General features: G+C 58.0%; 56 protein-coding genes (2 of these 56 only partly in view). 24 read left to right on the top strand and 32 right to left on the bottom strand.

The window, feature by feature from the left end; translation table 11 throughout:
• The 8 genes in view from flgH to ACR0J0_RS18345 are tightly spaced (at most 21 nt apart) and all read right to left on the bottom strand, a layout consistent with a single transcriptional unit that may run on beyond the window.
• Positions 1-624, bottom strand: the 5' portion of a protein-coding gene (flgH, locus tag ACR0J0_RS18310) for a flagellar basal body L-ring protein FlgH (protein WP_480665531.1). It extends 108 nt beyond the left edge of the window; only the first 624 of its 732 coding nucleotides appear in the window; its start codon is at positions 622-624; its stop codon lies off the left edge, out of view.
• Positions 624-1040, bottom strand: a complete 417-nt coding sequence (flgA, locus tag ACR0J0_RS18315; RefSeq protein ID WP_480665466.1) for a flagellar basal body P-ring formation chaperone FlgA — start codon at positions 1038-1040, stop codon at positions 624-626. Before flgA ends, flgH begins: the two co-directional genes overlap by 1 nt.
• The gene (gene flgG, locus ACR0J0_RS18320; RefSeq protein ID WP_480665467.1) at positions 1040-1825 is read right to left on the bottom strand and encodes a flagellar basal-body rod protein FlgG; all 786 of its coding nucleotides are present in this window, start codon (positions 1823-1825) and stop codon (positions 1040-1042) included. Before flgG ends, flgA begins: the two co-directional genes overlap by 1 nt.
• A 21-nt stretch (positions 1826-1846) precedes the next feature.
• Complete coding sequence (locus ACR0J0_RS18325) at positions 1847-2557, bottom strand: flagellar hook-basal body complex protein (RefSeq protein WP_480665468.1); 711 nt, start codon at positions 2555-2557, stop codon at positions 1847-1849.
• Complete coding sequence (locus ACR0J0_RS18330; protein ID WP_170418319.1) at positions 2557-2829, bottom strand: flagellar biosynthetic protein FliQ; 273 nt, start codon at positions 2827-2829, stop codon at positions 2557-2559. Before ACR0J0_RS18330 ends, ACR0J0_RS18325 begins: the two co-directional genes overlap by 1 nt.
• A 4-nt stretch (positions 2830-2833) precedes the next feature.
• Positions 2834-3124 carry a flagellar hook-basal body complex protein FliE gene (fliE, locus tag ACR0J0_RS18335; RefSeq protein WP_480665469.1) on the bottom strand — a complete coding sequence of 97 codons (291 nt, stop codon included), beginning with the start codon at positions 3122-3124 and terminating at the stop codon, positions 2834-2836.
• Between the two features lie 11 nt (positions 3125-3135).
• Entirely contained in the window at positions 3136-3522 is a 387-nt protein-coding gene (flgC, locus tag ACR0J0_RS18340; protein WP_480665470.1) for a flagellar basal body rod protein FlgC, read from the bottom strand.
• Positions 3523-3533: 11 nt separating this feature from the next.
• Positions 3534-3920, bottom strand: coding sequence for a FlgB family protein (locus ACR0J0_RS18345; protein WP_480665471.1), 387 nt, complete (start codon positions 3918-3920; stop codon positions 3534-3536).
• Between the two features lie 86 nt (positions 3921-4006).
• Here ACR0J0_RS18345 and ACR0J0_RS18350 point away from each other — a divergent pair, with 86 nt between their 5' ends.
• From ACR0J0_RS18350 to ACR0J0_RS18375, 6 genes are all read left to right on the top strand, one after another.
• Positions 4007-5344: a FliI/YscN family ATPase gene (locus ACR0J0_RS18350; RefSeq protein ID WP_480665472.1), complete on the top strand. Its 1338-nt coding sequence runs from the start codon at positions 4007-4009 to the stop codon at positions 5342-5344.
• An 84-nt stretch (positions 5345-5428) separates the two neighbouring features.
• On the top strand, positions 5429-6268 hold the full coding sequence (locus ACR0J0_RS18355) for a flagellar motor protein MotB (RefSeq protein ID WP_480665473.1): 840 nt from the start codon (positions 5429-5431) through the stop codon (positions 6266-6268).
• Positions 6269-6366: 98 nt separating this feature from the next.
• Positions 6367-7662 (top strand): flagellar hook protein FlgE, encoded by a 1296-nt coding sequence (locus ACR0J0_RS18360; protein ID WP_480665474.1) that lies wholly within the window; start codon positions 6367-6369, stop codon positions 7660-7662.
• 33 nt (positions 7663-7695) lie between these two features.
• Positions 7696-9147: a flagellar hook-associated protein FlgK gene (gene flgK, locus ACR0J0_RS18365; protein ID WP_480665475.1), complete on the top strand. Its 1452-nt coding sequence runs from the start codon at positions 7696-7698 to the stop codon at positions 9145-9147.
• Positions 9147-10157, top strand: coding sequence for a flagellin (locus ACR0J0_RS18370; RefSeq protein WP_480665476.1), 1011 nt, complete (start codon positions 9147-9149; stop codon positions 10155-10157). The genes flgK and ACR0J0_RS18370 overlap by 1 nt, the downstream gene beginning before the upstream one ends.
• Positions 10154-11248 (top strand): flagellar basal body P-ring protein FlgI, encoded by a 1095-nt coding sequence (locus ACR0J0_RS18375; protein WP_480665477.1) that lies wholly within the window; start codon positions 10154-10156, stop codon positions 11246-11248. Before ACR0J0_RS18370 ends, ACR0J0_RS18375 begins: the two co-directional genes overlap by 4 nt.
• A gap of 46 nt (positions 11249-11294) precedes the next feature.
• Here the strand turns inward: ACR0J0_RS18375 and ACR0J0_RS18380 are convergent, their stop codons facing one another.
• From ACR0J0_RS18380 to ACR0J0_RS18415, 8 genes are all read right to left on the bottom strand, one after another.
• Complete coding sequence (locus ACR0J0_RS18380) at positions 11295-11939, bottom strand: DUF1523 family protein (protein WP_480665478.1); 645 nt, start codon at positions 11937-11939, stop codon at positions 11295-11297.
• An 11-nt stretch (positions 11940-11950) separates the two neighbouring features.
• Complete coding sequence (locus ACR0J0_RS18385) at positions 11951-12217, bottom strand: hypothetical protein (protein WP_480665479.1); 267 nt, start codon at positions 12215-12217, stop codon at positions 11951-11953.
• Positions 12218-13555 carry a DUF6638 family protein gene (locus ACR0J0_RS18390; protein WP_480665480.1) on the bottom strand — a complete coding sequence of 446 codons (1338 nt, stop codon included), beginning with the start codon at positions 13553-13555 and terminating at the stop codon, positions 12218-12220.
• On the bottom strand, positions 13552-14010 hold the full coding sequence (locus ACR0J0_RS18395; RefSeq protein ID WP_480665481.1) for a hypothetical protein: 459 nt from the start codon (positions 14008-14010) through the stop codon (positions 13552-13554). The genes ACR0J0_RS18390 and ACR0J0_RS18395 overlap by 4 nt, the downstream gene beginning before the upstream one ends.
• A complete protein-coding gene (locus ACR0J0_RS18400; RefSeq protein WP_480665482.1) occupies positions 14007-14336 on the bottom strand; it encodes a hypothetical protein in 330 nt (109 codons plus the stop codon). The genes ACR0J0_RS18395 and ACR0J0_RS18400 overlap by 4 nt, the downstream gene beginning before the upstream one ends.
• Positions 14333-16267, bottom strand: a complete 1935-nt coding sequence (locus ACR0J0_RS18405; RefSeq protein ID WP_480665483.1) for an AAA family ATPase — start codon at positions 16265-16267, stop codon at positions 14333-14335. Before ACR0J0_RS18405 ends, ACR0J0_RS18400 begins: the two co-directional genes overlap by 4 nt.
• A 22-nt stretch (positions 16268-16289) precedes the next feature.
• Complete coding sequence (locus tag ACR0J0_RS18410; protein ID WP_480665484.1) at positions 16290-17408, bottom strand: hypothetical protein; 1119 nt, start codon at positions 17406-17408, stop codon at positions 16290-16292.
• Positions 17409-17745: 337 nt separating this feature from the next.
• On the bottom strand, positions 17746-18825 hold the full coding sequence (locus tag ACR0J0_RS18415) for a hypothetical protein (protein ID WP_480665485.1): 1080 nt from the start codon (positions 18823-18825) through the stop codon (positions 17746-17748).
• Between the two features lie 284 nt (positions 18826-19109).
• On the opposite strand from ACR0J0_RS18415, the gene ACR0J0_RS18420 reads away from it, so the two are divergent.
• The 3 genes from ACR0J0_RS18420 (at position 19110) to ACR0J0_RS18430 (ending at position 23727) form a co-directional block, all read left to right on the top strand.
• Positions 19110-20585 (top strand): NAD-dependent succinate-semialdehyde dehydrogenase, encoded by a 1476-nt coding sequence (locus ACR0J0_RS18420; RefSeq protein WP_480665486.1) that lies wholly within the window; start codon positions 19110-19112, stop codon positions 20583-20585.
• Between the two features lie 129 nt (positions 20586-20714).
• Positions 20715-22898 (top strand): esterase-like activity of phytase family protein, encoded by a 2184-nt coding sequence (locus tag ACR0J0_RS18425; RefSeq protein WP_480665487.1) that lies wholly within the window; start codon positions 20715-20717, stop codon positions 22896-22898.
• A 340-nt stretch (positions 22899-23238) separates the two neighbouring features.
• Positions 23239-23727 (top strand): CHAP domain-containing protein, encoded by a 489-nt coding sequence (locus tag ACR0J0_RS18430; RefSeq protein ID WP_480665488.1) that lies wholly within the window; start codon positions 23239-23241, stop codon positions 23725-23727.
• A 335-nt stretch (positions 23728-24062) separates the two neighbouring features.
• On the opposite strand, the gene ACR0J0_RS18435 is transcribed toward ACR0J0_RS18430, so the two are convergent.
• From ACR0J0_RS18435 to ACR0J0_RS18460, 6 genes are all read right to left on the bottom strand, one after another.
• Positions 24063-24530, bottom strand: a complete 468-nt coding sequence (locus ACR0J0_RS18435) for an Hsp20 family protein (protein WP_480665489.1) — start codon at positions 24528-24530, stop codon at positions 24063-24065.
• Between the two features lie 122 nt (positions 24531-24652).
• Positions 24653-25471, bottom strand: a complete 819-nt coding sequence (locus ACR0J0_RS18440; RefSeq protein ID WP_480665490.1) for a trypsin-like serine peptidase — start codon at positions 25469-25471, stop codon at positions 24653-24655.
• Positions 25468-26262, bottom strand: coding sequence for a trypsin-like serine peptidase (locus ACR0J0_RS18445; protein WP_480665491.1), 795 nt, complete (start codon positions 26260-26262; stop codon positions 25468-25470). Before ACR0J0_RS18445 ends, ACR0J0_RS18440 begins: the two co-directional genes overlap by 4 nt.
• Before the next feature lie 118 nt (positions 26263-26380).
• Positions 26381-27700, bottom strand: coding sequence for a glycolate oxidase subunit GlcF (gene glcF, locus ACR0J0_RS18450; protein WP_480665492.1), 1320 nt, complete (start codon positions 27698-27700; stop codon positions 26381-26383).
• 4 nt (positions 27701-27704) lie between these two features.
• Positions 27705-28805 carry an FAD-binding protein gene (locus ACR0J0_RS18455; protein ID WP_480665493.1) on the bottom strand — a complete coding sequence of 367 codons (1101 nt, stop codon included), beginning with the start codon at positions 28803-28805 and terminating at the stop codon, positions 27705-27707.
• Between the two features lie 25 nt (positions 28806-28830).
• On the bottom strand, positions 28831-30279 hold the full coding sequence (locus ACR0J0_RS18460) for an FAD-linked oxidase C-terminal domain-containing protein (protein ID WP_480665494.1): 1449 nt from the start codon (positions 30277-30279) through the stop codon (positions 28831-28833).
• Between the two features lie 81 nt (positions 30280-30360).
• Between ACR0J0_RS18460 and ACR0J0_RS18465 the strand changes: the two genes are divergently transcribed.
• Positions 30361-31071, top strand: coding sequence for a DUF599 domain-containing protein (locus tag ACR0J0_RS18465; protein WP_480665495.1), 711 nt, complete (start codon positions 30361-30363; stop codon positions 31069-31071).
• 35 nt (positions 31072-31106) lie between these two features.
• Positions 31107-31454, top strand: a complete 348-nt coding sequence (locus tag ACR0J0_RS18470) for a hypothetical protein (protein ID WP_480665496.1) — start codon at positions 31107-31109, stop codon at positions 31452-31454.
• A gap of 3 nt (positions 31455-31457) precedes the next feature.
• Here the strand turns inward: ACR0J0_RS18470 and ACR0J0_RS18475 are convergent, their stop codons facing one another.
• The 4 genes from ACR0J0_RS18475 to ACR0J0_RS18490 all read right to left on the bottom strand — a co-directional run bounded on the left by ACR0J0_RS18475 (position 31458) and on the right by ACR0J0_RS18490 (position 34336).
• A complete protein-coding gene (locus tag ACR0J0_RS18475; RefSeq protein WP_480665497.1) occupies positions 31458-31943 on the bottom strand; it encodes a flavodoxin family protein in 486 nt (161 codons plus the stop codon).
• 1 nt (position 31944) lies between these two features.
• On the bottom strand, positions 31945-32415 hold the full coding sequence (gene rlmH, locus ACR0J0_RS18480; RefSeq protein ID WP_480665498.1) for a 23S rRNA (pseudouridine(1915)-N(3))-methyltransferase RlmH: 471 nt from the start codon (positions 32413-32415) through the stop codon (positions 31945-31947).
• A gap of 44 nt (positions 32416-32459) precedes the next feature.
• Positions 32460-32819, bottom strand: coding sequence for a ribosome silencing factor (rsfS, locus tag ACR0J0_RS18485; RefSeq protein ID WP_058276550.1), 360 nt, complete (start codon positions 32817-32819; stop codon positions 32460-32462).
• A 164-nt stretch (positions 32820-32983) separates the two neighbouring features.
• Positions 32984-34336: a mechanosensitive ion channel family protein gene (locus tag ACR0J0_RS18490; RefSeq protein WP_480665499.1), complete on the bottom strand. Its 1353-nt coding sequence runs from the start codon at positions 34334-34336 to the stop codon at positions 32984-32986.
• 254 nt (positions 34337-34590) lie between these two features.
• Here ACR0J0_RS18490 and leuC point away from each other — a divergent pair, with 254 nt between their 5' ends.
• The 6 genes from leuC to leuB all read left to right on the top strand — a co-directional run bounded on the left by leuC (position 34591) and on the right by leuB (position 40698).
• Positions 34591-35994, top strand: a complete 1404-nt coding sequence (gene leuC / locus ACR0J0_RS18495) for a 3-isopropylmalate dehydratase large subunit (RefSeq protein ID WP_480665500.1) — start codon at positions 34591-34593, stop codon at positions 35992-35994.
• Positions 35995-36032: 38 nt separating this feature from the next.
• A complete protein-coding gene (locus ACR0J0_RS18500) occupies positions 36033-36587 on the top strand; it encodes an HdeD family acid-resistance protein (protein ID WP_480665501.1) in 555 nt (184 codons plus the stop codon).
• A gap of 42 nt (positions 36588-36629) precedes the next feature.
• Complete coding sequence (gene leuD, locus ACR0J0_RS18505; RefSeq protein ID WP_480665502.1) at positions 36630-37235, top strand: 3-isopropylmalate dehydratase small subunit; 606 nt, start codon at positions 36630-36632, stop codon at positions 37233-37235.
• Positions 37236-37615: 380 nt separating this feature from the next.
• Positions 37616-38395 (top strand): hypothetical protein, encoded by a 780-nt coding sequence (locus tag ACR0J0_RS18510; protein WP_480665503.1) that lies wholly within the window; start codon positions 37616-37618, stop codon positions 38393-38395.
• Positions 38392-39420: an endonuclease/exonuclease/phosphatase family protein gene (locus ACR0J0_RS18515; protein ID WP_480665504.1), complete on the top strand. Its 1029-nt coding sequence runs from the start codon at positions 38392-38394 to the stop codon at positions 39418-39420. Before ACR0J0_RS18510 ends, ACR0J0_RS18515 begins: the two co-directional genes overlap by 4 nt.
• 174 nt (positions 39421-39594) lie before the next feature.
• Entirely contained in the window at positions 39595-40698 is a 1104-nt protein-coding gene (leuB, locus tag ACR0J0_RS18520; RefSeq protein ID WP_480665505.1) for a 3-isopropylmalate dehydrogenase, read from the top strand.
• A 59-nt stretch (positions 40699-40757) separates the two neighbouring features.
• Here the strand turns inward: leuB and ACR0J0_RS18525 are convergent, their stop codons facing one another.
• Positions 40758-42947: a transglycosylase domain-containing protein gene (locus ACR0J0_RS18525; RefSeq protein WP_480665506.1), complete on the bottom strand. Its 2190-nt coding sequence runs from the start codon at positions 42945-42947 to the stop codon at positions 40758-40760.
• A gap of 259 nt (positions 42948-43206) precedes the next feature.
• Here ACR0J0_RS18525 and ACR0J0_RS18530 point away from each other — a divergent pair, with 259 nt between their 5' ends.
• From ACR0J0_RS18530 to ACR0J0_RS18540, 3 genes are all read left to right on the top strand, one after another.
• A complete protein-coding gene (locus tag ACR0J0_RS18530) occupies positions 43207-43545 on the top strand; it encodes a P-II family nitrogen regulator (RefSeq protein ID WP_170336579.1) in 339 nt (112 codons plus the stop codon).
• 33 nt (positions 43546-43578) lie between these two features.
• Positions 43579-44904, top strand: a complete 1326-nt coding sequence (locus tag ACR0J0_RS18535; RefSeq protein ID WP_480665507.1) for an ammonium transporter — start codon at positions 43579-43581, stop codon at positions 44902-44904.
• A 169-nt stretch (positions 44905-45073) separates the two neighbouring features.
• Complete coding sequence (locus ACR0J0_RS18540; protein ID WP_480665508.1) at positions 45074-45379, top strand: hypothetical protein; 306 nt, start codon at positions 45074-45076, stop codon at positions 45377-45379.
• Between the two features lie 76 nt (positions 45380-45455).
• Here the strand turns inward: ACR0J0_RS18540 and ACR0J0_RS18545 are convergent, their stop codons facing one another.
• Both ACR0J0_RS18545 and sseA read right to left on the bottom strand, forming a co-directional pair.
• The gene (locus ACR0J0_RS18545; RefSeq protein ID WP_480665509.1) at positions 45456-46640 is read right to left on the bottom strand and encodes an amino acid aminotransferase; all 1185 of its coding nucleotides are present in this window, start codon (positions 46638-46640) and stop codon (positions 45456-45458) included.
• Entirely contained in the window at positions 46640-47494 is an 855-nt protein-coding gene (gene sseA / locus ACR0J0_RS18550) for a 3-mercaptopyruvate sulfurtransferase (RefSeq protein WP_480665510.1), read from the bottom strand. Before sseA ends, ACR0J0_RS18545 begins: the two co-directional genes overlap by 1 nt.
• 818 nt (positions 47495-48312) lie before the next feature.
• Between sseA and ACR0J0_RS18555 the strand changes: the two genes are divergently transcribed.
• A complete protein-coding gene (locus ACR0J0_RS18555) occupies positions 48313-49419 on the top strand; it encodes a peptidoglycan-binding protein LysM (RefSeq protein ID WP_480665511.1) in 1107 nt (368 codons plus the stop codon).
• A gap of 103 nt (positions 49420-49522) precedes the next feature.
• Here ACR0J0_RS18555 and ACR0J0_RS18560 read toward each other — a convergent pair whose 3' ends face one another.
• Positions 49523-50086 carry a helix-turn-helix domain-containing protein gene (locus ACR0J0_RS18560; RefSeq protein WP_480665512.1) on the bottom strand — a complete coding sequence of 188 codons (564 nt, stop codon included), beginning with the start codon at positions 50084-50086 and terminating at the stop codon, positions 49523-49525.
• Between the two features lie 106 nt (positions 50087-50192).
• Here ACR0J0_RS18560 and ilvD point away from each other — a divergent pair, with 106 nt between their 5' ends.
• Both ilvD and ACR0J0_RS18570 read left to right on the top strand, forming a co-directional pair.
• A complete protein-coding gene (ilvD, locus tag ACR0J0_RS18565) occupies positions 50193-52025 on the top strand; it encodes a dihydroxy-acid dehydratase (protein ID WP_480665513.1) in 1833 nt (610 codons plus the stop codon).
• Positions 52026-52140: 115 nt separating this feature from the next.
• Positions 52141-52590 (top strand): NUDIX hydrolase, encoded by a 450-nt coding sequence (locus ACR0J0_RS18570; RefSeq protein WP_480665514.1) that lies wholly within the window; start codon positions 52141-52143, stop codon positions 52588-52590.
• A gap of 8 nt (positions 52591-52598) precedes the next feature.
• Here ACR0J0_RS18570 and ACR0J0_RS18575 read toward each other — a convergent pair whose 3' ends face one another.
• Positions 52599-53417, bottom strand: coding sequence for a sulfotransferase family protein (locus ACR0J0_RS18575; protein WP_480665515.1), 819 nt, complete (start codon positions 53415-53417; stop codon positions 52599-52601).
• A gap of 143 nt (positions 53418-53560) precedes the next feature.
• Between ACR0J0_RS18575 and ACR0J0_RS18580 the strand changes: the two genes are divergently transcribed.
• Positions 53561-55138: a DUF5928 domain-containing protein gene (locus ACR0J0_RS18580; protein WP_480665516.1), complete on the top strand. Its 1578-nt coding sequence runs from the start codon at positions 53561-53563 to the stop codon at positions 55136-55138.
• A gap of 34 nt (positions 55139-55172) precedes the next feature.
• Here the strand turns inward: ACR0J0_RS18580 and amaB are convergent, their stop codons facing one another.
• Positions 55173-56026 carry the 3' portion of an L-piperidine-6-carboxylate dehydrogenase gene (gene amaB / locus ACR0J0_RS18585; RefSeq protein ID WP_480665532.1) on the bottom strand. Its footprint extends 643 nt past the window's final position, so 854 of the gene's 1497 nt are visible here — the last part of the coding sequence; its start codon lies off the right edge, out of view; its stop codon occupies positions 55173-55175.

Consider the following 56026-nt stretch of genomic DNA (forward strand, 5'->3'; position numbering starts at 1 on the left):
ATAGGTAATCTCGTTCTGGCGCGAGATATCCTGAGGGCGGACATAACCGGCGACCAAAAGCTCACGGAGTTCAAAATTGACCCGCAGTTCCTGCGAACCCGAGATTGAAAGCACGCCGTTCGGCAGCACATCAATCACAGTTGCGGCAACCCGCAATGTCAGCTTTTCTTTCCGCTTCACCGATCCCTTGCCCTTACTGGTCGACGCAGAATCAATCGACACAGCTTCGTCCAGGGATGCGCCATCCGGCAACTTCTCCGCCGCGCGCTGAGGCAAACCAAACAGCCCTGGCACCTCAAGGCTTTCTGACCCACTGCGGGATCGGTTGGTGTCGTTCGAGATTTCGGCCTTTTCATCCAGCTCGATCACGACCGTCAGGATATCGCCCTTCTTGATCGCCCGCTGGTCGCCCAGCAAGGACTGTTGACCGCCGCTCCAAAGCGAGGATCTGTCGACGTTGCGTTGAGGTTGTGTATGCAGGGGCAGCCCCGGCCAGAGCATCGCCACATGTTCCGGAGATTCCTCGTTCGGCGTAAAGCTTGGCGGCTTGCCAAGATGATCCACACGACCGCAAGCCGACACTGCCAGCGTGGCGATCAACAAAGACTTCGAAAGTGCTGACATCATTTTACCTCGATCTGGCCGTCGGACCGGACAAAGCCGGTGACGGTCGTTCGGGACGAAAGATTCATGACGCGAATGCGGTCCCCGGCCGCACCACGCCCCAGCGCGCGACCTTCTGCGGTGATGGACAATGGCTGTCGGTCAAAGACCAACACAACAAGGTCGTTGCGGCCCACGATTGCCGGAGGCCCAACATCGCCCTCACGAATTGGACGCCCGGGGTACAGCGCTACACGCGCTTCCTGTCCAATCAGAAACTCCGGATTTACTACCGCATTCGGGACGACCTGATTTTTGATCTCAAGATCCGCAGCCGAAATGATCTCCTTGGCTCGAATGGTGCGTCTTGACACAACGATTTCAGCCTGAGCGGATATCGGTGACATCAAGGCCAGAGCCATGCAGAATGCCCTCATCAGCGCACCTGTGTGGTCGCGCCCATCATCTGATCGACGGCTGATATGACCTTGGCGTTCATTTCATACCCGCGCTGTGCCTCGATCAGTTCGGTGACCTCGCGCACAGCGTCGACCGAGCTGTCTTCGAGATACCCCTGCCGCAGCGTGCCCAACCCGTCCTCTCCCGGCGCGCCAACCACAGGCGCGCCCGAGGCCTCGGTCTCTTTGAACAGGTTGCTGCCAATCGCCTCGAGACCCTTGGCATTGGAAAAACTGGCAAGAGTGAACTCTCCCAACAGCTGGCCTTCGGGAGCGTCATCGAAATAGGCGTAGACCTCACCCGAGGCGTTGATCGAGATTGACAGCGCGTCGTCGGGAATGGTGATTTCAGGTGCCACAGCAAACCCGTCAGACGTTACGATCAAACCCTCGGCGGACCGTTTCAGGCTACCGTCCCGCGTGTAGCCGGACTGGCCATTGGGCAGCGTCACTTCCAGATATCCACGCCCTTCGATCGCGACGTCCAGATCGCTGCCGGTGGCCGAGAGCGCGCCCTGCGACAGTTGCACGGTCACAGCTGCAGGGCGGACACCCAGCCCAAGCTGGATACCGGTCGGGAGCACCGTTCCGTCATTGGCGTTCACTGTCCCTGCGCGCGCCACCTGTTGATAGTGCAGATCGGCAAACTCTGCCCGTCTCGCGTTAAAGCCGGTTGTGTTCATATTCGCCAGGTTGTTCGAGATCGTCTCGACCCGCATTTGCTGTGCAGTCATACCCGTGGCTGCGATTTTTAAAGCCCGCATATCAAATTCTCCTTATGCAAATCAGCGCACCAGCGCCTTGAGCGCACCGCGCATGCGTTCGTGTTCGGAATCCAGAAAGCTCTGGCCCAACTCATAGGCCCGCTGGATCTCAACCAGCCGCGAGACCTGCGCGATGGCATTCACATTCGACCCTTCGAGAAACCGATGGACGACCACGGGTTCTCCGACCGGTTCAATGTCACCCTCGGCCCGAAACTGTGTGCTGCCTTCACGCACCAGTGTTTTGGGGTCGGCCACGCGATAGACCCCGATCTGGCCCAGCAACTGTCCGTCAACGCTCAGCGTTCCGTCGCTGCCAACATCAATCGATGCGGCATCCGGCGGGATAAAGACCGGCGCCCCATTGCTGTCCAAAACCCGATGGCCATCCATGGTCACCAGATCTCCGTCCGCGTTGGGCGAGAACGCACCGGCCCGGGTCAGCCGATTGCCCGCCGGGGTCTCGACCATGAAAAACCCGTCGCCTTCGATGGCAAAATCAAACTGCCCGCCGGTCTCGGTCAAAACACCTTGCTGCAGCGAGGTATTGCGCACCTCGGCACGGCTCATGGACAGGGACGGGTTGCCCGGCATGTCGCGAACGAACTCCGAAAACACCAGACCTTGAGCGCGGTAGCCGGTGGTATTGGCGTTGGCGACGTTGTTCGCCACCAGCCGCATTTCGGTCATCAGACCCGACTGTCGGGACAGGGTGACATAGGCGGTATCCATCAGCGACCTCCTGCGATCAAAGGGATGAGTGTTCCGGTGAAAAACGTGACCAGTGTCTGAGTCATGAAACCCATCGAAATCCAGAACACGATGACGATGGCGATCAATTTGGGCACGAAGGTCAGCGTCATCTCCTGAACCGAGGTCAGTGCCTGAAACAGACCTACGATCAGGCCCGAAACGAGTGCCACGGCGAGGATCGGAACCGAGGTGATAACCGCGACCCACAGCGCCTGACGCACGATGTCATAGAAGAGACCTTCGCTGAGCATTGCGTCAGACCGGCATCCGAAGGATTTCCTGATAGGCCTCGACCACCTTGTTACGCACGATCACGGCTGTTTCCACGGCGAGTTCAGTCTGCGCCAGGGCCTGCACCAGCGCATGCGGATCGGCCTGACCCACCATTGACGATTGCGCCACCTGCTCACTGTGTCTCAGCGTTGCGGCAAAGTCCTGAAAGGTTGACCGCAGACCCTGCGGCATCCCGGCGTGGTCAGGATCGGCTTGGGTGGCAGGGCGTGCAAACGCATAACTCTGGGCGGCATTGAGGGATCGGATATCCATTCTGGTTTCCTTTATTTTCGGAGGAGTTCCATCAGGCTCGACGACATCTGTCGTGTCTGGTCGAACATCTTGAGGTTGGCTTCGTAGCTGCGCTGCGCCTCGCGGGCGTCGGCAATCTCGATCATCAGATCAACGTTCGAACCGCGATAGTGGCCCGTGTCGTCGGCCATCGGGTGACTGGGGTCATAGATGCGTGACAATGCACGACGATCCAGCTTGACCCGTCCCGCCTGCACCATTTCTTTGCCGCCTTTTTCGACGGCCTCGAACGGTACGGTCTTGCGGCGATAACCCGGAGTATCCGCGTTCGAGATGTTCTCGGACACATGGCGCAACCGAGCGGCCTGCGCCCGCAAAGCGCTGGCAGAGGCGGTCAGGGAATGGGAAAAATCACTCATCCTTCGCCCCCTTACGCCCGACCCAGACTGCTGCGCAGAATGTTCATCGAGGATTTGTAGATCGTCAGCGCGCGGTCGTGCTGGCGCTTGACCTCAACAGCCTTGAGCATTTCTTCCTCGACCGAGACACCATTGCCGTTCGGATCACCCGACGGCGAGGCATTGATCTCGGCCCAGGGTTTGGGACCACTACTGCCGTGAAGATGACCCTGTCGCGTGGCGGTCATGGCAACCTCGCGGCCAGTGTTTTCGAAGGCTTTCTGAAAGGCCTCGATATCGCGGGGCTGGTAGCCCGGCGTATCCGCATTGGCCATGTTGCGCGCAATCACTGCCTGCCGTTGCCCGGCATGGGTTGCCATTGCGTACGCGGTCTTAAAGACGTTCAGGTCATAGAACATCGGGGCTTCTCCCTCGATCGATTTCAATCAAGGCTTAACCCCGATTCCTTTAGAAACCGTTTTCAGAAACCGTTGGAGAACCCACGATGTCCGATTTCGACCCGATGCTTCTGAAACATGAATTCGACCGTCTGTCTGCGACGCGCCATATGGGGCGCGTGGTCAGCGTCGCGCGCGGGGTCATAGAAATAGAAGGTCTGCAACAACATGCCCGGATCGGTGACCACCTTACTTTGCGCCGACGCAATGCTCCGGATCTGGCGGGTGAAGTTCTGCATGTCGAATCGGAACTGATTCACATGCTTCCGACTGCCGCCCCGGACGGTGTTTGCCTGGGCGACCGGGTGATTCTGAACCAGACACCCGCCTTTGCACCGGGTATGCACTGGCTTGGTCGGGTGGTTGATCCGTTTGGCAAGCCGCTGGACGGAAAGCCCTTGTTGTCGGGCACTCAGAAGCAGGACATCATGCAAGCCCCGCCCCCGGCGGTCGCGCGCAAACCGCTGGGCGCACGGATGGAAACCGGGCTCGCGATACTCAACACCATGCTGCCTGTTGTTCAGGGTCAGCGTATTGGGCTGTTTGCCGGGTCTGGCGTTGGCAAGTCCACGTTGCTGGCGACGCTGGCGAAATCGATGCAGGCGGATGCGGTTGTCGTGGCGTTGGTGGGCGAGCGCGGGCGCGAGGTAAATGAATTCGTCGAAAACGCGCTTGGGGTCGAAGGAATGAAACGGTCTGTGGTCGTGGCCGCAACATCGGACCAGTCCGCGCTGGCCCGCAGGCGCTGCGCATGGTCGGCGATGTCCGTGGCGGAATATCTGCGCGATCAGGGGCTGAATGTCCTGTTTCTGGCCGATTCAGTGACGCGCTTTGCCGAAGCGCATCGAGAAATCGCCGTTGCGATGGGTGAAACACCTTCCCTTCGGGGATTTCCGCCCTCGGTCACGCCCCTGATCGCCGGTCTGTGCGAGCGAGCCGGCCCGGGAACGGCGGAACAAGGCGATATCACAGCTGTATTTAGCGTGCTGGTCGCCGGATCGGATATGGACGAACCCATCGCCGACATCCTGCGCGGTGTTCTGGACGGCCACATCGTGCTGAACCGCGATATTGCCGAGCGTGGCCGGTTTCCCGCCATCGACCTGAGTCGATCCGTCTCACGCAGCTTGCCGGGCGCGGCATCGCCAGAGGAAAACCAGGTGATATCCGAAACTCGACGGTTGGTTGGAAGTTACGAACAATCCGAAGTGATGATCAAAGCCGGGCTCTACTCGGAAGGCGCTGATCCTCTGCTTGATCAGGCGGTACGCGTGCATGATGAGTTGGACAGCTTTTTCGCCAAGCCCGAAACCGAAGGCATCAAGAATAGCTTCGACCGCCTGCAACTGATCCTAAGACGCGCAGGAACCGCGCTGACGCTTTAGGGAATTCCAGACAGTTTTAAGTGTTAAGGCCACCTTAAGACCTGCACTGCTACCCCGGTAGCGGGTGATAAGAAGGTGGTGGAGATGGGTGCGCAATCCAATGCGGCGCCAATCATCATCAAGAAGAAACGTGTGTCCGGTGGCGATAGTCACCACGGTGGCGCGTGGAAAGTCGCATATGCCGACTTTGTCACAGCCATGATGGCGTTCTTCATGTTGATGTGGCTGCTGAATGCAACGACGGAAAAACAACGCAAAGGGCTGGCGGACTATTTCTCGCCAACAATCCCCGTGAACCCGGTATCGGGCGGCGGAGATGGGGCCTTTGGCGGTAACAACATGTTCTCGGAAAAAACCATGGTTATGGACGGATCCGGCGCCAGCCAGAGAAGCCCGACAGTCGCCCGCGAGGCGCGCGGATCGGTCGGTGTGAACATGGACGGCGGCGGAAAAGAGAGTTTCGAAGACTTCTCCACGCTCGAAGCCGAACTTCTCGGACGCACGGGTGAAAGCCTGGTCTCAGACAAGGTCCTGAAGCACATCGTCACGCGTGTCACCGACGAAGGCCTGGTGGTTGAGCTGTTCGACACAGAAGATCAACCGCTTTTCGAATCGGGCACCGATAATCCGACGAATATTTTGCGCGCCCTAGCTTTACTGGTCGCTCGGTCTTCGGATCTGGTGAAAAACGCCATCGCCGTTGAAGGCCATGTCCGCGCGTCGCCTGTGGTTTTGGTCCATAACCCGGCCTGGGATCTATCGACAGCACGCGCGCAGACCGTTCGCCAGATGCTGCAGAACAAGGGCGTAACCGCCCAAAGGCTGGATCGCGTCACGGGGCATGCGGATCGGGAACTGTCTGTCGAAAACCCGATGGCGGTTCGAAATAACCGGATCGAGATCATCTTTTTGCGTAACCGCTAAGACCAAAAGGATAGAACGCATTTTACCTGTTAGCGTGCTGTTAAGGGCCAGCACGTTAGCTGTTGCATCAAGATTTGACGCAACAGAAGGGCGTGCCAATGACAATTTCCTCTTCGCTGAATGCCGGTGTGGCCGCTTTGAAGGCCAATGCCAACCGGCTGGCGACCATCTCCGACAACATCGCCAATTCATCTACTTTTGGCTACAAACGGGTCGAGACGGATTTTCATTCCATGGTCACATCCGGTCAGGGCGGCAGCTATTCTGCGGGCGGTGTCAGAACCACAAGCCAGCGCATGATCGATCAACGTGGATCGTTGGTGACAACGAACAACTCGACCGACCTTGCGGTGCGCGGTCGCGGCTTGCTTCCTGTACGGCCCAGCTCTCAGATTTCGTCGAATTCGAACGAGATGTTGCTGACCACAACCGGCTCGTTCCGCACCAATGAGCAAGGTCATCTGGTCACGCAATCCGGTCTTGTACTACTGGGCTGGCCTGCTGGGCCGGACGGGTCGATCCCAACTGTCCCAAGGGATACGCCTGCGGCGCTTGAGCCGGTCAAGCTTAGTGTGAACCAACTGACCGGATCGCCGACCACCAGCATGAATCTGCGCATGAACCTGCCGGCCACCGCGACGGATGCAGGCGCGCCGGGCGACACGCAGCCCCTGTCGGTCGAGTATTTCGACAACCTCGGTAAATCCGAGTCCGTCAATATTGAGCTTGTGCCAACGGTTCCGGCCACCGGGTCAAGCAATGAATGGACCATGACACTGCGGGATTCCGCATCGGGCGGTGCCGTGATCGGAGAATACCGGCTGACCTTCACTGACTCCCGGACGGCCGGCGGCACCCTGGCCAGCGTCACCGCCATTTCGGGCGGGGCCTATGATCCGGCCAATGGCAGCTTCGTGGTGAACGTGGATGGCGGTCCGATGGAAATCAATATCGGGCAGATCGGCGACAAGGCCGGGATTGCCCAACTGTCCGATACCTTTGCCCCGGTGTCGATCACGCGCGACGGGGCACCGGTTGCAACGATGACCGGTGTCAAGGTGGATGAGAAAGGGTACGTCTACGCGCAATATGACAGCGGTGTCAGCCGACGCGTGTATCAGATCCCCCTTGTCGATGTTCCTAATCCGAACGGCCTGAAGGCGCTGGACAACCAGACCTACGCGCCGTCCCGCGATAGTGGCACGTTCTTTCTGTGGAACGCGGGTGAGGGACCAACCGGCGATCTGGTGGCCTTTGCGCGCGAGGAATCCACGACCGATGTGGCAACCGAACTGACCTCGATGATCCAGACGCAGCGCGCTTTTTCGTCCAGCGCGAAAGTGATCCAGACAGTCGATGAAATGCTGCAGGAAACCACAAACATCAAACGCTGATCCGGGCTTTGAGCTAGCGAAAGGACCTGTCCGATGAACATGACGACAGCATTGAACAACGCGTTGGGCGGCCTGACCGCCGCAAGCCGCGGGGCCGCCGTTGTCTCGGGCAATGTCGCAAACGCGCTGACGCCGGGCTATGCGCGCCGTTCGCTCGAATTGGCGACCAGCCCGATTTCCGGCAACGGAGTGCGCACCGTCGGCGTCACGCGCCATCAGGATCCGGTTTTGACCGCCAATCGGCGGGAGTCCGACGCAAATCTGGCAAGCGCAAACGCGATTGCAGATTTCCACACCCGTTTTGAAAAGGCTGTGGGGTCCGTTGACGATCCCAAATCGTTCGCCGCGCGATTGACTGCCTTTGAAAACAGCCTGACCACGGCGGCAAGCCTTCCCGACTCGAAGGTGCGGTTGGATCAGGCTGCGCGCGCCGCGCGCGATTTGGCGGATAGTCTGAATTCGGCGTCCGAAGGGTTGCGTCAGGCCCGGTCGGATGCCGACAGAACCATCGGCAAACAGGTCGATCGCCTGAACCAAAGCTTGCAGGACATCGAAGATCTGAACGACAAAATCCCCAGCATCAAGAACTCGGGCGGTTACATCAACGCCCTGCTGGATCAGCGCCAGATTTTGATCGACCAGGTAAACGAACTGATCCCGGTAAACGTTGTAGCCCGGGAAAACAACCGCGTGTCCCTGTATTCCGATGGTGGATTGATCCTTCTTGAAGGGACGGCAGCACGGTTCGACTTCATGACTACGGGCGAAACCAAGCCGCACATGACAGTTGCGAACAACCTGCTTTCGGGTCTGGAAATGAACGGTCAACCAGTACGCACAAGCGGCGACACGGCACAAATCCGAGGCGGTGCGCTGGCGGCCCAGTTCGAAATTCGCGATGAACGGGCGGTTGAGGCACAGGTTCATTTGGATACTGCCGCCCGTGACCTGATCGATCGGTTCGAAACTGGTGGCCTGGACCCGACCGCTGCGGCCACAGACCCCGGCCTCTTCACTGACGATGGCAATCGTTTTAATGCCGCCACCGTGACCGGTTTGGCCTCGCGCATCAGCCTGAACGCGGTGGTCGATCCCGATGCCGGTGGAAACAGCTGGAAACTGCGGGCGGGCCTAGGCGCGGTCACAGCCGGAGATCCGGGAGATGCGACGCAGCTCAGGGCGTTTGGATCGGTCCTGAGTGTTGCTCGTCCCGTTGCCGGGGGGCTTTATGGCACCGGCAATATGCATGCGGCGGAAATTGCCGAGGCGATGCTGTCAAAGGCAGGCGCAGATTCTCACGCCGCCGAAGGGCGCATGACTTTCGCGAAAAACTCGCAGCTGGAAATGGCCAAGATCGAAGCCGAACACGGCGTCGATACCGACACCGAACTGCAGAACCTGATGCAGATCGAAAAAACCTATGCCGCAAATGCACGGCTCATCTCGGCGGTGGACGAGATGATGGACACTCTGCTGAGGTTGTGATGATTAATCTGACATCCATTGGTGATCTGGCCCGCGGGCTGACGTTGCGCACCCGATCGACCGAGATCAAAAATCAGATCGAAACGCTGTCTTACGAGCTGTCGTCGGGAAAGGTGCGGGATCTGTCCGGTCACCTGGACGGCGACTACTCTCATCTTCTGGATCTGGATCGCAGCCTGTCCAGATTGGACGCGTTCAAAGTGTCTACGGCCGAAGCCGGGTTGTTCACCGATGCAATGCAGTTAAGCCTGAACACGGTTGCCGGGTCCGTTGACAATATCACATCGTCGCTGCTGTCCTTTGGAACGTCGAACCAGGCGGTGACCCACGAAAACGCTTCGGTTCAGGCCAGAAACGAGCTGAATACAATCATGTCGGCTCTCAACACCCGCGCCGGTGGACGCAGCCTGTATTCCGGCACTGCAACCGACGTCTCTCCGTTGCCGTCCTCAGACGACCTGATCAACGCGCTCAAGACGGAACTGACCGGGGCCACAACGGTCGCGGATATCAGGCAAAGAGCCGAGGACTGGTTCAATGATCCCGCCGGATTTGATGCGGTGATCTATCAGGGTTCCGACACGACCCTGGCGCCCATGCAGGTTTCCGAGAACGAAAGCGTTTCGATTCCGGTGACAGCGACCGATCCGGCCATCAAAGCCGCTCTGAGGGACATCGCCGTCGCCGCGGTGGTCTCGGACAGCGGCCTGAATGTACCGACCGAGCAGCGCACGGCATTGTTCAAACAACTCGGCGTGGATCTGGTCAACGCAAAGGATCAACTTGTGAAGCTAAGGGCGGATGTTGGCGCGACCGAGGCCCGGATTGAGCAGGCCGAAACGCGAAACAATGCAGCACGGACTAGTCTGCAAAGCAGTCGGAATACTCTGGTCGCGGCGGACCCTTATGAAACGGCCACACGGCTGAACACAGTCCAGTTCCAACTGGAAAGTCTGTATTCCGTCACCGTTCGCAACGCGAACCTTTCGCTGGTGAACTTCCTGAGATGAGAGTTCTTGTTTTTCTGCTTCTGATGCTTCCCGGTCTGGCCTCTGCTGGCGCGATCCGGCTGAAAGACCTTGTGGATTTCGATGGAGTCCGCGGAAACGATCTGGTCGGCTATGGCCTTGTCGTCGGTTTAAATGGAACCGGCGACGGGCTAAGGAATTCTCCTTTCACCGAAGAGATCATGTCCAACATCCTGGAAAGGTTGGGCGTCAACGTAAACGGTGAAGATTTCCGTCCAAAGAACGTGGCGGCCGTTTTGGTCACAGCCAGTCTGCCTCCGTTTTCGCGGGTCGGAGGGCAAATTGACGTCACCGTTTCGGCCATCGGAGATTCCAAAAGCCTGTTGGGCGGGACATTGATCATGACACCACTGAACGCCGCTGACGGTCAGATCTATGCAGTTGCTCAGGGCACGGTTCTTGCTGGCGGTGCCGTGGCAGAAGGTGAGGCAGCCTCGGTCGTGCAAGGGGTTCCGACTTCCGGCGTTATCCCCTCTGGCGCGCGTGTCGAACGTGAGATCGACTTTGACCTTTCGACCCTAACCCAAATGCGTTTGGCGCTGAGAGAGCCTGATTTCACAACTGCCGGCCGAATTGAGGCTGCAATCAACTCTGAATTCAATCGTGCCGTTGCCATCATGCGCGATTCCGGGACGGTGGAACTGAACATCGCAGCAACTCAGGCTATTTCGACGGCCCACGCTCTGGGGCGGATTGAGAACATTCTGGTCGAACCCGAGACCAAGGCCCGCGTCGTGGTCGATCAGCGTTCTGGCACAATCGTCATGGGGCAGGAAGTTCGAATTTCCCGCGTGGCGGTATCGCAAGGCAACCTGACCCTGACAGTCGAAGAAGCTCCGATTGCGGTGCAGCCCAACCCCTTCGCACGCGGAGAAACCGTTGTGGTGCCCAGAACAATCGCGGGCATAGAAGAGGAAGAAGGCACCGGACTGGCCGAAATCCCCGAAGCCACAACTCTGTCCGAGGTTGTGGCTGGCCTGAACGCTCTTGGGGTGTCCCCGCGCGACATGATCGATATTCTGAAAACGATCAAAGCCGTCGGGGCTCTGCATGCCGAGTTTGTCGTCAGGTAATCTGACGGAAAAAGTCAAAGCTGGAACCGGCTGGTCACAGCCTACCTTAATTTGATTTCCAGCTATTCAGCCATTTCCTGAACTTTCCGCCCTGCTCTTCGATGGCGTCGCCGGCGGCATAGAGGCCGTCCTCCACATTCTCCATCATTGGATCAATGCGCGCCTCGCGAAATCGGCGCCAGCGTACCCAGATTGCCCAAACCAGAGCGAAGAATATGGTCAGGAAAATGATGTTGAACCACGGAATGATCCGGACATCCGGACTGTCCACCTGCCAGATTTTCACGGCATTCGGGAAAATCGACAGGAATTCGCTGCGCCAGCCGTAGTGGCGTACAACCACCCAACGCGGTGCCTCGGTCGTCGATTTCAGATCCGCCGCTTCGGCCTGCAGGTTCGACGAGTTCAGTTTGAAATACGGCGGCCAACCCCAACCTGTATCCTCGTTCCGGTAGACCATGACCTTGCCATTGGTCTTGCGAGTCTGGATGAAGAACACATCGCGGTTCGGCGTAGTCGGGTCGCTGCCGACATCATGAACCGACCAGAAGATGCTGTTCTCACCGGGGTCGATCCGTTTCTCGTACGTATCCGAAATCCGGACAACGTCGTGCTGCGGCAAGGTGTAGTTCAACACCGCTGCTATCGTGCCCCAGAACAGGATGATGATGGCCCATTTGACGTAACGCATCAGCGAAACCCTCACATGAAATTCGTAACATAAATCAGGATCGCGATCAGGCCCAGCGGCACGACGTAAATCCCCAAGATCAATTTGCGGCGAAACGATCCGTCGTATTTTTTTAACCCGCGCTGGACAAAGGCGTCCCGGTCGCCGGTCATGCCCTTCTTCTTCCAATGCGCGATCAGTTTACCCCGTCGCACCCGGCGGGAATAGATTGATACGCCCACATACAGGACGGTCAGTACGATCAGCAACGGGATCAGAAAGCGGAGTGCCACCAACATTTAACTTCTCCCTACTGCGCCCCAGGGACCAACGCGCGCGATAACCTCATCGCTGACCCGATCATCGCCGCTCATGTCGGGCTCATGCCCGAACAGCGCGGCCCGGGCGCCTGCTTTGTCCACCTGATACTCTCGCGCAAGGAACTCGGCAACATAGGCTTTTTTGGATTCAGGCCACGTGGCATAGGTGCGGTAGAACAGCTCCTTATGGCAAATGAACATCTGGCGCGGGTCCAGCGGGGCAAGCTCGGCCAGCAGCATATTCACCAGATCGCGGTTTGGCGTGTTGGTTGCACGCAGTGTATAGAAATAGGCCGGGTGATCCGAGGTGATGCGCGGCCACGGTCCCCCATCCTTCGCCCATCGCAGCAGTTGCGCTAAACCGTGATAGGCCTCGGGCAACCCATCCGCGTGGTTGCGGGCCAGCCGCCGCATGTCGCCACGGTCCAGCCCCTTAAGATCCACGCCTGCATCCGCTGCGGCGTCGATAGTGAGAAAGTCCATTTTTTGCTGCAGAATCGCGGCGGAATTGACACCGCGCGCCTCAACGATCGTTTCGACCAGATTGTTAAGCCCAAGGAACTTCGCGATCTGATTTCGCTGGGAGGGGTCGAAAACGTATTTGATTGGCATATCGTCGGGCTTGTCGCCCATGCAAATCGCCGCCGGGTGGTCCAGGTCCGGGAAAAGATACAGCCCGCCGAAATGCGCCGTCCAGAAGTTGCGCTGCTCAAACGTCGTATGGCGCAAGCGGACCGGATTGCGGGTGACGTCGCCGGTTTCCTTGGCTGTTTCGATCATCTTGGCGATCAGCACGTCGTCGAACCAGGCGTCCTCTTTGGTTTTGAACTGTTCCACCATGCCCGCCAGTTGCTGTGCCTTGCGCAGGGTGCCGCCTGCGGTATCAGCCTCGATCTCAATTTTGCGCAGGTTCAGCAGGTCCCGCGGCGTGGCGAGTTTGATGACCGAGTTCACCAGCTCGCCGGCCACCGCATCGGTGGCGGTCAGGGCAAACAGCTGCGCCTCGTTCATCTCGATGAATTCGCGCAGGATATCGCGCGAGGTCGAGAATTTGACGTTCAGCAGAGGCGCGCGTTTCTGTTCGGTCGTCAGCAGGATGAACTGCCGGTTGACCCCGTTGGGGTTGAGGTAGAGCGGGTTGTTCAGTTCCTGTCCGATCTCGGGCGAATAGCCCGAGATATCGACGTGGAAATCCGTCAGCGCCGTGATCTTGCCCGCCAGATGCTGCAGCGCCCGGTTATACCGCTCGACCAGAGCCGGGCTGGAGATGTGGACGAGGTTGCCGAACATCAGGCCTTTTTCGATGAGGCGGATCATTGGCCACCTTCCTGTTGCGTTTTCTTTTCCTCAATGTTCCAAAGAAAATCGTCCTGCTTGGCTAGTCGGTGCGATTGATGCTCGGAATACATATCAACTTTGCCAGAATTTCGGCTACTCACTGAAAAAGCCGCCAGACAAATAACCAGGCTCAAAATCAACGTTGCCCACATGATACCCGAACCGGCAATGATACCACCAACAACGATGAACAATGCGGCGGTCCACATGTTTAAAAGGTGGTTCAAGCTTTCTGCGTCTCCTGCCAAAACGGCTGAAACCGCGACAGTGACGAGTGGAACCACCGTGAAAAACAATGTCACAGTTATCATCACTGCGCGAAACCTTGTGAAGGTAGTTCTATTCGAAGCTGTCTTTCCTGCACGCCAGCCAACTAGAGCGGAAGTCACCAAACTGAAAACAAAAAAGATAACTATTACGACGTTACTGGTCACCCTTTCCCCTCCAGATACCGACGCTTGGCGGCAATACCCGCAAAGACGATTATTGCAATGGATGCTAAGAGAGAACTTAGCAAAAATGACGCCCAACCCGTTGCCGCGTAAGTCGTCCGATCATGATCAAGTAGCTGATGACCAAGTCCGACATCGAACAACATCCCGATCAAAGAAAGACATAGGATCGACACTGCCAGTGCCGCAATCCATGCCGCAAACAATCGCAGGAAGAAGGGCAAGCGAAGTGATTTTTGAGCAACCAACAGGCACGTTGACAGACTTAGAGCGGCTGGAAGCGCAAAGATCAGAAAATTAGCAATCACGACCCCTTCCCCTCCAAATACCGCCGCTTGGCCTCTTCCATCCTCGCCATCTCACGCACGGCGTTTTCGATGGCGACCTCGTCGCTCTTGTCGGCATAGCGGAACTCGCTGTCGGCGTAGCGGTTGATTTCCTGCATCACCATTTCCACCGTGATCGGCTGGCGCAGGTCTTCGATCATAGCCTTCTTGGTGTCGTAGTCGCGGAACAGGAACAGGTCGGGGTTCTCCATCCACTCATCGGGCAGTTCGAAATCCATTGCGCGAACTTTGACCGCGTCGGTGATGTTCTTGATCGCGCGGCCAGTGAAGCGCTCATCCGCCTGCTGGATCGCCTTGAGGTAGGTGCCCAGCTTGGCGATGGTGTCCATCTGGCCGATCTCGCCGGACACCCGGTCATAGACCTGTATCAGAGCATCCTCATGCGGGCGGGAATGGCTTTCGAAACTGGCGGCGACGGCCTTTTTGATTTCCTGCGCGGCATACGCTTCGTGTTCGCCCAGCGGGATGTCGTGGTTGCGGCCCATCAATAGGTGCAGGATGTCGATGTAATCCTCGCGCGTTTGCGGCCCGTCCACCAGAAACCGCGCCCCCGCCCGCTGGCGCAGGGCGTCGTCCACATTCTCGGGGTAGTTCGAGAACATGCCAAAGGTGCAGTTGCCGCGCACGACAGTGTTGGCGCCCGCAAAGCTCTCCATCAGCACGGCGGTGATTTCCAACTGCCCGGCTGACGACTGCCGGTCACCGCGTTTGCCCGCCAGTTGGTCAATATCATCGATAGTACCGAAGCCAATGACCGAGGGGTCGATGATCGTGTTGATGAAGGCCTTGGCGTTCTGGCCGGATTTGCCCTGATAGCTGTCGATATTGTCGGTGCTCAAATTCTGATAGCGGAACGGATAGCCCGCGTTTTGGCAGTAATCGTTGATCAGCCCGGCCATCATCTGGATCAGGGTCGTCTTGCCGGTGCCCGGCTTGCCGTCGCCCATGAAGGTAAAGATGAACCCGCCAAGCTCGGCAAATGGGTTCAGGCGGCGATCGAAGTCATAGGCCATCACCATTTTGGACAGCTTCATCGCCTGATACTTGGCGATATGGTTGCCGACCACCTCGTTCGGTTTCTTGAACGTCATGGTCAGGGTGGTGGATTTAGCCTTCGAGGCGGGTTCGAACCCCCGGATCGTCAGGTCGTCCGACTCGATATGCCAGGCGGCGTTCTGAAACGGGGCCAGATGACCAGCGGATTGGGCGCGCAGGGCGGCCTTTTCCATCAGTTGCTCAGCATAAGCACTGGTGGCTGCAATCAGATGCGCATCATCAGGGGCGTGTTTGGCCAGGATCTGGTCCAGCTCCCACAATGCGCCGTGCAGGGCGAGTTGGCCGTTGTCGGTCAGAACTTCTTCGACCTCACCGATATCGACCGTGGTCTCGCCCAGATGTGAGGACATCAGATAGGCCAGCGCATTGCCGAAGGTATGCGACGTGATCAGAGCCTCAGCTGTCAGGAGTTCCGAGAATTCGGTCTTGCGGGCAGCAGGTAGATCGCCAGCGAGATTGGCGCGTTTCAGGTCGGACAGTGGGGTCTGCTCCGCATAAGCTTCTGCCACGGCCAGAGCGATAGAGATCGCCCGCCGGATTGCCTGCTGTGCAGTCGCCTGTGCGGGCGAGACCAACGCATCGCCCTCATCCGAGGCTTCGATCCGTTCGACCAGATGCACCCCATCCGCCCGCACGGTGCGACGGGTCACAAGCCCCGGTGTGGTGGATCGGAATCGACGCCCAGTAGACACGCCCGGGGACCGTTCAATGGTGGCCTCAACCGCTTTCGCAATCCGCGGCGCGTGTTCAAATCCGTTCAGCAAGGCGGTCGCAGCAGGATAGTGCTTGCGAATGTCGTCTTCGCGCAATTCCATCTGATCTGACGTCAAACTCATTTCAAAATCGCCTTTGCTGTCTTCAATATCTCAAAACCTGCCCGGTCTTGCTGACGACAAACTTGCGCACATCGGCAAAACCCGGCGGGTTACGTTCGGCCAGAACCTGAAACGGGCGCTGGGGCAGGATGATCGACCGCTGGGTGCGGGTGGCGCCGGTTTCTGCCCCCTGCCCGCCGAACGGATCGAGCGCAAAGACCTCGCGCTCAACAGTCGAGAACCACCCGGCGCGTTCTTCGATCACCTCTTCGCTTTCCAGTTCTTCGGTGGTCCAGGCCAAAGCCCAGTCCTGACCTTGCGGAGACTGCGCGTCCTCAAGCACTTGCCGCAAAGGGCCGGATTGCTCGGTATAGGCCGAGGAATACATTGGCCCCACATGGATGCGGCGCAGGTGCTTGGGGTGCAGGTCATCGAAATCCTGATCGAAGCCTTTGGCGATGGTCACCAGTTTCAGCCCGCCCAAGGATTGCGCCATCAGATGCGCCTGTACTTCGGGCCAGCGGCGTTGGTCCTTGGGCAGGGCAGTTTTGCCGCTATCTTCCAACTGCATCAGATAGATGACCGGCAGGTTGATCTGGCTGTCATAGACCGCCCAGTGGATCATGAACTTGCGCCGCTCGCCCTCATTCCCGATCCAGTGACACTCAGGATCATTGCGGCACCAGAACAGCTGACCCTTCAGCAATTCCTCGTAATAGAGCCTTTGGGACAGCGCGAATTGCAGTTTGGTGGGGATTTTCTGATCGCCAATAATCGTCCGCACCATGTCCGTTTTCAGATCATCTTCCGAGGGCATATTCGCCAGATGAACCTGCGCCTGCTGCGCGTCATTGGCCATGGTCAGCAACTCAGCCGCCACCGGAAACCCGCTGTCGCGCTTGTCCATGGCGAGGCTGCCAAAGAACCGCCCCGTGTCCCGCCCGACCAGCAGGTATTTCATGGATAGCGCGCGGAAGGTGTAGAGCAGCCCCGAGAGGTAGCGCGACACGATCCGCACCTCTTGCTTACTGATCGCACCCTCGGCCTCCATCGTCGCAGCCACGCGCAGAAGGTGGACGGTAATCACCTCGAATTTGCGGAAATAGCGGCGCGAGGCGAAGGTGTCGGTCAGTCCGACATGGTCTTGGGTGGGGTTAGTCACTAGTAGAACCTCCAATCCAAGTCATGTTCTAGCCAACCAATTAGCTTGGAAGCTTTGAGCTCAAGCTGTGGCCGCCAATGACCCAAAAAACTGACGACCTTTGGGAAAATTACGATTGCAATTAAAACGCCGTACGTGGCGAAACCTCCAAGCCCTGCAATCGACGCCACCCATTTTGCACCAGACAACACTCCGACAATCGCCAACAGTGCAGACACTGCCATTACAACAACCAGTCCTATGCAAATTCGGAACCACCTAGGTTTAAACCCCGGTTGCAGTTCCTTGACGCTCTTGATTTTGGTGGGCTGGTGTTCCTTTACATATCCAAAGAACATCACCCACCATACAGGTTCTTATCATGCTTCTCGACAATCGAGGCGAACCGGCGGGCAAAGCGTTCATCCGCCTTGGCCTTTTTCTCCAGAACGTCGCGGGCAAAGACCATGTGGTCCTCATGCGCCTCAAGCATGTCGGCCATTTTCTGGTTGGTCGCGGTGCCGATGGCGGCCATGGCGGTTTGCGCCTCCTGGTCGGTCTGCACACCGATCTCGTTGATGCGGTGGGCCACGTCCTGCTGCTGAGCCGTTTTCAGCGATTTGGTCAGGGCGTCATACAGCACCACGCGCTGCTGCGTGTCAGTCTGTAGTTTGTTGATCAGCACCATCTGCGTCGCTGCCTGGTTCTGCAGCGAGTCGACCCAGGTCTTGCCCTTTTCGATATAGCGCTCCAGCGTTTGGCTTTTGGCCAGCTTGACCTGCTCCTCCTGAACCTTGGCGTTGTATTGCTTGTTCAGCTCGGCCAGTTCGGTTTCCAACTGAGTGCGCGCGGCAGCGTCCTGTTCGACGCTGATCTTGTTTTCCAGCGTGATGATTGTCGGGTCCATGCCCTGAATTTCAGCTCGCAATGCCTCCAGTTCCGCCACAGTCGCCTCACGGTCATCCAATGTGCCGGTCAGGTTGTCTTCGACTTTGACGCGCTGTTCTTCCAGCACCGACAACTGGCCTTCGAGCAACTTTACGATCACATCCGACTTGGCAATCAGGTCCTGCAGCTTGTCATCGATATTGGCAGTGCGCATGCGCTCTTGCCGCATCGACTCGGATTTGGCCTTGGCGAAGATGCCCACAAACGACTCCCACCCGGTTTTCGAACGCATCTCGTCGAAATCCTTGGAAAACGCATTGGTGACATCATCCAGCCCCATAATCAGTTCGGCAATGTTGGCGTTCATCACTTCGGTATGGGCGTGCACATCCTCAAGCGTGGCGTTTTCGATGTCGATATCGGCCTCGGCGGTGCCGATCTTGGCGCGCGCGGCCTCGATCCGTGAGGTCAGCCCTTCGATCTGTGACTGACTTTCGCGCACTTTTTGCTGCGTTTCCTGAATCAACGCGTCAAACTGCTGGTTCGACATCTGTCCTATCCCTTTTTTACTTATGCACCCAATAAGATAGGGAATGTTACGATGATTTACATCCCCTTGGGCATCAAATATCAGCAGGACTTTGGCAAACTCCGGAGAAAAAAGATAGGCGGCTTGACACTTACGCCGCAGATCGCATGAATGCGCGCGGTAGGCAAAAAAACGTCACGTTTACCATACGAAAACTGGATTGATCTGACGGCTAGGGTGGCCATAGACAATCCGGAGGGCACCTGTTTGAGTGCTAACAAATTTTTACTGCCGGAGGCTGACTTATGCTGGACGCGACAACCGACCTGAAATCAATCCTGAAAAACCCCGATCTGCTGGTGACCAAAGCCTATATCGGCGGTCAATGGGTTGATGGGGACAATGGCACATTTGCCGTAACAAACCCGGCACGCGAGGACGTGATCGCTGAAGTCGCAGACCTGAGCCGCGCACAGGTCGCCGGTGCAATTGCGCAGGCCGAAGCAGCGCAAAAGGAATGGGCTAAACTGACCGGCAAGGAACGTGCAGTGATCCTGCGTCGCTGGTACGACCTGATGATGGAAAACGCCGAGGATCTGGGCAAAATCCTGACCGCTGAGCAAGGCAAGCCACTGGCCGAAGCCGTTGGCGAGATCGGCTATGGCGCGTCCTTCATCGAATTCTTCGGCGAAGAGGCAAAGCGCGTCTACGGTGAGACAATCCCCGGCCATCAGCGCGACAAGCGGATTATGGTGCTGAAACAGCCAATCGGCGTTGCTGCCTCGATCACGCCCTGGAACTTTCCCAACGCGATGATCACCCGCAAGGCAGCCCCGGCGCTGGCTGCAGGTTGTGCATTCGTCGCGCGCCCGGCCAAAGAGACCCCGCTGTCGGCGCTGGTCATGGGCGTGCTTGCGGAGCAAGCTGGCATCCCGGCGGGCGTGTTCAACGTTCTGCCATCCTCCAGCGCCAGCGAGATTGGCAAGGAATTCTGCGAGAACCCCGGCGTGCGCAAACTGACCTTTACCGGCTCGACCGAAGTGGGTCGCATCCTGCTGAAACAGGCCGCCGATCAAGTCATGAAATGTTCGATGGAGTTGGGCGGCAACGCGCCGTTCATCGTATTTGACGATGCTGATCTGGATGCAGCCGTCGAAGGCGCAATGATGTGCAAGTTCCGCAACAACGGCCAGACCTGCGTTTGCGCCAACCGGATCTATGTGCAAGCTGGTGTATACGACGAATTTGCCGCCAAACTGAAAGCTGCTGTCGAAGCGCTGAAAATCGGCGATGGTCTGGACGAGGGCACAACCACCGGTCCGCTGATCAATGAAGAAGCGGTCGCCAAGGTCGAAGAGCATATCAAGGACGTGACCGACAAGGGCGGCGCGGTTCTGACTGGCGGTCTGCCACATGATCTGGGCGGCACCTTCTTCCAGCCGACTATCGTGACCGGCGTGACTCAGGACATGATGGTTGCGCAGGACGAGACCTTTGGCCCGCTGGCACCGCTGTTTAAGTTCGAAAACGAAGATGACGTGATCGCCATGGCCAATGACACGATCTTTGGTCTGGCGTCGTACTTCTATGCTAAGGACCTGAGCCGCGTCTACAAAGTGGCCGAGGCGCTGGAATACGGCATTGTCGGCGTGAACACCGGTATCATCTCGACCGAGCTTGGCCCGTTCGGCGGTGTCAAACAGTCCGGCCTGGGCCGCGAAGGCAGCCATCACGGCATGGAAGACTATCTGGAAATGAAATACGTCTGCCTGTCGGTCTGATCGAACATGGCCCTGGCGCAAGCGCGCCGGGGCCACCCGGTTTGTCACAAAACTGCAAACAAACCGTCACATCCCTGCAATGACCCGCGTTCATCCCCCTTTCATCCAAGTGAGAGAGGATCCCAACCGATGTCATTGCGCTTTGTCTGCCTGACATCTGCCCTTGCGCTGACCACTGGTCAGGCTGCGGCAGAAATGAATTTCAACCGAATTGCGTCTTTCCCCGTCGTCAAGAACATAGCCGAGGGGGCTGATACCGCCCGTGAAACCTCGCCCGAGATCATCGCGGCGACCGCGGACGGCATGACGCTGGTTTACACCGACAGCCCGCTGGGCGTGATCGGCATGGTCGATATCACCGACCCCGCAAACCCCGCGCCTCTGGGGGCGATGGAGGTTGGTGGCGAACCGACCTCGGTTGGGATCATTGGCGGGACAGCCTTTGTCGGCGTCAACACATCCGAGAGCTATACCGCTCCGTCGGGCAAGCTGATCTCGGTCGATATCGCAGGCAAATCGGAAATCGGTGCCTGTGATCTGGGCGGTCAGCCCGACAGCGTCGCCATCGCCCCCGATGGCAGCTTTGTCGCCGTGGCAATCGAAAACGAGCGTGACGAAGACCTGAACGACGGCGTCATCCCGCAACTGCCCGCCGGGTCGCTGGCACTGGTACCGGTGAAAGACGGCGCGCTGGAGTGTTCGGGCATGAAGATGGCCTCGCTGACCGGTCTGGCCGAGGTTGCCCCGACCGACCCCGAGCCTGAATTTGTCGACATCAACAACCTTGGCGAAACCGTCATAACCCTGCAGGAAAACAACCACATCACGGTGGTCGACAGGGACGGCAACGTGGTCAGCCATTTTTCGGCAGGCGCGGTTGATCTGGAAGACATCGACGCCACCGACGAGCGCGGTGCTTTGATCTTTACCGAAGGCCAAAAGGACCGCCTGCGCGAGCCGGATGCGGTGAAATGGATCGACGACAACCACTTCGCCACCGCTAACGAGGGCGACTATCAGGGCGGTTCGCGCGGCTGGACCATTTTCCACAAGGACGGCACCGTTGTTTACGAGAACGGCACCGATTTTGAAAAGGCCATCATCCAGATCGGCCATTACCCTGACAAGCGCTCTGATGCCAAAGGCGTTGAGCCAGAAAGCGTGACAGCAGCCACCTTCGGGGGCACACCGATGATCTTTGTTGGGGCTGAGCGCGCCTCGGTCGTGGGCGTCTACGACGCCACCGATCCAGCCAATCCGGTGTTGAAACAACTGCTGCCGTCGGGTGTTGGCCCCGAAGGTTTTGTGGCGATCCCCGAGCGCAACCTGCTGGTCTCGGCCAATGAAAAGGACCTGATCGAAGATGGCGGCCCGCGCGCGCATGTCTCGATTTTTGAGTATCAGGACGCCCCCGCCAACTATCCGCATCTGACCTCTGCAGGCGCAGACGAGCTGATCGGATGGGGTGCCCTGTCCGGTCTGGTCGCGGATGAAGATGGCATGATCTTTGCGGTCAACGACAGCTTTTATGGCTTCCAACCTTCGATCTTCAAGATCGACCCCAGCCAGCAACCGGCCCGTATCGTCGACGTGATCCGCATCCACCGTCAGGATGGCAATCCCGCGCAGAAACTGGACCTTGAAGGCATCACGCTGGACGGCAAGGGTGGCTTCTACGTCGCCTCCGAAGGCCGCACCGACCGTGTCATCCCGCATGCGATCTACCATGTATCCGAAGATGGCCTGATCAAGGATCGCAAGGGTGAAATCGGCCTGCCGCCGGAATTGATGGTGGTCGAGAAGCGCTTTGGTTTTGAGGGCATCACCAAGGTCGGTGACACCCTGTGGATGGCCGTTCAGCGCGAATGGAAAGACGACCCCAAGAACCACGTGAAACTGGTCGCCTACAATCTGGACACCAAGGAATGGGGTGCCGTTTATTATCCCAAAGCCGACCCGGAAACGGGCTGGGTGGGCCTATCGGAAATCGTGGCCTTTGGTGACCATGTCTATGTCATCGAACGCGACAACCAGCACGACCACCGCGCCGTGACCAAGAAGATCTACCGCATCCCGCTGTCCGAGATGACCCCGGCCCCATTGGGTGGAGACCTGCCTGTGGTCAGTAAGCAAGAGGTCCGCGACCTGCTGCCCGATCTAACCTCGACCGGCGGTTACGTTCTGGACAAGATCGAAGGCCTGGCGATTCTTCCCTCGGGCGAAGGATTCGTCATGACAGACAATGACGGCGTCGATGACGCCTCGGGCGAGACGATGTTCTGGTCGATTGGATCGGTTACGGCTGGGAATTGATTCACTGGCAAAATGTCGAGGGACCCCGCACGAAACTGTGCGGGGTCATTCTACTTCTTACGTCAGCTTTACGCCCACTTTGACCGATGCTGCGCGATGCCCCAATTACAGCAATGCGTAGAAAGCTGACTTTGCAAAGTCTCGCGCTCGGCCCGTAGGCGAGGAACACCAACTGGCAAATTCCTGCCGGGGAATAAGCTGGGCTCTTTTCATAACCCGCAAGATCGCCTTAAAACTCCGCAACCCCAAAAACCGGCAATGTAGTTTCTTGCAAAACAGCGACAGCAAAACGAATACGAAACGGCCGCGGCTGCCCGGTACTGCTCGCGCGGCGTTTGCGATGGGGCTTTATGCTCTTGTATCTGCCTGCGCTCAGGGCTCAAACGACGTGGATCTCGATCCAGAACGTCAGGCCATGGCGTTGCGCGAAGTCTCACAAAAACAGGCTCGAGGGCAAAGGGTGTGGTGTGTACCCTACGCACGTAACCTCAGTGGTATCGAAATTCGCGGAAACGCCAAGGACTGGTGGGGCAAGGCGCGCAGTACATTTGAGCGGGGTAGTGAACCTGTTGTCGGTGCGGTCATGTCATTTAGAGCAACCCGAGGGATGCCCCTTGGGCACGTGGCCGTCGTATCCGATGTTATCACCGACAGGGAAGTCATCGTGAACCACGCCAATTGGCACCGCAACAAGGTATCATTGAAAATGGGCGTTAAGGATGTATCCAAAAACAATGATTGGACGCTTGTCCGGGTCGAAAGCCATCCGGGCCGGTATGGCAGTTTCTACCCGGTGAACGGGTTCATTTATCCCAAAGTCGACGGTTAGCCTTAATCATTTATGTGTCGCATCCTAAGCACATCCGGCGGATGCGTCACAAGCGACCCTTTTTTCGGAAACAAAGTAAATACACCAGCCCCCTGCATATGGAACAAGTGTGGCGGTGCTCACTCGCATATCAGAAAGCGCAAAGCCTGACCTTGAATGTCAGGTTTCGGCTACGAAGTTGCCATCGGAGCCGCGGCAATCCAACGTCCGCAAAGTCCGCTTAGCGGACATCTTGGTACCACAAAAATAACAACGCCCCGCGTCTGGAGGAACGCGGGGCGTATGGTGCGATAATCCAGAGAGGAACGATTATCGCGGCGCGGTGATCGACCGCCTTAGTTCACGGCTTTGGCGTCGACCACGTCTTTTTCAATGGCCTTGGCCGAAGTGATCTCGATCCGGCGCGGCTTCAGTGCTTCGGGCACTTCGCGCTTCAGGTCGATATTCAGCATGCCGTTTTCGTGGCTCGCGCCGGTGACGCGCACGTGATCGGCCAGCGCAAAGCGGCGTTCGAACGCGCGGGTGGCGATGCCACGGTGCAGATAGCTGCGCGCTTTGTCCTCGGCGGCTTTCTTGCCAGCGACGACCAGCGAGTTTTCCTTTACTTCGACCGACAGGTCATTTTCCGAAAAACCGGCGACAGCCACAGAGATACGATAGGTGTCGGCATCGGTTTTCTCGATGTTATACGGCGGATAGCTGGGCTGAGCCCCGTCATTTGTCAGAACGCGATCCATCATGTCGGCGATCTGGTCGAAACCAACGGTGGCGCGGTGCAGCGGTGCAAAATCAAAAGTGCGCATGTGTCATATCCTCATATCAGAGCGATGTACGTTTTGCCCTCCGTTCGGACGGGCGATGAGTTGTGCCAGGCCCCGTTTGTGGCGACCCGGTACAGTTCACATGGGTAGCGAATTGAGTGAGTTCAACCCCCGCCGGAGCTGATGAATTTGGCACCTGTATTCGACTTGCCCGAACCGACCTGCAAACGGCGGATTGTCGCCTGTGGGCGGGGCGCATCACGCCGCAAATCTGACTTAAGTTCAGACACTATTTCGGCCAATTCCATCCCATATCCGACTTTCCTGCGGCCATCCGTTCCCACGGCTGAGACAACGGACAGAATTTGCCAGCGTGGTCCGTTTTTGGTCAGAATGGCCGACCCGGACGACCCGAACGTGACATCGCAGTTAAAGCTGATGATCCCCTGTGCGCGTTGCAGGATTTTGCAGGACCTTTGACGCGTAATCGCCTCTGCCCGCCCCCGCCCATAGGACGCAACACTGATTTCATTACCTGAGACCACCCGACCACTGTGCAAGGCAAAAGGATCGGCGATGGAATAGGGGATCGGCTCTTCCAGACGCATCAGAGCCACATCAACGCGAACGCGCGGGGCCGACACAGGTCCGTTCGCGACAAAATCAGGGTGGGCCGCAATCTGGATGACTTTGCGGTCAGCCAATGAGTTGCCGTTGCTCAGTCCAGCGCGGAATGTCACCTTTCCCGGGGGGTATGGCTTGCCTGTGGCCTTGTCCAGGGCACAGTGTGCTGCCGTCAAAACCAGATCCTGCGCAATCAGGGTGCCGGTGCAAAACCCCTGTTCGCCAATGTCCAGACGTCCGACTGCCTCCCAACCATAAAGGTCGTCGCGATCCGTCAGCTTGCGCTTGACGCCTTGGGCATATGTGGCTGACGCAGAAATCGAAAGAAATAAAAGAATGTTCAGAAAAAAACGCATCATGGTTTGATGAACCTAGCTCCTATGTTCCGTCTCGTCCCGCTCTGCGACGTGGACGCACCAAATCCGCGGCCGGCGGACAATTCAGCCTGCAACAGTTCCAGAGCGTTCTCGACTGCAGTGCCGACAGCGACACGCTGCCCGTTGTATTCAGCCTTGGCCGCGACCACCGAAACGATGCGCGGCCGGTCGCCTTCAAAGGAAAACACAGGGGCACCCGAGGACCCGAACTCAACGTCACAGGACAGGATCAGAACGTTGGACCTTCGGGTCATGACCGAGCACACTTCCTGCAGCGACGGGGCCTCAGCCCGGTCCTGAGCGTAAGAAACAACACCGACCTCAGCGCCGCGCGCGGGGCGCTTTCCGGTCTCAAACGGGATCACCGTCGTGTTCCGGATCGGTTGCCACAGCTCGATCAGCGCGATGTCATTGTAAACGCGTGAGGCTGTGGCCTCGGTGCTGTACTCATAGTCGGGGTGGATGACGGCTTGACGCGCGGCACGATAGGCCGACGCGCGCCCAAGGCGCCAAGCGGCCAGAAACTCGACCTCGGACAGATCAACCCGCTGCCCCGTGACCTTGTCAAAAAGGCAATGGGCGGCCGTCAGAACAAGGGTAGGCGAAATTAATGTTCCCGTACAAAAACCCGCACCATTCTTGATATCCAGCCGACCGACGGCCATCCAAGCACGACCAGCATCGGTGGTATCCAGACTTTTCAGCCCGGTATCCTGGGCTGCGGCGGCCATTGGCATCAAAGCCAGCGCCAATGCTATGATCCAGTTTCGCAAATGGCTCTCCGGCTTTGCTGTTGGCATATCTTCATACGCCCAGCGTGCGGCGAAAATAGGGCGATCTTGCCATGGCCGAGTTCGCCCGGAGTCTGATGCGCGAACGCATCAGCCCCCGTTACTTTAAGATCGGAACCTGTGAAGTGTGCCTTTGCTCGTGCATCGCCTGAGGCACAGGACCCCCGGTTGCCCAATCCAACAACTCGACCGTGTGCAAAATGGGCAGGCTAGTGCCCGTGCCAATCTGCATCATGCACCCAATATTGCCCGCAGCGATCACATCCGGGTTCTTCGCCTCAAGCGTTTTGACCTTGCGCTGCTTCAGCTTGCCCGAGATCTCAGGCTGCATCAGGTTGTAAGTTCCCGCGCTGCCGCAACACAGATGGCTGTCCGCGGGCTCAACCACAGTGAAACCGGCCTGCTTCAAAAGGGTTTTGGGGTGGGATTTGATTTTCTGACCGTGCTGCAATGAGCAAGCAGCATGGTATGCCACTGTCATTTCTTTGTCTTTGCCCTCGGGCAGGCCCAGCTGCACAAGTAACTCGCTGATATCCATCGCAATCGATGAGACCCGAGCGGCGTCCTCGGCCAATGGGTCATTTCGGAACATATGGCCATAATCTTTGACCGTAGTGCCGCAGCCCGACGTGTTAATGACGATCGCGTCAAGCCCGTCGCCCTCCATTTCTGCAGCCCAGGCTCTGATATTGGCTTCAGCGGCTTTGTGACTTTCGCTGGTTTTGCCCATGTGATGGGTCAGTGCACCACAGCACCCGGCCCCGTCGGCCACCACGACCTCGCATCCCATGCGCGTCAGCAAACGGATTGTCGCGTCGTTGATGTCGGTGTTCAGCGCCTTTTGCGCGCATCCGGTCATAAGCGCCACACGTTTGATACGCGGACCATCGGGTGCGAAAGTTTGCGGGTCGTCATTTCGACTGACCGGAGGGATATGTTTCGGTGCCATGTCCAACATCGCGCGCAGTCGTGCGTCCGGCATCAAGAAACGGAACGGTCGACCCAGCTTGGCCCCGATCAGGGCCCAGCGGAATCGCATCGGATAGGGCAGGATCTGCGCCAAGACCCAGCGCAATGCGCGATCCGTGAACGGGCGTTTGTAGTTTTCTTCGATGTATTCCCGCGCGTGATCGACCAGATGCATATAGTGCACGCCCGAAGGGCATGTGGTCATGCACGCCAGACAGGACAGACAACGGTCGATATGCTTGACTGTTTTCTCATCCGGGACACGCTCGTTCTCCAGCATATCCTTGATCAAGTAGATGCGCCCTCGTGGGCTGTCCAGCTCATCCCCCAGCACCTGATAAGTTGGGCACGTAGCGGTACAGAACCCACAATGCACGCAGCTGCGCAGGATCTCATTTGACCGCTGGATCGCCGGGTCTTGCAGCTGTTTTTCGGTGAACGTCGTCTGCATCGGCCTACCCCATCAGTCCCGGATTGAACAAACCGCGCGGATCAAATCTCTGCCGTAGCCCCTTTGTTAGAGCCGAAATACCTGCGGATTCCGGTTGGAACCGGCCCAGGCGCACCACCGCCTCAGCGTCGGCCCGCACAATCGTCGCATGGCCATCAAATTCACCCACGCGCGCGCGTACATCAGTTCCATGCGGCACGAGAGCCCAGATCAGCCCCCCTCCCCAATCGAACAACGCCCGGTCTGCCCGGATGCGCGCCGCAACTTCAGGAGCATCTGTAGGTTTGACTGAAATCCGCCACACATCGCCGTCCTGATCATGGAATGCGGCGGCATCGCGAATTGCTGTCCAAAGCAAGTCGGACTGCGCGACATCGGAAACATCACCGAAATCGGACAGCGCGGATGTCAGTTGCTTGGATCTGTAGGCGACCGAATCCGCGAACCCTTCAAGACGCAACAAGGCACAGCCGGTCTTCTGATCATAGGCGGCACCGTTCACCTCGAAAGGGGATTTGAGCGCCGCGGAGAGGACCTGAATTCCCACGGTTGCGTCCGGTACTTGAATGGACAGGGTTGCGCGAGAGTCGGGTTTCGGCAGCACCTTCAACGACACTTCGGTCAGAACGCCCAAGGTTCCCCATGACCCCGCCATGAGTTTCACAAGATCGTACCCGGTCACGTTCTTCATCACCCGACCGCCATTCTTGACGATCTGCCCCATACCGTTGACGTATCGCACACCCAACAGAAAGTCGCGACATGCGCCCGCCTGTATGCGCCGCGGACCTGAGATGTTTGCCGCGACAACTCCTCCGATCGTCGGCGTGCCATTGGTTCCCAACAAACCCCGATGATCCATCGGCTCAAACGCCAATTGCTGACCCTCGGCTTCCAAGGCGGCTTCGATCTCAGACACTGGTGTTCCAGCTTGCGCCACAAGCGTCAGTGCGCCGGGCTCATAGAGCGTGATGCCGCTCAGCCCGCTGGCCTCAATCGCATTGTCCGGCCCGGCGATGCCCCGGGTACCGCCTCCGGCAATACGCACAGGTTCCTTCAGCCCGGCCACCATCTCGGCCAGTTCGGCTTCTGTCTCAGGTCTCATGGCAATTCTTCTTTGTTAGAGCCAATTATTCCGCAGCAATCCGCGCTTCACGACGAGCCTCGGACGCGTCCAGCGGGAATACCTTAGCGGGGTTCAGCAACCAGTTCGGGTCGAACGCATCCTTGACCGCCATCTGCGCCTCAAGATCCACAGGCGCGTATTGATGGGACATCAGATCCCGCTTTTCGATGCCGACGCCGTGCTCACCAGTCAGACAACCACCAACATCAACGCAGAGTTTCAGGATATCAGCCCCGAACGCTTCGCATTTCTCAAGATCACCCGGTTTGTTGGCATCGAACAGGATCAGCGGGTGCATGTTGCCGTCGCCTGCGTGGAACACATTGCCAACCGGCAGACCGTATTCCTTGCTCATCTCGCCGATCCGGCGCAGGACCACTGGCAGCGACGACACCGGGATCGTGCCATCCAGACACATGTAGTCGTTCAACTGTCCCATCGCACCAAAGGCCGACTTACGCCCCAGCCAGATTTTTGCGCTTTCTTCGACTGACTGGCTTTCGCGCAGTTCAACCGGGTTGTGGCGCTTGGCGATCTCAATGATCTTTGCCAGTTGATAGTCGATCTCGGCCTCGGACCCTTCAACCTCAACAATCAGAAGCGCAGTGCAATCGGGATAACCCGCATGGGCGAAATTTTCGCAGGCCTGGATGCAAAGAGTATCCATGAACTCGATCGCCACAGGCAGAATTCCTGACTTGATGATATCGGATACACATTGGCCCGCGACCTCATTGTCATCAAAGCCCATAAGCACGGGTCGTGCACCTTCGGGTTTGCGTAGAATTCGCAGAGTAGCCTCGGTCACCACGCCCAATTGGCCTTCGGAACCGCAAATGACGGCCAGAAGGTCCAACTTGCCCGCATCCAGATGTGCGCCGCCGATTTCAATGATGCTGCCATCCATCATGACCATCTTCACACCCAACAGGTTGTTGGTGGTCACGCCGTATTTCAGACAATGTGCCCCGCCCGAATTCATGGCGATGTTCCCAGCGATGGCGCAAGCCAGTTGCGACGACGGGTCAGGGGCGTAAAAGAAATCATACTCCTCGACCGCGCCGGTCACACTCAGATTGGTGCGGCCCGCCTGTACGCGGATGAAACGGTTGTCGTAATCGACCTCCAGCACCTCATTCATCCGGGCGATCCCCAAAATGACGCAATCCGCCGTTGGCAACGCCCCGCCCGCCAGCGAGGTGCCGGAACCACGCGGTACAACGGGCACGCCTTCTTCATTGCAGATCCGCAAAATGTCCGAGACCTCTTGCGTGGTCGATGGCAGAACTGCCAGCATCGGAGGACATTTGTACGCCGTCAGCGCATCGCATTCATATGCGCGCGTCTCGGACGGCTCGTGAATCACCGCGTCTTCGGGCAAGACTTGCAACAAACGCTGTAGAACCGCGGCCTTGCGGCGCAGGACGTCAGGATTTGGCGTTGGCATTTCCATGGCTGATCCTCCATTTGGTAAAATAATATTACCAATTTACCCATCTGGCAAGTTCCGATCCCCGCCCCTAATGTCGCGGGTATGACGTGGATTGACCGGGCACAATTGTTTTCAACACTGGATTATACAGCCATCGCCGCCTTGCTGGCCGCTTGGCTGTGGATCGGTTGGCGGATTGAGAATCCGTCGCCGGCCAAGAAATCCGTCACAATGATGATGGATGACTATCGTCGCGACTGGATGCGGGAAATGGTCACCCGGCAACCCCGAATGTTCGATGCACAAGTGGTGGCAGCCATGCGACAAGGCAGCACGTTTTTTGCCTCGACAACGATGATCGCCATCGGGGGCGGGCTGGCCCTGCTGGGCAATACGGAACGTCTGGCCGGGGTTGCCAACGATCTGGCCATCGGCCGCGCACCGGCCATGGTGTGGGAGATCAAGATCCTGATCATCATCCTGTTTCTGGCCAATGCATTTCTGAAGTACGTTTGGGCCCACCGCTTGTTTGGGTACTGCGCGGTTCTTATGGCCGCCGTCCCAAATGATCCTTCGGATCCGCTAGCCTATCCACGCGCGTCTCAGGCTGCCGAGATTTGCGTCACCGCGGCGCGCAGTTTTAATCGCGGATTGCGCGCGACCTATTTCGCGCTGGCGTCCGTGGCATGGATTCTGGGGCCGGTCGCGCTGTTGCTGGGCACAATTGTCACATTTGGCGTCCTGTATCGGCGCGAGTTTGCCTCGCACTCGCGCCAGATCCTGCTATCCCAACCGCGTGACACGGATTCGTGATCGCGATGCGGCCGGCGAAACCCTAAAGTCGCCGCATGCGTTATTTGATTCTCAGCCTTCTTCTGGCCAGTCAGGCCCTTGCCGATCCCTCAATAATTGAAGACGTTGCCGCAAACCAAAGTGGCGACACATGGCGATTCGATGTCACGATCCGTCATCCCGATACGGGCTGGGATCATTATGCAGACGGCTGGCGGGTGCTGGACATGGACGGGAACGAATTGGGCATGCGCGTGCTTCACCACCCGCATGAGAACGAGCAGCCTTTCACTCGGTCGCTGACAGGAGTCATGATCCCCGAAGGCGCAACACAGGTCCAGATCCAGGCGCGATGCAGTGTCGACGGCTGGGGTGATAACATGACCATTGTCACCCTGAACTGATCCTCAGAACACACCCAAGGTCAGGCCCGCACCCAGCGCTGCACCAATGTCACGGCATTGATCCAGTTGATCCTGCGGGATGATCTTCTCGGCCAGTATAGCTTCGGGCGTCTGCGCATGAGTGCAGATGATCAATGGAGGCTGCACCTCTTTCAATCGCCAACCGGTCGCGATGCGCGCGGTTTGCCGGGCCGCGTTTTCGCCGTCCGACCCGGCGCATACCATCTGCGCATAGGGGCGCCCTTCGATCTTGCCCAACGCAGGGTAATAGCAGCGATCGAAAAACTCCTTCATTAGACCCGATATCGCCGCCAGATTCTCGGGCGCGCAGAAAATATAGCCATTGGCGGCCAGCAGGTCTTCGGGCGAGGTCTGATCTGCGGTTTTCAAAATCGTTTCCGCCTCATCCCCTGCCCCTGCCGCAGCAGCCTCGGCCATTTGCCGGGCGCCGCCGGTGCGCGAATGGTAGACGATCAAAAGCTGCGCCATGTCAGACCCGGTGGTAAGGACCGCCAGACAGGATCGTTGCGGCCCGGTAAAGTTGTTCAGCCAGCATCACACGGACAAGCATATGGGGCCAGACCATCGACCCGAATGAGATGGAAAAATCCGCCTCAGCCCTGAGGTTAGGGTCTATACCGTCGGCTCCGCCAATAATCAGCGCCAGATCCTGCCGCCCGGCATCTCGCCAACCACCCAGTTTTTTCGCAAAATCCGGCGAGGACATAACCCGCCCGCGTTCATCCAAAGTGCAGATCACCGCACCTTTGGGCAGCGCCTTTCGCAACAGCGCGGCCTCGGCCCCCATGCCTGCGTTTTTCTTGTCTTCGACCTCGATCACGCGTGCGGGACCAAGGCCCAGCGCGCGGCCGGTCCGGTCAAATCGTGTCAGATAATCGTCAAGCAGGGTCTTCTCCGGTCCGGAACGCAATCGCCCGACCGCACAAATGCTTATACGCATATTTCTCTCGCCGCCGACCTGTTAATGCAGGCCGGGATGGCGCCTCAGTTGGCTGAGGCGCTGCCGCCCTGAGGCAACCACATCTTTTCCAGCTGATAGAATTCACGCACTTCGGGGCGGAAGATATGGACGATCACGTCGCCCGTATCGATCAGCACCCAGTCGCCGGCGTCCTTGCCTTCGACCTTCGAGGTGAAACCGAATTCCTGCTTGATGCGATCCGTCAGCTTTTCCGCCATGGCCGAGACCTGACGGGTCGACCGACCTGAGGCAATCACCATGTGATCCGCAACCGAGGATTTGCCCTGCAGGTTGATCTGCACGACGTCTTCGGCCTTGTCATCGGAAAGTGAGGAAAGGATGCGTTCAAGCAGCTTGTCGCTGATTGACTGAGAGTGGGCCATTACATTGGCCCGGTCATCGGCGGGCAAACCCGCCTGGGTATGTAGAGACAGGACATAGTCCTCCTTTGCTGCGCGCCGCCAAACCCCGGCGCAGGGGTACTAATAAGGTAACAAGCGGATTGCAACATTTCAATGAACGGGCGTTTTGGGAGCCAGACGGGCGCTCACTCTTTGGCGATCTGTTGCGAGTCTGCGCCGTCGGCCAACAATCGAACCTCGCGCTGCGGGAAGGGAATCGAGATGTTTTCGGCTTTGAACGCATCCCAAAGAGCCAGATAGACATTACCCCGGATATTGGTCAGACCCTTGGTCGGGTCGCTGATCCAGAACCGCAGGACATAATCCACGCTGCTGTCGCCAAACCCGGTGATGTGGCAAACCGGTTCATGCGTCCCGCCGCTGAGAACGCGTTGCACCGATTTGACCGCCCGGATCGCCGTGGCCCGCACCTGATGCGGGTCGTCGTCATAACTGGTGCCAAAATCCAGATCCAATCGCACATAACGATCCGAATGTGACCAGTTCACCACCTGATTGGTGATCAGATCTTCGTTCGGGATCAGATATTCGCGCCCGTCCCGTGTCACGACCGAGACGTACCGCGCCCCCAGCGCGTTGATCCATCCGAAGGTGTCACCCAGCGAGATCACGTCGCCGGGTTTGATAGATCGGTCCATCAGGATGATGATCCCGGAAATCAGGTTCGAGACCACCTTTTGCAGCCCAAAACCGATACCCACGCCGATGGCACCCGATAGAAGCGCTATGCCTGTCAGGTCGAAACCAAGGGTTCGAATGGCAGCCAGAAACACCGCGCCATACAGTAAAACCTGAATGCCTTTGGCCAACAGGACCTGCATTGATGGGGTGATGTCATCGTTGTTCATCAGCCCGCGCTCGGCGGCGCGAGTGCCAAGACGGGCCAGAGTCAACAGGACACCGATCAGCAAAATGGCCTTGAGAATGCCCAGCGCCGAGATGTGCAGATCACCGATGGATATCGCCACACCGTCCAGGAAACCGGCCACGTCATCGGTCAGATTCAGCGCAATCAGCGTTGCATAGACCCACATCGCCCATTTGAAGATTCGCCTCAGGGTGCGGTTCCGCACCAGCCGCGCCACCAGCGCAATCGCCAGCCATGCAACAGCCAGAGTTGCGATCACACCAATGATATAGCTGCGCGACGGCCACGTAACATGCTGCATGATCAGGTAGAGTGACCAGGACATGACCACGAAATAGACCAGCGTCAGACGCCGCATCAGCTGGACCAGAATGCGCAGACGCCATTTGGGCCAGCCTGTGCGTGCGCGTGCCCATGCGTCCCAACGCCCTTGTGTCATCAGCTTCAGGATGTAGGCCAGCGCCCACAGAAACAGAACAATGATCAGCTGGTATTGCCTCCAGCCCGGCGTGACGATCAGTTCGACCAGATTTCCCAATTGCAAGGAAAACCCCGCAACCATGTTGTCGTAGAGATCTGCGAGGGAACTGGGGATAAGGTCTTGGTTCATGAACATCTCCTGCGGGCCAGCTTGGACAGCGTTGCCCTCGGATGCAAGCTGGACGCAGGATTGAACCTTGATTGACGCGAAAGCCCGATATATCTGAGGCGCATGAGACTCAATCTGGCCCCAGCTCCGACGTTGCAAGACCGCACGCGCCTGCGTGAACGGTTCTTTGGGGCCGCCCGCACGGTTCTGGCACGCCTATAATCGGCGTCCAGCCACTCGCCAGCTATTTCTCATTTACATACGGGAGAGGACCGATGTCCCCCAAAACACTCTATGACAAGATCTGGGATGCCCATGTCGCGCACGAAGCCGATGATGGCACCTGCCTGCTTTATATCGACCGCCACCTGGTGCACGAAGTCACCAGCCCGCAGGCGTTCGAAGGCCTGCGCATGGCGGGCCGCAAAGTACGCGCCCCGGAAAAGACCATCGCCGTTCCGGACCACAACGTTCCGACGACGCCGGACCGCGTAAACGGGATCGAAAACCCCGAATCGCGCATTCAGGTCGAAGCGCTGGACAAGAACGCCAAGGATTTCGGCATTCACTATTATCCGGTGAATGACGTCCGTCAGGGCATCGTGCACATCGTCGGCCCGGAACAGGGCTGGACCCTGCCGGGCATGACAGTCGTCTGCGGCGACAGCCACACTGCCACGCACGGCGCGTTTGGCGCACTGGCCCACGGCATCGGTACGTCTGAGGTTGAGCATGTTCTGGCAACCCAGACCCTGATCCAGAAGAAGTCCAAGAACATGAAGGTGGAAATCACCGGCAAATTGCAGCCGGGCGTGACCGCCAAGGATATCACTCTGGCCGTGATCGGTGAGACCGGCACGGCTGGCGGCACCGGCTATGTCATCGAATATTGCGGTGAAGCGATCCGCGATCTGTCGATGGAAGGCCGCATGACCGTCTGCAACATGGCCATCGAAGGTGGCGCCCGCGCTGGTCTGATCGCGCCGGACGAAACCACCTTTGAGTATGTCAAAGGTCGCCCGCATGCGCCGAAAGGTGCCCAGTGGGAAGCGGCTCTGAACTGGTGGAAAACGCTCTTCACCGACGAAGACGCCCATTTCGACAAGGTCATCACCTTGCGTGGCGAAGACATCGCGCCGGTCGTAACTTGGGGCACCAGCCCCGAGGACGTTCTGCCGATCACCGCGACCGTGCCGAACCCGGAAGATTTCGAAGGCGGCAAGGTCGATGCGGCCCGCCGGTCGATCGAATACATGGGTCTGGAAGCCGGACAAAAGCTGAGCGACGTAGAAATCGACACCGTCTTCATCGGCTCGTGCACCAATGGCCGTATCGAAGACCTGCGTGCTGCAGCCGAGATCCTGAAAGGCAAAAAGATCAAGGACGGCATGCGTGCCATGGTCGTACCCGGCTCCGGTCTCGTCCGCGCTCAGGCCGAAGAGGAAGGTCTGGCCGACATCTTCAAAGAGGCCGGTTTCGAATGGCGTCTGGCAGGTTGTTCGATGTGTCTGGCCATGAACCCCGATCAGTTGCAGCCGGGTGAGCGCTGTGCCGCAACCTCGAACCGTAACTTCGAGGGTCGCCAGGGCCGGGGCGGACGCACCCATCTGCTGAGCCCGGCGATGGCTGCCGCAGCGGCAATCACAGGACGGCTGACAGACGTCCGTGAATTGATGTAAGGTCTCCTCATATCTAGATATTTGAGGGAGAGACTGAAATGAGTGATTGGGTCAAATGGCTCTTGTTGGGGCTGCTGTCTATCGCGTTTGGCATCTTTGTGCTGGGCGCGCCGGTGGTGGCTTCAATCGCGGTGACGCTGGTGACCGGTGTGTTGCTGCTGATCTCGGGCGTATTGCAAGTTGTAGGCGGGTTCACCGTTGAGGGAACCGGCAACAAGATTCTGTCATTCATCATGGGTGCCGTGATGCTGTTTCTGGGTTGGAACTTCATGTCCCAGCCGCTTGAAGGAACCGTCACTCTGGCGATCGTCATGCTGATCCTGTTCATGGCAGGCGGCATCGCGCGGGTCATCCTGTCGTTCCAGATGCGCGGAACGCAGTTTTTCTGGCCGACGATGATCTCGGGCATCTTGTCGATCGTCCTTGCAGCTATCATCTGGACCTATGTGGGAAGTGAACCCGCAGTGCTGATGAGCATTCTGGGAATCTTCCTGGGCATCGAGATGCTGTTCAACGGGTTCGGATTGGTCTTCATGGCGTTCTTCGTCAAGAACGCACCCAACGACGCAACAACTGAAGCAAAACAAGCTTAAACGCGGGGCTAGGGGTCGGCCCTCTCCCGCAGGAGTGTGAACATGGAAAAGTTTGAAAAAGTCCACGGGGTGGCCGCCCCAATGCCGCTGATCAATATCGACACCGATATGATCATTCCCAAGGTACACCTGAAGACCATCAAACGGTCCGGCCTTGGCGTCGTTCTGTTTGACGAAATGCGCTATCACGACGACGGGCAGGAGAATGAAGAGTTCGTCCTGAACAGACCCGCCTATCGCCAGACAGAGATCTTGGTCGCGGGCGATAACTTCGGCTGCGGCTCGTCGCGCGAACACGCGCCATGGGCGATCAAGGATTTTGGCATCAAGGTCGTGATCTCGACCAGCTTTGCCGACATCTTCTTTAACAACTGCTTCAAGAACGGCATCCTGCCCATCGTGGTCGAGGAAGAACACCACGCGGTTCTGATGGAAGACGCGCATAAGGGCGAAAACGCCCGCATGACCGTGCATCTGGAAGATCAGCAGATCACCACGTCGGATGGCGTCGTGATCGCGTTCGACATCGACCCTCATCGTAAGCACTGCCTGCTGAACGGTCTGGACGATATCGGTCTGACGATGGAGAAAGACCACCACATCGACAAGTTCGAGGATCACGCAAGCCAGGCCCGCCCCTGGGTGTGATTCCAAGCACGAATCTTTGGATACTCAACTTATCGGGGTCGCTTCGGCGGCCCCGCTCGCATTCTTGGGGTTTTGTTTTCAGCAACCACAACATGTAGTGAATGACCCCTGATGCACGTCGAATTTGCGACACAAATGATGCAAAGGCGCACCAGTTTCGCCATCATTTTGCCCGAAATCACGTGTTTTCTGCACCTTGGCTTGAGCGGAATGCCGCTTATCGTCAGTGTTGGCGCTAAGAGAGGCGCCCGTCGAAAAAAGAATGTCGGGCACAAGTTGGGACGAAACCGTCAAAGAAGCGGTCAATCCGGTTTGAAAGGGTTTGGATAGTGATTGCGCGCACAACAGGGGCGGCGATTCGGGGATTGTTGGTCGCACTCATGGTGCTGACACCCGCGTTGTACCTGCCTGTAACGTCTACGAATGGGACCGAGATCGTCGTCTTTCTCGCCATTCTCGCGTTCTTCCTGACGTTTGCGGAATACAACTCTGCCTTTCCCAGCTTTATCGAATTTCGCGACGCGCCCCCAGTGAACCGTTTGCGTTTTGTGGGGCTGATGTCGATGATCACGTTCCTGACGCTGATCTGCAAAAACGCATATGCGCCGACGACTCTGACAGCAACTTTCTATTCGGTCGGTCTGGGCGTCGCCAATGTGGTCGACTTCCCGTATTCGCCCGTTCGGCTGATCATCCTGATGCTGCCCGCCGACGCAAGCGCGCCTTTGATCGAACTCGTTCGCATTTCCGCCAGTGTCGCTTACGTCGCCGCGCTGGTTACCATAGGCAGCTTTGTATATGCGGTGAAAGTGCGGGGCTGGCCCACGGGGAATGGCGCCTTCAATGTCTGGACCAATCTGCCGCTGTTTGACCCGACCAAGGGTGGAGATGTGGTAACGCGCCTGCAGCGTGACGGACGCCTGAACATCTCAATCGGAATTCTGCTGCCGTTCCTGATTCCGGCCCTGATCAAGTTGCTGACCGATTACGCGGACCCGATTTCGCTAAGCAATCCTCAGACCCTGATCTGGACCCTGAGCGCATGGGCCTTCCTTCCTGCCAGCATGATCATGCGCGGTATCGCGACCCTGCGGATTGCGAACCTGATCGTCGAAAAACGGCGGGCCTATTCCACAGCCGAGAACACACAGACCGCATGATCCGCATCCTTGTCCTGCTGCTGTTGCCCGTATTGGCGCAAGCAGAGACGGTGCGCGTTGCCACCTACAACACAGAACTCAGCCGCGACGGGCCGGGCTTGTTGCTCCGCGACATTCGCCGCGAAGACGCTCAGGTGATGGCGGTCGTTGATGTTGTGGTGGCTGCGCACCCCGATATTATCGCCCTGCAAGGCATCGACTGGGATTTGGATGGCCTAACCCTTTCGGCACTGGCCGACCGGCTGCGGGAAAATGGTGTCGACTACCCATACCAATTTGCGAACCAGCCGAACTCGGGCTTGGAAACCGAGCTGGATCTGGATGGAGACGGCCGCACCCACGGCCCGGGCGACGCACAAGGCTGGGGCCGTTTCACCGGGCAGAACGGCCTGGCTGTGTTGTCGCGCTATCCCATCGCCATGCAAGAGGCGCAGGACTTCTCGACGGTGCTATGGCGGGAGTTACCCGGCGCAGAACTACCCGTAACCGACGCAGGCCCCTACCCGTCTGAACAGGCGCAAAGCATTCAGCGTTTGTCTTCTGTGGCGCATTGGGTTTTACCTATCGACACTCCGGTCGGGCCGCTCGATCTGATGACCTTTCACGCCGCGCCGCCGGTGTTTGACGGGCCAGAGGACCGCAATGGCCTCAGAAACAAAGACGAGCTTCGCCTGTGGTCCGCTGTGCTGGATGGCAAACTTGGGCCCGGACGCAAAGGCCCCTTCGTAATCGCCGGGGACGCTAATCTGGACCCGACGCGCGGTGATGGGCGCAAGGAGGCAATCCTGGAATTGTTAGCCGATCAACGCCTGCAGGACCCGAAGCCCGCAGACCCCAATGGCAAGCTGACGACAGTAGTTTGGAAAAGCGTCGGTCCGATGCGGGTAGATTACGTGCTGCCCTCCACGCATTGGACAGTGGTCGAAGCCGGGGTGTACTGGCCCGCCGCAGGCACGAAAGAGCGCGAAACCGCCGAATCCGCCAGCCGCCACCGACTTGTGTGGGTTGATCTGGCAGGGAACTAGCGCTTCGACACGCTGTAAAATGGCCCTAGAATCCAGGCTTGCGCAATTTTCAGCGCCGGAACAGAGCTTCTGAGACATAAACTGAAATTTCCCAGCAAACAGTCGGATTCGTCTCATTGACCCGATGCCGCGCAGGCGCTAGGGCCTGTGCTGTAAAACGCAAGGAGATCCTTCATGTCCAACCCCTCGCTCCTCATCCTGCCCGGAGACGGAATTGGCCCCGAAGTCATGGCCGAAGTGCGCAGAGTCATCGACTGGTTCGGTGCAAAACGTGGCCTGGAATTCGACGTGAGCGAGGATCTGGTCGGGGGTGCGGCCTACGACGCGCACGGCAAGCCCTTGTCGGACGAAACCATGGCCAAGGCGCAAGAGGTCGATGCGGTTCTTCTGGGTGCCGTCGGCGGCCCGAAATACGACGATCTGGATTTCAGCCTCAAGCCCGAGCGTGGCCTGCTGCGCCTGCGCAAGGAAATGGACCTGTATTCCAATCTGCGCCCGGCGCAGTGCTTTGACGCGCTGGCCGATTTCTCATCGCTGAAAAAAGACATCGTTGCCGGTCTCGACATCATGATCGTGCGCGAGCTGACCTCGGGCGTCTATTTCGGCGAGCCGCGCGGCATCTTCGAAGAAGGTAACGAACGCGTCGGCATCAACACCCAGCGCTATACCGAGTCCGAGATTGAACGCGCCGCGCGCTCGGCCTTTGAGCTGGCAATGCGCCGGAACAAAAAGCTGTGCTCGATGGAGAAAGCCAACGTGATGGAATCGGGCATTCTGTGGCGCGAGGTCGTTGACCGTGTTGCCAAGGAATACCCCGAGGTCGAGCTGAGCCATATGTATGCCGATAACGGCGCCATGCAGCTGGTGCGCGCACCCAAGCAGTTTGACGTCATCCTGACCGACAACCTGTTTGGCGACATCCTGTCCGACTGTGCCGCGATGCTGACCGGTTCGCTGGGTATGCTGCCTTCGGCCTCGCTGGGCGCTCCGATGGCCAATGGCCGTCCCAAGGCGATGTACGAGCCGGTCCACGGGTCGGCCCCAGACATTTCGGGTCAGGGCAAGGCCAACCCGATCGCCTGCATTCTCAGCTTTGCGATGGCGCTGCGCTATAGCTTTGATCAAGGCGAGGAAGCCGATCGTCTGGAAGCCGCGATCGAAAAGGTTCTGGCCGATGGTGTCCGCACCGGCGATCTGCTGGCTGATGAAGGAGTCCAGCCGGTCTCGACCTCGGAGATGGGCGATGCGATTCTGGCGGCCCTCGACGAAAGCCTCTGACTAAATCCCCATTCAATTGAAAAGGCGGTGCCCAGTGCACCGCCTTTTTTTTCGCCTGTTCAGTTCCCGAAGATATTGTTCAACAGGTTGTTTATAGCCCGGTCCAACCCGGTTTGTTTCTTGCGCCGTTGTTGCTGCGGCTGCGCCGTTCGTACCGGGGGTTCAGGTGCCATCATCGGCAATGGGGTGGGCGTCATACCCTCGGTCACGCGCAGCATGGTTTCTTTCCAGATTTCAGCCGGCAACCCGCCTCCGGTCACGCCGGACAGCGGGGTATTGTCGTCATACCCCATCCAGACACCCGTCACGTAATCCGCCGTAAATCCAATGAACCAGGCGTCCCGGGCAGCCTGAGTGGTTCCGGTCTTACCCGCCACCTGCCATCCGGGCAGTTGCGCGCGCCCACCGGTTCCTTGAGACACCACACGTTCCATCATCCAGGTCAGCTGCTTGGCCGCGTTATCGTTGATGACCCGCTCGCCGATACCGCTTGTGGTAACCATCATTGGTGTTTCGTCGCCCAGCAGTTTCAGCTCGGACAAACCATAGGGTTCAACGGCCGACCCTCCGTTCAGGATTCCGGCATAAGCACCCGTCATCTCGATCAGTGTGCTTTCCGACGCGCCCAACGCTAACGCCGGACCCTCGGCCAGATCACTTTCAATGCCGAACTCGCTGGCAACTGTGCGGACATTATCCAAACCGGCGATTTCGGCCACTTTGACGGCCGGAATGTTCAGCGAGTTTTTCAGCGCATCCGCCAATGTGACCCGACCATAGTACTTGTTGGTATAGTTCTTGGGGCACCACTGGCCCGAGCCGGGTATGTCCCAGCATGTGGGCTCATCCACAACAATATCCAGCGGCGAATAGCCCAGTTCCAGCGCCGTCGCGTAGACAAACGGCTTGAAGGAGGACCCGGTCTGCCGCAAAGCCTGCGTCGCCCGGTTGAACGCGCCAGACACCCGCGTCTTGCGCCCGCCGACCATCGCGCGAACAGCGCCGTCCGCAGACATCACGACGATGGCGGCCTGCGCCTTGGATCCTTCACGCACCTTTTCCTGAAAGATGTACTGCAGGGCCTCTTCCGCCGATTTCTGCAGGCGTTGATCAAGTGTAGTCTTGATCACCACATCATCCGTTGTATCCGAGCCAAAGAAACTGGGCAGCTCGGTGATGACCCAATCGGCAAAATAGCCTCCTGCCCGCGCAGCCGCGGCCTCGGACAGTTGCGCCGGTTTACTGCGCGCACTGCTGGCCTGCGAGGCTGTCAGATAGCCCTGCGCCTCCATCAGCCCGATCACCAGTTGCGCCCGATCCTGAGACCGTTTGAGGTTATTCGTTGGGGCATACCGTGTGGGGGCCACCAGCAGACCGGCCAGCATGGCGGCCTGTGACGGGCTTACCTCGGCTGCCGAGATACCGAAATAGCGTTGGCTGGCCGCTTCGAACCCGCGCGCACCGGCACCCAGGAACGCCCGGTTCAGATAGATGGTCAGGATTTCATCCTTGGAGTATTTCACCTCCATCGCCATCGCATAGACCGCTTCCTTGGCCTTGCGCCACAAGGAGCCCTGACGGCAATCCGCTTCATACGCGGCCTCGGAGTCCCATTCGCCGGGTATGTAAGGCACGCCCAGACACAACAGTTTGGCCGTCTGCTGTGTGATGGTCGAACCGCCATGGCCCGACAATGGACCACGCCCTTCGCTCAGGTTGATGCGCACCGCGCTTGCGACGCCGCGCGGACTGACGCCGAAATGCCGGTAGAACCGCTTGTCCTCTGTCGCGACGACCGCGTTCTTCAGATGGCGCGAGACGGTATCCGCCGTGATGACGCCGCCAAACTGGTCACCGCGCCAGGCAAAGACCTTGCCATCGCGATCCAGCAGAGTCACCGATCCGCGCGCGCGCCCATCCAACAGAGCGTCGACATCGGGCAGGCTGGAATAGACAACGCCCACAGCCAGCGCCAGCAACAAAGCGGCCACTGCGCCCATGCGCCAGGTCACACCCCAGATCACCCGCCAGACCCAACGGAAAAGGCGGCGGAAGAAACCACCGCCACTGCCACCACCAGAGGTTTTGCGTGTTTTCTTTCGCGTAGATTTGCGCGTTGCCGTTTTTCGAGCCGTCGCCTTTTTGCCAGCGGGCTTTGCGGCACGCTTTGTTGCCGTGGGTTTGCGCCCCTTCGAAGGGTATCTTTTGTCCGCAACAAGCGGTGTCTTGCGGCGCCTGGACTCAGTCATGCTCAAACTCTGCCCGGTTATCATTTTGACGCACCATACCCTGCCACAGACATGAAGTAGAGGTATGATTTTCCCCTAAACACCCTCCATACTCCGCCCGCTTTTTAGGCAGAAGTGTTTTTTTGTGCAAAAATTGTGCACCTAAGCTCTGTTTTCCCCTGCGTCCTGTCCCCTATGCCGTTCCTTAACACGGTCAGGCGCGCTCTTTTTCTGCAGGTGCAAACAAACCGGGCAGACCGGGGAAGCAGAGGGGAAAGACGTGAAACTGATCATTGCGACAATCAAGCCGTTCAAGCTGGAGGAGGTGCGTGAGGCACTGACCGACGCGGGCGTGCGCGGCATGATGGTGACCGAAATCAAGGGCTTCGGCTCGCAATCCGGTCACACGGAAATCTATCGCGGCGCCGAATACGCCGTGAACTTTGTACCCAAGATCAAGCTGGAAATCGTGGTGCCCGCCACGATGGCCGACCAGATCGTCGAAACCATCACCAAAACCGCCAAGACCGGCAAGATCGGTGACGGCAAGATTTTCGTCCTCGATGTCGAGCAGGCCCTGCGCGTACGGACCGGGGAAACGAACGAAGAGGCGCTCTAAGTGCCGCCACTCACAACCATTCGAGGAAGTCACATGAACCTGATGAAATCTCTCATCCCTGCCGCCGCGCTTGTCGCGCTGCCGCAGATGGGCCTTGCGCAAGAGGCCGCCGCTGGTGAAACTGCGCAGCACACGCAATACATCCTGACCTCGCTGCTGTTTCTGGTCGGCGGCTTCCTGGTGTTCTGGATGGCCGCGGGCTTTGCCATGCTCGAGGCCGGTCTGGTACGCTCCAAGAACGTGGCCATGCAGCTGATCAAGAACATGGGCCTGTTTTCGTTTGCCGCCATCATGTACTGGCTGGTCGGTTTCAACCTGATGTATCCGGGCGATGGCTGGACCATCACAGGCGTTCTTGGCGCATTCTCGCCAACATCTCTGGAACCCGTTGGTCTCGACGGCGTCGAGACCGATCTGTCCTACGCTTCGGTAGGCTCGGATTTCTTCTTTCAGTTAATGTTCTGTGCGACCACCGCGTCGATCGTTTCGGGCACTGTGGCCGAGCGGATCAAACTGTGGCCCTTCTTCATCTTCGTAATCGTCCTGACCGGCATCATCTACCCGATCGAAGCGTCCTGGCAGTGGGGCGGCGGCTGGTTGTCCGAAATGGGCTTCAGCGACTTCGCAGGCTCAACCCTGGTGCACGCCGCTGGTGGTTTCGCAGCGCTGGCAGGTGCCATAGTTCTGGGCCCGCGTATCGGCAAGTACAACAAAGAGGGCAAGGTTGTTCCGATCCCCGGCTCGAATCTGGCGCTGGCAACCCTGGGTACGTTTATCCTGTGGCTGGGCTGGTTCGGCTTTAACGGCGGCTCGCAGCTTGCGATGGGCACCATTGGTGACATGGCCGACATCAGCCGCATCTTCGCGAACACCAACATGGCCGCCGCAGCGGGTGCCGTTGCCGCGCTGATCCTGACACAGCTGATGTATGGCAAGGTCGACCTCACCATGGTTCTGAACGGCGCGCTGGCCGGTCTGGTGTCAATCACCGCCGAGCCGCTGGCCCCGTCGCTGTTCCAGGCGCTGATCATCGGTGCCGTGGGTGGCGTGATCGTCGTCCTGACCGTTCCGATGTTGGACCGCATGAAGATCGACGACGTCGTCGGTGCCATCCCGGTTCACCTGATCGCAGGCTTCTGGGGTACTTTCATCGTGGCATGGACCAACGGGGACGCGTCCTTCGTGACGCAGATCATCGGCTTCGCAGCGATCGGTATCTTTGTCTTCGTGGTCAGCTTCATCCTCTTCTCGATCCTGAAGGCAACGGTTGGCCTGCGGGTTGGCGAGGAAGAAGAGATCAACGGCCTGGATATGGGCGAGCTGGGTATGGAAGCGTATCCTGAGTTCTCCAAGGGATAAAACCGGAGTAAACCACTCGAGAGGCCGGGCGTTCGCGCCCGGCTTTTTCTTTTCTGATAATACATCCTGTGGAAAAAGTCGTCTGTTTAGGTTCTGATCTTCAAAACCAGTGAATTCCAAGACTCCTCGCATTTATATGACAAAATCAACAGGCACACCGCGGTTACGGATGTCCCGCCTTCGCGACATCGGCTGGAAGCTATGGGACCCCATTGGACTGCTGGGGCCTGAAGACAACTGGCAGGACGAGGAATGCGCGCCGTTCGCTGACGAATACGACACATATCTGCAAAAGGCCGCGGGAATGCTGCACAGGGGAGAAGAGCGCCGAAAAGTTGTCGACTATCTTGTTCAAATTGAAGCGGTGCATATGGGTTTGGGAGAAAGAAAGAGCTCCCGCAAGCAAGCCGAAGACGTGGTGAACGCAATCCTCGGCGACAAAGAGCTTTGGACCCAGAGATCACAAATAACCTGATTGAACCTGTCGTTCACACTTCAGAAAAAAGAGCCGCGCTGGGTAGCGCGGCTATCTGTCATTTTGCCAATAGTACTCAGACACCTACATCGACAATCGCCTTGGCCAGAATCGGCACGGTGTTTGCATTCAGCCCGGCAATGTTCAAACGGCTGTCGCCGACCATGTAGATGCCGTGATCGGCGCGCAGCTGCTCGACCAGGTCAGGGGCCGCCCCCAGACGCGAGAACATGCCACGGTGCTGGGCGATAAAGCCGAAACGGTCAGACCCGCTGAGGCGTTGCAGCTCGTCGGCCAGTTGCTGACGCAGACCCAGCATGGACAGGCGGATCTCTTCCAGTTCAGCCTTCCAATCGGCGCGCAGGGCGTCGTCGTTCAGGATCGTGGTCACAACGCGGGCACCGTGATCGGGCGGGAAGGAATAGTTCTGGCGGTTTAAGAACGCCAAAGTCGCCTGGTTCAGAGCCGTCTGTTCCGCATCGTCGCTGATCGCCATCAGCAGGCCGGTACGCTCGCGGTAAACGCCAAAATTCTTCGAGCACGACGCTGCAATCAAGCAGCGCTTGACCGACGAGGCCACCAGACGGGTTGCCTGCGCGTCTTCCTCGAGTCCGTCGCCGAAGCCCTGATAGGCGATGTCGATCATTGCCACGAGGCCGCGCTCGTTGATAAGATTCACGACCTCCTGCCACTGCACCATGTTCAGGTTGGCCCCGGTCGGGTTGTGGCAGCAGCCATGCAGCAGAACCACATCGCCCGCTTTGGCGGTCTTCAGGTCCTCGATCATGCCATCAAAATCGACGCCACGGGTTTCACCGTCAAAGTAACGATACTGGACCGTCTCCATACCCAGGTAGTTCAGGATCGACAGGTGGTTGGGCCAGGTTGGGTTCGACACGAAAACGCGGGCCGAAGGGTTGGCCATCCGGATCATCTCGAACGCCTGACGGCAAGCACCGGTTCCGCCGGGCGTTGCCACGGCAGCGATGTTTTCGCGCGGCACAGATGTGCCCAGGATCAGGCCAATCATCGCGTCGGCATAGGCAGGATCGCCCGCCAGGCCGGTATAGGCCTTGGATTCCTGCTCTTCGAGAATACGCTTCTCGGCCGCTTTCACCGCACGCATCACCGGGGTCACGCCCTCGGCGTTCTTGTAGACACCAACACCCAGATCGATTTTCTGATCGCGCGGGTCTTCGCGGTACGCCTGCATCAGCGCCAGGATCTTGTCGGCGGGCTGCGGTTTGAGGTTTTCGAACATCAGTTCTCTCCGGTTGCGACGGGCAGGGTCGGGAAGGCACCCCATTCAGCCCAGGAGCCGTCATAAAGCGAGTGGTCTTTCTTGCCCATGCGTTCAAGCGCAAGGCTCAGGATCGCAGCCGTCACGCCCGATCCGCACGAAGTAATGGCTGGCTTGGACAGGTCCACACCGGCGGCCTCAAATACGGCACGGCAATCGTCGGGCGATTTCATCGTGCCGTTCTTGTTCAAAAGGTTTCCAAATGGCACGTTGCGCGAGCCCGGAATGTGACCCGAACGCAGGCCTTCTCGCGGTTCGGTCCCGGTTCCGGCAAAGCGGTCGGCCGCGCGCGCGTCAATGATCTCGTGATCTGCCAGCTTGGCAGCAGCAGAAACCTGCGTGACATCGCGGACCAGGTGATTCTGAACCCGCACGGTCATGTGGCGGTCGCGGATCACGGGCGGAAGATCCTCGATCTCGCGCCCTTCAGCCTGCCACTTGGGCAGACCGCCGTCCAGAACGGCGATGTTTTCCTGCCCCATCAGGCGGAACAACCACCAGACCCGCGCCGCTGACATCAGCCCGGCGCCGTCATAGACCACGACCTGATGGCCATCGCCCACGCCCATTGCCCGCAGGCGCGACATGAACTTTTCTACCGGCGGCGCCATATGCGGCAGATCCGAGCGGTGATCGGAAATCTCGTCGATGTCAAAGAACCGCGCTCCGGGGATGTGGGCCGTGTCATATTCGGCCTTTGCGTTACGTCCCTGCTGCGGCAAATACCACGACCCGTCCAGCACCCGCAGATCCGGGTCCTTGAGATGGGCGGCAAGCCATTCGGTAGAAACGAGGGTTTTCGGATCGTCCTGCATCAAAGCCTCCCCTAAACGCGCTTGGTTTTTCCCTATACGCGCGCGCTTTAGGGTTCAAGGCTGGATAGGATGTTGTACGGCAAACGGACGCGTCTTGACCGGAAAAACAGAAAATTCCCGCATTGGGCGTGAAGGCGCAAGCCGTTCAGGGTCACCACGGGGGCTTGCCAAACAGGGAACAGATCGACCTCAATCCGCGCAACGCTTGGGAAAGCGCAGTCCTGAATTAGTTCGGACGATAAAACTTGCGCTATTTTATTCGTATTTCGTTTCTTAAACACAGTCCCACACTCCGGTGAACCTCGCAAAATTGCCTGACAACTAGAATCTGCCTGAGAGGCCAGGTCTGCTTGGCCCAGTGGGTCGTTTGGAATACAAACCTGACTTCGTTGTCAAAAGTGATCACACTCGATCATTCCATGGCCGCGTGACTCCGTCCACAGCCCGTTTTGCGGCCAAACCTAAGCAACAGGTCAGCAGCTCCACTATGGGTTGAGCGTAAAAATGCGCCTTTTTTGCCCAAAAATAGCCGGTTTTCCTTACGTCACTCGGCCTTGGAGAATCTGCAAAACTGCCTGCGTGAGGGCTGCGGATTTTACCATCGCAACTACGCCACTCTGCGCAGGGAATACGAGAGATTTTGTTAGATAGGAAATACGCGTTTCTCGATTCCCCATCCAAATCGGAAATGGTGTGTCGCAGCATTCCCAGCAAGCCAGAACCGCAAGGACAATGCGCGACCGCAACAGGGCGATAAAACAAAAACATCCCAGGGCCCTTTTGCGACCAAAGAAATACTCACCCAACAGGAGAACGAAATGAACAACGCAGGAATTAAGTTTGGCCTCATGGCCCTGGGCCTGGCCGCCTTAATCTCGCCAATGAGTGCCTCGGCACAGGTCGCATGCGAGCCGTATACGGTAAAAGTGGGGGATACGCTGGCAACCATTTCAGAAACTGCTTACGGCTCGCGGGACTACCAAATCATTTTTAACGCAAACCGGAATGCCGTTGCCGGAAACCCAAACAATCTGACTCCCGGCACCGTTCTGAATCTGCCGTGTGCAGACGGTCGTCTGACTGCAACAACGCAGTTTAATGAGGTCGTCGAACGTGAAGAAGAAAAAGCCTCGAAAGTTCAAGCCCGGAACGTCTATGAACCGCCGATCCGTTTGCTGGCCGGCAACGATTGGGCGCCCTACACGGACGAAGGTCTTTCGGGTGGCGGTTTCCTGATGCGACTAACGACAACGGCCCTTCATCGCGCTGGTAACAAACGCGAATTCAATCAGGGCTGGGTGAACGACTTTAACTCGCACCTGTATACGCTGCTGCCCGCCGGGGCCTATGACATCGCCGTTGCCTGGGTCGTTCCCGACTGCGCAAAAAACCCGGATGCGATGGGCGAAGACAGCCTTTATCGCTGCAATGGATTTTACGCATCCCAACCATTGTATGAATCTGTCGTTGGGTACTTCACCCTGCCTGACAGCAAATACGCCAGCGCAACCTCAATCGAAGAACTGGAAGGCGCCGTCTTCTGCCGCATGGAAGGGTTCTTCACCAACGACCTCGAAGAAGCGGGCATGGTAGAGCCGAAAATCACGCTTGTCCGTCCCCGTACTCCGGAAGAGTGCATCGAAGCGGTCATGAATGGAACGGCCGACGCAACAGGCATGGCCATTCAGCAAGCCAACGGGGCGATCGCGACACTTGGTATGGAAAACGAAGTTGTTCAGAACGAGAACTTCACACACCTGTCCACGATCCGCCTGCTGGCGCATAAATCCAACCCGTACGGGCTGCAGTACATCTCGATGCTCAACAATGGCTTGAACGAGATGCGCAAGTCGGGTGAGTGGTACGATATCGTTTCCAGTTCGCTGGCCGAGTACAGCGCCCAGAACCTGGCTGCATCGAACTAATAGCCCCAAACTTCATGCACAGCGCTGTCCGGGCGCTGTGCATAGCCTCGGCACGGAACCACGTTCAGTATAGCTGCCTGCGCCCCGCCAAACTCACCTGAAATCAGCTAGCCGGCACCGCATCCGCAGGTTGTGCATAGTGATGCATATTCAGAAATGCCGCGCCTTCCGCCCCGGCGCGATAGCCGTGCGGCAGGTCCGCCGCAAAGCGCAATCCCTGCCCCGCCTGCAACGGAACCCAATCTCCGTCGCGCAAAATCTCCAGCGAGCCATTCAGCACAAAGACTTCCTCGGTGACGCCGACAGCATGGGCCGGGGACTCGTGGCTTTGGTTCGGTGCAAGGTCGACGTGAAAGGTCTCGGCCCCCAAAGCGGGATCAAAGGGAAAGACGATCTTGACCTCAATACTGCCGGGAAAGGTCACAGTGCGAAAGACGCCATTACTGGTCGTATCGCGCAACGCTCCGGACCCGATCAGTGCGCTCAGCGGCAGCTGGAACCCCTTGGCGATTTTCCAAAGCGTCGCGATGGTCGGGCTGGATTCGCCACGCTCGATCTGGCCCAGCATGGCTTTGCTGACCCCGGTCATCTCGGCCACTTTGGACAGGCTCAGCCCCGAGGCCGCCCGCACATCGCGTAGTTTCAACGTAATTTCATCCGGTGCCATCTCGTCGTCTCTCGAATCCTCTTGTGCGTTATAGCGCACATGTGATACGTGCGCTATAACGTACGCATCCCGCATATCGCAACCGGGGCAAAAGGGAAACAGCATCATGCCAATGTACCGATCCAGAACTTCAACCCATGGCCGCAACATGGCCGGTGCCCGCGGCCTGTGGCGCGCCACCGGTATGCAGGATGACGATTTCGGCAAGCCAATTATTGCCATCGTCAACTCGTTCACTCAGTTCGTGCCGGGTCACGTGCACCTGAAGGATCTGGGCCAGATGGTCGCGCGCGAAGTTGAGGCCGCGGGCGGTGTTGCAAAAGAGTTCAACACCATCGCCGTGGATGACGGTATCGCCATGGGCCACGACGGGATGCTGTATTCGCTGCCCTCGCGTGAGGTCATCGCGGATTCGGTTGAATACATGGTTAATGCGCACTGCGCTGATGCGATGGTGTGTATTTCGAACTGCGATAAGATCACTCCCGGCATGCTGATGGCCGCCATGCGCCTGAACATCCCTGCGATCTTCGTCTCTGGCGGCCCGATGGAAGCCGGCAAGATCGACATCGCGGATCTGGACGTCAAGAAGATCGACCTCGTGGATGCAATGGTTGCGGCAGCCAACGAAGACTTTACCGATGAGCAGGTCCAGCACATCGAGGAAAACGCCTGCCCGACCTGTGGGTCATGCTCGGGCATGTTCACTGCGAACTCGATGAACTGTCTGGCCGAGGCTCTGGGTCTGGCGCTGCCGGGCAACGGCTCGACTTTGGCGACACATGCCGACCGCAAGAACCTGTTCCTTGAGGCCGGGCGCCGGATCGTCGAAATCACCAAGCGGCATTATGACTTGGACGAAAAAGGCTTCCTGCCGCGCGAAATCGCCACCTTCGACGCGTTTGAAAACGCCATGAGCCTTGATATCGCCATGGGCGGATCGACCAATACGGTTCTGCACCTGCTGGCGATCGCGCATGAGGGCGAAGTGCACTTCACCATGTCCGACATGGATCGCCTTAGCCGCAAGGTGCCATGCCTGTGTAAGGTCGCACCCAATACCGAGAACGTTCACATGGAGGACGTGCACCGCGCCGGTGGTATCTTCTCGATCCTCGGTGAGCTTAGCCGGGCCGGACTGCTGCATGAACACTGCAGCACCGTGCATTCGGCCACGATGGGCGAGGCAATTGCCAATTGGGACATCAAGATTGCCAACAACCCGGCGGCGCAGGACCTGTTCAAGGCCGCGCCGGGTGGCGTGCGCACGACACAGGCATTCAGCCAGTCGAACCGCTATAAGGACCTCGACACCGACCGCGAAGGCGGCGTGATCCGGTCCAAGGAACACGCGTTCAGCCAAGACGGCGGTCTGGCGGTTCTGTTCGGCAACATCGCGCGCGACGGTTGCATCGTGAAAACCGCAGGCGTTGATCCCAACAGCCTGACGTTTACCGGGTCGGCCTATGTTTGCGAAAGCCAGGATCAGGCGGTCAACGATATCCTGACCGGCAAGGTCAAAGAAGGCGACGTGGTGGTGATCCGCTATGAAGGCCCGCGTGGTGGTCCGGGGATGCAGGAAATGCTGTATCCGACATCCTATCTGAAGTCCAAAGGTCTGGGCAAAGCCTGCGCGCTTTTGACCGACGGCCGGTTCTCGGGCGGCACATCGGGCCTGTCGATTGGCCACGTTTCGCCAGAAGCGGCAGAAGGTGGTGAAATCGGACTGGTGAAGCAGGGCGACAAGATCGAGATCGACATTCCAAACCGTACGATCCATCTGGCCGTGTCAGACGAAGAACTGGCCGCCCGTCGTGAAGAGCAGGACGAAAAGGGCTGGGCGCCCGTCGCGCCACGCAAGCGCAAGGTGTCCACGGCGCTCAAGGCCTATGCCAAACTGACGACCAGCGCCGCGAAAGGTGCCGTGCGCCAAGTGTGACGGGGTGGTTTTCAAACAACCATAACTGCAATAACTTCAAAGGCCTCGCTAATAGGATTAGCGGGGTCTTTTTCTTTTGCATTCAATGAAACCCACAGCTTAGTCGGTGAGAACAATGACATTCTGGCGCCCGCATAACGGTATCCGCGTCAAAGCTATCGGCTTGCATTGGCGTGAGGACAGGCTCCTCGCAGCAGAAGTTCCGGATGACAGCGGTCGCATCAAGGGTGTGCGCCCTTTAGGTGGATCAATTGAATTCGGCGAAACATGGCACGAAGCACTGAAACGTGAGTTCAGGGAAGAGCTTGATGTGTCGGTTGAAATCAGTGGCCAACCGTTTGTGATCGAAAACATTTTTCATCACGAAGGACACCAAGGCCATGAGGTCATCTTTGTGGCAGAGGTGTCAAGCGCCGAGCTTTTGGCCCGCCCTGACGATCCAATCTTATTCGCCGAGGATAATGGGATGCGTTGCACAGCTCGATGGTTCGATCTCGAAACGCTGGATGTCGGCGGTCCGGAACTCTACCCAACGGGCTTGAAAGAGCGTCTGCTCAACCGCTAACCGTCAGTTCAATCGCCCAGCTTGGCGTGAACCTCTTCCAGATCGATCTCTCCGATCGGCATCTTGTTGCCCGGGTTTTCAAAGTCGTATTTGAACAACTCGAAATCCTGTTTGTAGATTTCGTAGACGAGGTGCATCGACAGGTCGTCAAAATAGTCCTCGACCGGATGCGCTCGTTTTGGGCCGTGGCCTTCGGATTCGTTGAAGCGCGGGATTTCGGACAGGTTCACGGCATGAGGCGTTTGCAGCTGATCCAGTACGCCCTGCATTCCGTCGTTAAACTTCTCGGTCCAGAAAATCTGATCATACCGCCCGCCATTCACGATAAAGGTCGAAACGTGCCCTGACATGGCTGACCAGTGAATATCCGGATCCATCGGGCGCCGCCACCGGATCGTATCGCGGGCAAACAGCAGAAACCGACGGAAGCTGGCGATCTGATCGAATTCACCCTTGCCGTCATCGCCTCCAACCTCGATCCCGTAGTTGTAGATGAGCGTGGGCACCAGATTGCCCCGATACCGCTTGCCGTTGCGCTGAATGCCGCAGATCTTGTCGAAGAACGAGCTTAGGATACGGGTGTAGGGATTGCGGACGCAGGTAAATGCCAGAGATTTATGGTTTCGGACATTGCCCGAAATCGGCGCTTGGCTAGGGCCGAACGCCCATTTGTGCATACCGTCCTTCGCGTCGTGGATATCGCCGTCAAAGAATTGCCCATGATCCGAGTAAAACATAATCTGACCAATGGTCGAGCACGCGCATTTCGGCACCACACGGTAAACCATGCTTTCGCTTTCGGTCATCCATGTTCCGGGAAAACCCATATGCTGTGCCTCCTTTGCCGATCTGGTCTCAAAATGACGCGCCAGCATTTGAAACCAAAAAACCAAAAATATTCTGTTTATTCAATCGTTCATCCTCAGTATCACGGGTGGATACAGGCGGAAACGGAAAACAATGGGCTGAAATGGCAAGGATTGCCTACATATTGCTGTGTCATAAGGACCCCGACGCGATTATTGCGCAGGCCGAACAACTGACCGCCGCCGGGGATTGCATGGCGATCCACTTTGACGCGCGCGCCAGCATGGTTGCATTTGCGCGGATTCGCGAGGCTCTGAAAGACAATCCAAACGTTACCTTTGCAACTAAACGTATCAAATGTGGTTGGGGTGAGTGGTCGCTGGTTCAGGCCACACTTTACGCTGTGATAGCAGCCGTAGATGCGTTTCCCCGCGCCACCCATTTCTACATGGTGTCAGGGGATTGCATGCCGATCAAATCGGCGGAATACATCCATCGCTTTCTGGAAGAGACCGACAAGGACTTTGTCGAGAGCCACGATTTCCTGGAAAGCAACTGGATCAAGACCGGAATGGTCGAGGACCGGCTGGTCTATCGGCATTATTTCAACGAACGCACCCAAAGCAGACTGTTTTACACCTCGTACAACTTGCAGAAACGGTTCGGTCTGACGCGTGACATCCCGTCCGATATTCAGGTCATGATCGGCAGCCAATGGTGGCTTTTGCGCCGCAGGACCATTGAAATGATCCTGGACTTCCTGCAGCAGCGCCCTGATGTGACCCGTTTCTTCTCGACCACCTGGATTCCGGACGAAACCTTTTTTCAGACGCTGGTCCGTCACCTGATCCCGAAGAACGAGATTGAAAACCGAACGCCCACTTTTCTGATGTTCTCGGATTATGGCATGCCGGTGACCTTCTACAATGATCACTACGACATGCTGCTCGCGCAGGACTATCTGTTTGCGCGCAAGATCAGCCCCGAAGCGCATGAGTTGAAGGATCGTCTGGGCCAGATGTACGCAAGCGAGGACGGCACGTTTCATATCTCAAACGAAGGGCGCAACCTATATGGATTTTTGACCGGGCGCGGCCGTGTCGGGCGACGTCACACCCAGCGTTTCTGGGAAGCAAGCAATTCTCTGGGTGCAGAGCGTGACGTGTATCTGCTCGTGTGCAAAAAATGGCATGTCGCCAAGCGTCTGGTCGACCAGATTGTCTCGGAAACAGACATCCCTTGCGTCGAATACCTGTTCAATGAAGAGAACACCGTCCTGCCTGATCTGGGCGGCATCGAAACGTCCCTGGCCAAGCGCTCGCGTCACAGGCGCGCAGTGGTGCGCATGCTGTTTGAAAGCTTCGAATCTGACAAGCTGGTTTTCTGCGTCGACCCTTCCAGCCTCGATATTATTCAGGATTTCTGCTCGGTGCGGGCCCGCACCCATGTTCTGGAAATCGAATGCGAATACTCCGACGACTACCTGATCGGTCACGCCCGTCGCGTGGGGTTGGCTGGTGACAGCAGCCCAAGAGAGACCGTGGCCCGTCTTGTCCCGGCGTTGCGCAACTCTCTGCTCCATGAATCCGAACTGATCCGCGAAGCGGAATTCGACGGATACCTGCGTATCCGGGAAACCAACTCGCGGGCAGAAAATGAAGCGGCAATTGTCGAGTTTCTTGGGGTGTCACAGGACAAGGCGCAAGCAGTCATGCGCCTTGATTACCTGTTTTCGGACTGATCCGGCGGCGCGTCAGCTGCGCCGGATCATTGGCTCAGATGTCAAACTTGACGCCCTGCGCCAGAGGCAGTTCAGCAGAATAGTTCACCGTATTCGTCTGGCGGCGCATATAGGCCTTCCACGCGTCCGATCCGCTTTCGCGACCGCCGCCAGTTTCCTTTTCGCCACCGAATGCGCCACCGATCTCGGCACCTGAAGGCCCGATATTAACGTTGGCGATCCCGCAGTCCGATCCGGCCGCGGTCAGGAACTGTTCTGCCTCGCGCATGTTCAGGGTGAACACGCAGGAAGACAGACCCTGCGGCACGTCGTTTTGCAGCTCAAGGGCATCGTCGAAATCGTCGTAGCCCATGACGTAAAGAATCGGAGCAAAGGTCTCGGTCTTCACGACATCCGTCTGGCCGGGCATCTCGACGATGGCCGGTTCCATATAGACGCCCGCAGGCACGTTTTCAGTCACGCGATTGCCTCCGAACACGGTGCCGCCCTCGGCCTTCGCGGCCTCCAAAGCAGCGGTCATTGCCGCGCCCGATGCCTCATCCACCAACGGGCCGATCAGAGTACCCTCGGCCAGCGGGTTGCCGATGGGCAGACCGGCATAGGCTTTTTTCAGACGGCTCACCAGTTCCTCGCGGATCGAATTGTGCACGATCAGGCGGCGCAGCGTGGTACAACGCTGACCGGCCGTCCCAACGGCCGAGAACACGATCGCGCGCACTGCCATTTCCAGATCGGCCGAGGGTCCGACGATCATCGCGTTGTTGCCGCCCAGCTCCAGAATGCACTTGCCGAAGCGTTGCGCCACGATGGGTGCCACCGCACGGCCCATGCGGGTGGACCCGGTAGCCGAAATCACTGGAACGTCTTCGCTGGCAACCAGCGCTTCGC

It is taken from the genome of Ruegeria sp. BF12 (genome assembly GCF_056538705.1).

What these genes read in the sequence shown, in the direction of transcription:
- flgA (WP_480665466.1), bottom strand. Translation starts at nt 1,040, where the DNA reads ATGAGGGCATTCTGCATGGCTCTGGCCTTGATGTCACCGATATCCGCT.
- flgG (WP_480665467.1), bottom strand. Translation starts at nt 1,825, where the DNA reads ATGCGGGCTTTAAAAATCGCAGCCACGGGTATGACTGCACAGCAAATG.
- ACR0J0_RS18325 (WP_480665468.1), bottom strand. Translation starts at nt 2,557, where the DNA reads ATGGATACCGCCTATGTCACCCTGTCCCGACAGTCGGGTCTGATGACC.
- ACR0J0_RS18330 (WP_170418319.1), bottom strand. Translation starts at nt 2,829, where the DNA reads ATGCTCAGCGAAGGTCTCTTCTATGACATCGTGCGTCAGGCGCTGTGG.
- fliE (WP_480665469.1), bottom strand. Translation starts at nt 3,124, where the DNA reads ATGGATATCCGATCCCTCAATGCCGCCCAGAGTTATGCGTTTGCACGC.
- flgC (WP_480665470.1), bottom strand. Translation starts at nt 3,522, where the DNA reads ATGAGTGATTTTTCCCATTCCCTGACCGCCTCTGCCAGCGCTTTGCGG.
- ACR0J0_RS18345 (WP_480665471.1), bottom strand. Translation starts at nt 3,920, where the DNA reads ATGTTCTATGACCTGAACGTCTTTAAGACCGCGTACGCAATGGCAACC.
- ACR0J0_RS18350 (WP_480665472.1), top strand. Translation starts at nt 4,007, where the DNA reads ATGTCCGATTTCGACCCGATGCTTCTGAAACATGAATTCGACCGTCTG.
- ACR0J0_RS18355 (WP_480665473.1), top strand. Translation starts at nt 5,429, where the DNA reads ATGGGTGCGCAATCCAATGCGGCGCCAATCATCATCAAGAAGAAACGT.
- ACR0J0_RS18360 (WP_480665474.1), top strand. Translation starts at nt 6,367, where the DNA reads ATGACAATTTCCTCTTCGCTGAATGCCGGTGTGGCCGCTTTGAAGGCC.
- flgK (WP_480665475.1), top strand. Translation starts at nt 7,696, where the DNA reads ATGAACATGACGACAGCATTGAACAACGCGTTGGGCGGCCTGACCGCC.
- ACR0J0_RS18370 (WP_480665476.1), top strand. Translation starts at nt 9,147, where the DNA reads ATGATTAATCTGACATCCATTGGTGATCTGGCCCGCGGGCTGACGTTG.
- ACR0J0_RS18375 (WP_480665477.1), top strand. Translation starts at nt 10,154, where the DNA reads ATGAGAGTTCTTGTTTTTCTGCTTCTGATGCTTCCCGGTCTGGCCTCT.
- ACR0J0_RS18380 (WP_480665478.1), bottom strand. Translation starts at nt 11,939, where the DNA reads ATGCGTTACGTCAAATGGGCCATCATCATCCTGTTCTGGGGCACGATA.
- ACR0J0_RS18385 (WP_480665479.1), bottom strand. Translation starts at nt 12,217, where the DNA reads ATGTTGGTGGCACTCCGCTTTCTGATCCCGTTGCTGATCGTACTGACC.
- ACR0J0_RS18390 (WP_480665480.1), bottom strand. Translation starts at nt 13,555, where the DNA reads ATGATCCGCCTCATCGAAAAAGGCCTGATGTTCGGCAACCTCGTCCAC.
- ACR0J0_RS18405 (WP_480665483.1), bottom strand. Translation starts at nt 16,267, where the DNA reads ATGAGTTTGACGTCAGATCAGATGGAATTGCGCGAAGACGACATTCGC.
- ACR0J0_RS18415 (WP_480665485.1), bottom strand. Translation starts at nt 18,825, where the DNA reads ATGTCGAACCAGCAGTTTGACGCGTTGATTCAGGAAACGCAGCAAAAA.
- ACR0J0_RS18420 (WP_480665486.1), top strand. Translation starts at nt 19,110, where the DNA reads ATGCTGGACGCGACAACCGACCTGAAATCAATCCTGAAAAACCCCGAT.
- ACR0J0_RS18425 (WP_480665487.1), top strand. Translation starts at nt 20,715, where the DNA reads ATGTCATTGCGCTTTGTCTGCCTGACATCTGCCCTTGCGCTGACCACT.
- ACR0J0_RS18430 (WP_480665488.1), top strand. Translation starts at nt 23,239, where the DNA reads ATGGGGCTTTATGCTCTTGTATCTGCCTGCGCTCAGGGCTCAAACGAC.
- ACR0J0_RS18435 (WP_480665489.1), bottom strand. Translation starts at nt 24,530, where the DNA reads ATGCGCACTTTTGATTTTGCACCGCTGCACCGCGCCACCGTTGGTTTC.
- ACR0J0_RS18440 (WP_480665490.1), bottom strand. Translation starts at nt 25,471, where the DNA reads ATGATGCGTTTTTTTCTGAACATTCTTTTATTTCTTTCGATTTCTGCG.
- glcF (WP_480665492.1), bottom strand. Translation starts at nt 27,700, where the DNA reads ATGCAGACGACGTTCACCGAAAAACAGCTGCAAGACCCGGCGATCCAG.
- ACR0J0_RS18455 (WP_480665493.1), bottom strand. Translation starts at nt 28,805, where the DNA reads ATGAGACCTGAGACAGAAGCCGAACTGGCCGAGATGGTGGCCGGGCTG.
- ACR0J0_RS18460 (WP_480665494.1), bottom strand. Translation starts at nt 30,279, where the DNA reads ATGGAAATGCCAACGCCAAATCCTGACGTCCTGCGCCGCAAGGCCGCG.
- ACR0J0_RS18465 (WP_480665495.1), top strand. Translation starts at nt 30,361, where the DNA reads ATGACGTGGATTGACCGGGCACAATTGTTTTCAACACTGGATTATACA.
- ACR0J0_RS18470 (WP_480665496.1), top strand. Translation starts at nt 31,107, where the DNA reads ATGCGTTATTTGATTCTCAGCCTTCTTCTGGCCAGTCAGGCCCTTGCC.
- ACR0J0_RS18475 (WP_480665497.1), bottom strand. Translation starts at nt 31,943, where the DNA reads ATGGCGCAGCTTTTGATCGTCTACCATTCGCGCACCGGCGGCGCCCGG.
- rlmH (WP_480665498.1), bottom strand. Translation starts at nt 32,415, where the DNA reads ATGCGTATAAGCATTTGTGCGGTCGGGCGATTGCGTTCCGGACCGGAG.
- rsfS (WP_058276550.1), bottom strand. Translation starts at nt 32,819, where the DNA reads ATGGCCCACTCTCAGTCAATCAGCGACAAGCTGCTTGAACGCATCCTT.
- ACR0J0_RS18490 (WP_480665499.1), bottom strand. Translation starts at nt 34,336, where the DNA reads ATGAACCAAGACCTTATCCCCAGTTCCCTCGCAGATCTCTACGACAAC.
- leuC (WP_480665500.1), top strand. Translation starts at nt 34,591, where the DNA reads ATGTCCCCCAAAACACTCTATGACAAGATCTGGGATGCCCATGTCGCG.
- ACR0J0_RS18500 (WP_480665501.1), top strand. Translation starts at nt 36,033, where the DNA reads ATGAGTGATTGGGTCAAATGGCTCTTGTTGGGGCTGCTGTCTATCGCG.
- leuD (WP_480665502.1), top strand. Translation starts at nt 36,630, where the DNA reads ATGGAAAAGTTTGAAAAAGTCCACGGGGTGGCCGCCCCAATGCCGCTG.
- ACR0J0_RS18510 (WP_480665503.1), top strand. Translation starts at nt 37,616, where the DNA reads ATGGTGCTGACACCCGCGTTGTACCTGCCTGTAACGTCTACGAATGGG.
- ACR0J0_RS18515 (WP_480665504.1), top strand. Translation starts at nt 38,392, where the DNA reads ATGATCCGCATCCTTGTCCTGCTGCTGTTGCCCGTATTGGCGCAAGCA.
- leuB (WP_480665505.1), top strand. Translation starts at nt 39,595, where the DNA reads ATGTCCAACCCCTCGCTCCTCATCCTGCCCGGAGACGGAATTGGCCCC.
- ACR0J0_RS18525 (WP_480665506.1), bottom strand. Translation starts at nt 42,947, where the DNA reads ATGACTGAGTCCAGGCGCCGCAAGACACCGCTTGTTGCGGACAAAAGA.
- ACR0J0_RS18535 (WP_480665507.1), top strand. Translation starts at nt 43,579, where the DNA reads ATGAACCTGATGAAATCTCTCATCCCTGCCGCCGCGCTTGTCGCGCTG.
- ACR0J0_RS18540 (WP_480665508.1), top strand. Translation starts at nt 45,074, where the DNA reads ATGTCCCGCCTTCGCGACATCGGCTGGAAGCTATGGGACCCCATTGGA.
- ACR0J0_RS18545 (WP_480665509.1), bottom strand. Translation starts at nt 46,640, where the DNA reads ATGTTCGAAAACCTCAAACCGCAGCCCGCCGACAAGATCCTGGCGCTG.
- sseA (WP_480665510.1), bottom strand. Translation starts at nt 47,494, where the DNA reads ATGCAGGACGATCCGAAAACCCTCGTTTCTACCGAATGGCTTGCCGCC.
- ACR0J0_RS18555 (WP_480665511.1), top strand. Translation starts at nt 48,313, where the DNA reads ATGAACAACGCAGGAATTAAGTTTGGCCTCATGGCCCTGGGCCTGGCC.
- ACR0J0_RS18560 (WP_480665512.1), bottom strand. Translation starts at nt 50,086, where the DNA reads ATGGCACCGGATGAAATTACGTTGAAACTACGCGATGTGCGGGCGGCC.
- ilvD (WP_480665513.1), top strand. Translation starts at nt 50,193, where the DNA reads ATGCCAATGTACCGATCCAGAACTTCAACCCATGGCCGCAACATGGCC.
- ACR0J0_RS18570 (WP_480665514.1), top strand. Translation starts at nt 52,141, where the DNA reads ATGACATTCTGGCGCCCGCATAACGGTATCCGCGTCAAAGCTATCGGC.
- ACR0J0_RS18575 (WP_480665515.1), bottom strand. Translation starts at nt 53,417, where the DNA reads ATGGGTTTTCCCGGAACATGGATGACCGAAAGCGAAAGCATGGTTTAC.
- ACR0J0_RS18580 (WP_480665516.1), top strand. Translation starts at nt 53,561, where the DNA reads ATGGCAAGGATTGCCTACATATTGCTGTGTCATAAGGACCCCGACGCG.